Source organism: Marinobacter segnicrescens (genome assembly GCF_900111555.1).
Classification (GTDB): domain Bacteria; phylum Pseudomonadota; class Gammaproteobacteria; order Pseudomonadales; family Oleiphilaceae; genus Marinobacter; species Marinobacter segnicrescens.
On sequence record NZ_FOHZ01000014.1, the window covers coordinates 1 to 57,671 of the forward strand.

Below are 57,671 nucleotides of genomic sequence, written 5' to 3' on the forward strand. Positions count from 1 at the left end.
GCCGCTACTGCACAACCAGAGCATTCATTTCCGCCTGGCGGAACTGCAGACGGAAGTGGAGTTGCTGCGGTCGCTGGTTTACCGGTGCACTGAAGGGTACATTAACGGAGAGGACATGACCCGACTGGCCTCCATGGCCAAGCTGAAAGCGGGACGACTTGCACGGGAAGTGACTGACAGTTGTCTGCAGTACTACGGTGGCATGGGCTTCATGAACGAAACCCTGATTACCCGCTTCTACCGGGACCTGCGCCTGGTTTCCATCGGCGGCGGTGCCGACGAAGTCATGCTGGGCATTCTGTCCAAGTTCATGGGAACCCACCCCGGCGGCCAGTAAACCGGGGCGAAAGACTCCGGGTCGTCAGGGACGATGACCCGTGGCCAGTTGCCAGACCCGGTCGGTGAGATCCTCCAGGGAAAGACCTCCGCCATGGCGGAACCAGGTCGGCGTCCAGTGCAGGGAACCCGCCAGCAACTTACGAAGAATGTCCGGCTCCATGGTGACGACGCCTGCCTGGTGAGCCTCCCGCAGCACGTCCAGCCAGATACCTTCGTACTCTTCCCGCAGCCGGAGAATGGTTGCCTTACCCTCCTCAGACAGATTGCGCCACTCGTCCACCATGACACTCCAGGCTTCGCCGGTTTCACCATTCATGGCGTACAACTCGACAGAAATCAGGGTGCGTAGTCGGTCCTCCAGTGCCGGACGACTTTCCAGCGCCCGCTTCAGGCGGCCCAGGTTGAGAACGATGCTCTCTTCCATCACCGTGCGCAGGATTTCATCCTTGCTGCGGTAATGGTGAAAGATACTGCCCGGGAGGATACCCGTCTCACGACCGATATCACGTACCGTTGTTTGCAGATAACCCTTGCGGCGGAACAGGCGGGCAGCCGTATTGAGCACCACCCCGCGGGGGCTCTTGGGGTCGGTGATTTTCCCGCTCTCAATCAGTTCTTTGCGGATCTCTTCGCTGAATTCCAAGGTTCCGGCTCTCTCTCGACAGGGTTGGGAAACGGTTAGAAACGGGCTGCATTCTATAGCAAACCCGATATCGCCGGCCACCAGACAAGCTACCGGGGCTGTTGGGAGGCCTTACCCACATTGTAGACCAAACGCTTGCTCAAATTCGTGCTGTCCGCTAAATTTGTCGGAACAACAACAACGCACCCCCGACATGCGGAGGCTTATTATGGCCAGGCAACCACAGCACGAGACTGATCCCACCATGAACATGATCGACCGGGTATGCACCGGCGATATTCTAACCCGGGCAGCCGACCTCTACCCCGACAATGTGGCCATGGTAGATGATGGCCGAACCCTCACATACCGCGAGTTTGAAGACCAGTCGAACCGCCTGGCTCACAGCCTGCTCGGGCTTGGCCTCAGGGCCGGCGAACCCGTGGGCATCCTGGCCCGCAACTGTCTGGAGCTGATGGTGAGCTACATGGCCTGCGCCAAGGCCAACCTGGTGTTTGCGCCGGTCAACCTGGGGCTGAAACCCCATGAGATCGCCTATTGCCTGAAAGACTGCGGCGCCCGGATCCTCATCGTCGAGGACGCTCTTATCGAGGCCGGGCAAGCCCTTCCGGAACAACTGCCGGACCTGGAGTTCCTTTACTGGACCGGCGCCAGCACCCACTCCGCGGCAGGACATACCTGGCTGCCGTTGCAACAGCTCATTGACAGCGGTGACAGCACCCCCGTTGAGGTGGCAGTAGGCGACCGGGACCCGGTACAGCTCCTTTATACGTCCGGCACCACCGCCAACCCCAAGGGTGTGGTAACCAGCCACCTGGCCGTCACCATGGCTGCGATGGCCAATATCATCGCCAACCAGTTACCCCCTGAAGCCTCCATGCTGTGCCAGCTGCCGCTGTTCCACTGTACCGCAGTGAACTGCCTGGCCGTACCGACCTGGATGATGGGTGGCAAGCTGGTTCTTGCGAAGGGCTTCGATGCCCGGGAGTGCGCAAGGCTGATGGAGGAACACAAGGTCTACATGTGGGTGGGCCTGCCGATGATGTACAACGAGATACTCACCGACCCGGAAGCGAGCCAGCGGGATTTCTCATCAGTACGCCGGGCACTTTACGCCATGGCACCGATGGCAGAGTCAAAGCTCCAGGCCATTCATGACGCCTTCCCCAACGCGGATGTCGTGCTGGGGTCCGGACAGACCGAATTCACCCCGGCCACCTGCCTGATACGGCCAGAACACCAGTGGAGCAAGGCCGGCTCCTGGGGGACTGCCACCCCGATGACCCGGGTAGCCATCATGGACGACCAAGGCCGCCTGCTGCCGCCGGGCGAAGCCGGGGAAATCGTCTATCGCGGCCCCCAGGTGATGACCGAGTACCTGAACCAGCCCGACAAGACGGAAGAGTCCTTCAAGTACGGCTGGTTCCACAGTGGCGATATCGCTTCCATCGATGAGGATGGCGCCATATGGTTTACTGACCGCAAGAAGGATGTGATCAAGACTGGCGGCGAGAACGTAGCCTCACTGGAGGTGGAGCGCTGCCTGATCGGCCATCCCAAGGTGGCAGAAGCCGCGGTCATCGGGCTTCCCCATGAGCGCTGGGGGGAGGCCATCACCGCCAATGTCATCCTGATGCCGGATGAAGAGGTGACCGAGGACGAGCTGATCGAGTACTGCCGGGAGCATCTCGCAGGCTTCAAGGTACCCAAGGCCATTGTGGTGGTGGAGGAGTTCCCGCGCACCGGCACTGGCAAGATCCAGAAGCACATGATTCGCAAGGATATGGAAGGGTACTTTTCGGATTAAGGCTGCCAGACAGCCTTGTCAGCTATTTCCAGTGAAGGACTACGATCTGGCCTGCCAGTCTGGCTGCAGGCCCCCACAAGTCGATAAGGCTTTCCGGAACACGCGGTAAATACGTCCATGTACGCTCGACGAAAACATCCCTGTTTTCGACGGTTCCGGAAAGCCTTCTCAACTCGTGGCGACCCAAACCTCACAGTGGCCTGAAAGTACGAATTATCAGGCAAAGAGCCTTGATCAGACGTTATAAGCCTTGAGCAACTGCCGCGACAACGCCGCCCGGTGAACCTGGTCCGGACCGTCGCCAATGCGAATGTAACGGGCATACATCCAGGCTTCCGGCAGGAAGGTGTCCTGGCAGACGCCGGCCCCGCCATAGACCTGGATGGTCCGGTCGATGACCCTGGCGGCCATGGCCGGTACCACGATCTTGGCGGCGGCGATCAGGTCCTTCGCTACCTTGTTGCCTTCCCGGTCCATCTTGTCCGCCGCTTTAAGCGTTAGCAGGCGGGCCTGTTCGATTTCGCAAAAGGATTCGGCAATCTCCTCACGCACCGAATCAAACTGTGACAGCTTGCGTCCAAACGCTTCCCTCTGCTCTGCCCGCTGGCACAGCATCTCCAACGCCCGCTGGGCACAACCGATAAGCCGCATGCAATGGTGGATCCGGCCAGGGCCCAGTCGTCCCTGGGCAATCTCGAAGCCACGCCCTTCGCCCAGCAGCATATTTGACGCAGGCACTCGCACGTTTTCGTACACGACTTCCGGATGGCCAACCGGTGCCTCGTCATAGCCGAACACCGTCATATCCCGGACGATACGCACGCCTGGCGTGTCCTTCGGCACCAGTATCATGGACTGCTGGCGGTGACGGTCGGCGTTGTCCGGGTCCGTCTTGCCCATCACGATCAGCAGCTTGCAAGCCTCGTTCATGGCCCCGGAAGTAAACCATTTGCGGCCATTGATGACGTACTCGTCACCCTCACGACGGATCTCGCACTGGATATTGGTGGCATCACTGGACGCGACCGCCGGCTCCGTCATGGAGAAAGCCGACCGGATTTCGCCCGCCAGCAGCGGTTCCAGCCATTGCTTCTTCTGCTCCGGGGTGCCGAACATGGAGAGGATTTCCATATTGCCGGTGTCAGGTGCCGAGCAGTTGAACACTTCTGACGCCCACAGCACCCGGCCCATTTCCTCAGCCAGGGGTGCATACTCAAGGTTGCTCAGTCCGGCACCATGATCACCGGGGAGGAACAGGTTCCACAGACCGGCAGCCTTCGCCCTGGCCTTCAGTTCCTGGACGATGGCTGGCGTACGATAGCGATTCTCTCCGCTGGCCTGCTCACGGTAGAGATGCTCCACCGGGCAGACTTCCTCGGCCATGAACTGCCGGACTCGGTCCAGCAGGTCGGAGGCCCTTTCAGAACTTGAAAACAACATAAATCAGCCCTTAATTGATCAAATGATACCCGGAGCCTTCAAAGACCATGGGAGGCGGGATCAACCTTCGAAAAAATATACTCCCAGTAGAGGTTTGCCAGTTCCTCCTGACTATCCACCTGAGCTACCCTGGCTGCCCAGTCCGACAGGATCGGACGAAACGCGTCCAGCATCGCTTCTGCATTGTCGAGCCCGTAGCGTTCTTCATACTGTTTCGCCAGGGTTTCCATATCTGTGGCGATAAAGTCACTCGTTGCTTTCACCAGCGATTCGTCAGCCTCATGAAAGCGTGCGCCTTCCTCTCGGACCAGCTCGAAGCTTTCCTCAGCGGCTTCGACATAGGTCCACGAGATGGCCGCATTACCTTCCGCAGCACCACGTAGCAAGGTCTCCCGTTCCTTATCAGAAAGCGATCGCCAGAGATCCTGATTGGTCTGGAACGAGGCGAAAGGGAAAACCCCGCCGGGAACGGCCATGGTCAGGTCTGTTACCAGGCCAACCAATCCATAGTTTTGAATTTCAGGACTGGAGAGGGCAATACAGTCCACGATGCCCTGAGAGATAGCTTCCCGCATTTCGTTGGCAGACATCGTGACAGGCGTAGCGCCCATAGCCTCCGACCAGCGTGCGAAGTTACCCGCTCCAACCCGGACGCGCTTGCCACCGACATCCTCCAGCGACATAACAGGCTCATCACACATCAGGCCATAGGCCGTGCCTGCCGCATGTCCCAGATAGACCTGGTTCTGCTGTTCAAACCGGTCGATACACTCCGGGCAGTGAAACATCATGAATTCTGACAGGGCCGCTCCGAACGCAACGCCCTCTTTCCCGGCCTCCAACTCTTCCTCCAGCGTCAACAGCATGGAAGACTCCGCCAGCAGGTTAATGGGGGGAAACTCACCGGCGTGGTATGGAGTCAGAATCAGCCCCATATCAGCAATGCCGTCCCGGATTCCGGATGACATCTCAGCAAAACTCAGCAGGGACAATGGAAAGACCTTTACCGTAAGGTCGCCGCCGGAGAGCTCCCCCACCTTGTCAGCATAGAACTCAAGGGCTTCATGGGCCGGTGTCCCCGGGGGCGCACCCAGTGCATAGTTGAGCTCACGGGCGTCAGCGGCAGAGGACATCAGCACTGCCGACGCCAGCGTGGCCATTGAAAGGATTCCGGTGCGGTTTCTTGTTTTCATTATTTGCTCCTCATGATCTTCACCCGGTCCGGGCAATGATTCGGCAGACTTGCCGGATGGCCTCAGCGAGCCATGCCATAGAACTCGGCATTGGGTCGCATGGCAGTGTGGGCTGCAAGGCGGTTGGACATGGCGAACAGGCCGGTGATGGCGCCAATGTCCCAGATTTCATCCTGGGAGAACCCCGCCTGCTCCAGGGTGTGGATATCGTCCTCCCCCACCAGCCAGGGCGTCTGCGCAAGCTTGACGGCATAGTCCAGCATAGCGCGCTGTCGGTCGCTGATTTCAGCATCCCGGTAATTGGCGGCCACCTGGTCTGACAGCCAGGGTTGCTTCGAGCGGATGCGCAGGAAGGCACCGTGGGAGACCAGGCAATACAGGCATTGGTTGGCACTACTGGTGGCCACGACGATCATCTCCCGCTCGGCACGGCTCAGGCCTTCATCGGATTCCATCAGATCATCGTGCATGGCCAGGAAAGCCCGCAGCTGATTGGGGCGGTGGGCATGGCCAAGGAACACATTGGGGATGAAGCCCATCTTTTCCTGGAGGGTTTCAATACGCGTGCGCAGGTCATCCGGCAGGGTTGAAACATCAGGAATCGGGAAGCGGGAAATGGGGTGTTGCTCAGACATGGCAGGGTCTCCGGAGTATGGGTATACCTGCCACGCTAGTCCACCCGTTACCACAAGTCTTGTGTGAGGTGGCTACTCCGTCTTCAATCCCCGGGCCAGAGGTTTTTTGCCAGCATTGGCCATTGCTCTTCAAATTCAGCCGATGGGGCACGGCTGAAGCCAGACCGGACGAAGCGCTGGATTCGACCCTCAAGGAAAGTCATGAGCCAGTCGGCAGCGCGGGGCGCGCTGGGATAGGGTCGCAAGCCCTGACGGATCTCCCCTTCCTTGAGGATCTGGCGGGCCTGGGTTTCGAGGCGCTCGAAGAACTGGCTCGCCCGTTTGCGCAGGGCTTCGTTCTCGCCACTGAGGGCCTCGCCGGTCAGCACCCGGCAAAGCCCCGGATTGCGTTCAGCGAATACCAGCACCAGCCGGAGCAATTGCTTCAGGCGCACCTGGACATCTTCCTGCTCCTGGAGGATCAACTGGCAGCGGGAGAAGACGGTATCCTCGGCAAAGTCCACCAGTGCCTCGAACATCTTGCGCTTGCTGGGAAAATGCCGGTACAGGGCGGCTTCGGTAACGCCCACCGCCCTGGCGAGGCCGGCGGTGGTGATACGGGCACCCGGCTCCGTTTCCAGGATCTCAACCAGGGCCTGGAGGATGGCTTCCTTGCGACTGGGCTTCGGATTGGTCATGACAGGACTGCACTGCTCTGTTAAGGGGTAATGGGTTCGGGGCGGCCCTTTCCTCAGAAAAACGTGCCATCAATGGGCGATGACGCACTGGCGTAGGCCTTCTTCGGCATGCGACCCGCCAGGTAGGCTTCGCGGCCGGACTCGATAGCCAGTTTCATGGCCCTGGCCATGCGGATAGGGTCCTGGGCCTGGGCGATGGCGGTGTTCATCAGTACACCGTCGCAGCCCAGTTCCATGGCGATGGTGGCGTCGGAAGCCGTGCCTACCCCCGCGTCCACCAGCACCGGCACACTGGCGTTCTCGACAATCTGACGGATATTGTAGCGGTTCTGGATACCCAGGCCGGAGCCGATGGGCGCCCCCAGGGGCATGATGGCGATGCAGCCCATCTCTTCCAGACGCTTTGCCAGCAGGGGATCGTCCGAACAATAGACCATGACCTGGAAACCGTCGTTGATCAGTTCCTCGGCGGCCACCAGGGTTTCGGTCATGTTGGGATAGAGCGTTTTCTCCTCGCCCAGGACTTCCAGCTTCACCAGGTCGTGGCCATCGAGCAGCTCCCGGGCCAGCTTGCAGGTGCGCACGGCGTCTTTTGCGTTAAAGCAGCCGGCAGTGTTCGGCAGGATGGTGTAACTCGCCGGCGAAATCACATCCAGCAGGTTGGGCTCGTCCGGGTTCTGGCCCAGGTTGGTGCGGCGTACCGCCACGGTTACGATTTCTGCGCCACTGGCTTCGATGGCATGGCCGGTTTCCATCAGGTCCCGGTATTTACCGGTGCCCACCAGCAGCCGGGACCGGTAAACCCGGCCGGCAATTTCCAGGGGTTTGTCTTCCGGCAGTTGAATCTGGTTGTTCTGATCAGTCATTGGAATCCTTGGAGGTCTGGTAAGACAGCTTTCAAACGGGCACGACGCGGCTTCAGGCCTCAGCCGCCACCGATAGCGTGGACAATCTCGACCCGGTCGCCCTCATGCAGCCGACATTCGCTGTGCTGACTGCGGGGTACGATGTCTTCGTTTACCTCCACCGCCAGTCTCCTGCCGGTCAGGCCGAGTTCTTCAATCAGGGTTTGCAGGGTATACGGATCGGGAAGATCCCGGGGCTCCCCGTTTAGCATGATATTCATTACGGACTCACTCGCGGATGGATCGACGCGTTGCGGCTGCCACCAACAGGGCCCAGCCCACCATAAAACAGACGCCACCCAGGGGGGTAACCGGCCCTACCCAGCGGATCTCGGTCAGCACCAGCAGGTACAGGCTGCCGCTGAACAGCAGGGTACCCGCCAGGAAGCAACCGGCCGCCGCACCCAACAGGCGACGGGACAGTCCGGCCACCGAGAGCAGCGCCACCAGCACCAATGCAATAGCATGGTACATCTGATAGGTGACGGCGGTTTGGAAGACTTCAAGGCCCCGCTCACTCACCATACCCCGCAGGCCATGGGCCCCAAAGGCACCGGCCATCACCGCGAGCAGGGCCAGCAGTGCGCCTGCTGCCAGCCACGTTCGCTGGACAGGGGCGGGAAACCGGCCGTTGTCAGCAGTCACAATGAATCCTCTCGCCGGTATCCAGGTTCATAACGGTCAGCTTGCCGCCCCAGACACAGCCGGTGTCCAGGCCGATGTATCGATCACTGCCGGTTTCCCCCTCCAGGGCCGCCCAGTGGCCGAAAATGACACGGACATCGTCAGGGCGCGGGTAACTGAACCAGGGGGCGTAACCCGCCGGGGAATTGCCGGCCGACTCCTTGGTGGCCAGTTCAAGGGTGCCATCCTCGGCAATAAACCGCATACGGGTAAAATAGTTGGTAATCATGCGCCAGCGATCCATGCCCTGCAGGTCATCCTGCCAGCGCTCTGGATAGTTACCGTACATTTCACGGAAGTAGTCCTCGACATCCGGTCCGCGCAGGACAGCTTCCAGCTCCCGGGCCAGGGCAACACCCTGTTCGACGCTCCAGATATGGGGCAGCCCGGCATGGGCCATGATGAAATTTCGCTGGCTGTCGTGAACGCAGATATTCTGCTGCAATAGCCAGCCGAGCAGGTCGTCGTGGTCAGGCGCGTCGAGGATATCGTGCAGGGTGTCCTTCTTCTTTACGTTGTGGCCCCCCAGGGCCACGGCCAGCAGGTGCAGGTCATGGTTGCCGAGTACCACCACGGCGGAACTGCCGAGGTTACGGATGTAGCGCAGGCTTTCCAGGGATGAAGGGCCCCGATTGATGATATCCCCTGCCACCCAGAGCCGGTCCCTGGAGGGCGAGAAATCCACCTTGTCCAGTACGTCCAGCAGCCGTTCATAACATCCCTGGATGTCACCAATGGCGTAGTCAGTCATGGTCTGCCTCATGCACGGTGTCGGCCTGTGGCCGATTCTCCACCAGGAAGTCAGCAATAGCGACGAACTCGGCCAGGCTCAGGTTCTCGGGTCGCAGCCCATCATTAATGCCAAGCGCCTGCAATTCCTCGACACTGACAAGGTTACCCAGCGATTTGCGCAGGGTCTTGCGCCGGGCGTTGAATGCGGTACGCACCACCATCTGCAGGGTGGCCAGGTCCCGGGCCGGATGCGGCAACTGTTCATGGGGAACCAGGCGCACAATGGCCGAGTCCACTTTCGGTGCCGGCCGGAATGCTCCGGGGCCTACCTCAAACAGTGGCTGAACCTTGCAGAAATACTGGGCCATTATGCCGAGACGCCCGTAGTGATTATCACCCGGACCAGCGGCAAGGCGCTGCACCACTTCCTTCTGCAGCATGAAGTGCATGTCTTTCACCACGCCCGACTGCTCCAGCAGATGGAAGATCAGCGGTGTGGAGATGTTATAGGGCAGGTTGCCCACAATGCGCAGAGGCCCGTCCTGCGCCAGTTCGCTGAAATCAAACTTGAGGGCATCTGCCTCATGGATACGGAAATCAGGATAGTTGAAGAACTTGGTACGCAGCACCGGAATAAGGTCCCGGTCCAGCTCCACAACCTGAAGCCGTGGATTGACCGCCAGCAGCTCCTCTGTCAACGCCCCCAGCCCCGGCCCTATTTCTACCATCTGGTCATCCGGCTTCGGGTTTATCGACCGGACAATGCGCTCGATCACACCTGGATCATGAAGGAAATTCTGCCCGAAACGCTTACGGGCCTGGTGGCCGGCTTTGTTACTCACTGACCCGCTCCTCTGGCTGACTGGTGCTCACGACGATAACGGGCCATCTGTTCGCCCACCCGGATCGCCGTATGCAGGCTACCTGCGTCGGCCTTGCCGGTGCCCGCCAGGTCCAGCGCTGTGCCATGGTCCACCGATGTTCGCACGATAGGCAGCCCGAGGGTGATATTCACCGCCCGGCCAAAGCCCTGGAACTTCAGTACCGGCAGGCCCTGGTCATGGTACATGGCCAGCACCGCGTCGGCATCATCCAGCCAGTGGGGCGTGAACAGGGTATCGGCCGGTAACGGCCCGGTCAGGTCCATACCTTCACGGCGCAGGCTGTCCAGGGTTGGCTCGATGACCTCAATCTCCTCCCGGCCGAGGTGACCACCCTCCCCGGCATGGGGATTGAGGCCCGCAACCAGGATGCGCGGCCGGGCAATACCAAAAAAGGTTTTCAGGTCCTGGTTCAGGATGCGCGCCACCTGGGTGATACGCCCTGCGGTAATCGCCGCCGGTACATCCTTCAGGGGCAGGTGCGTCGTTACCAGGGCAACCCGCAGCTCTTCCGTGGCCAGCATCATGACGACCCTCTCCACACCGCAGAGTTCCTGCAGGAACTCGGTATGGCCGCTGAAGGCAATACCGGCCTCGTTGATCACACCCTTGTGAACCGGGGCCGTTACCATGCCATCAAAGGTGCCATCCAGGCAGCCCCGGGCGGCAATGGTCAGGGTGTCCAGGACATACTGGCTGTTACCCCGATCCAGCCTGCCTGCGGTGGTATCCGCAATGCCAGCCACATCCAGTACCGACAGCTGGCCTGCCACGGTCTGTACCCGGGCCTCCGGCTGCCAGGCATGCAAGGTTACGTCGAGACCCAGCAAGGCTTTCCGGTCTTCCAGCAGCGCCATGCTGGCCACCACAACCACCTGCTGCGAGCGGGGTTCAGTGGCCAGCTGCAGGCAAAGCTCAGGGCCGATTCCGCCAGGCTCACCCGCTGTCAGTGCCAGGGTGACCGGTGCGGTCATGAGTTCTTGATCTCCACATAGGCCTCGTCGCGGATTTCCCGCAGCCAGTTCTGCAGCTCTGTCTCGTACTTGCGACGATACAGCGCTTGCTGTGCCTCAGACCGGCGTACCTGGTCGCTGATGTCCTGGCGACGGCGCTCCTGCACTTCCAGGATATGCCAGCCGAACCGGGAGCGGAACGGGCGGGTTAACTCACCCACCGGCGCGTTCAACATCGTCTCTTCGAAAGCTGGCACCATCTGGCCAGGGCTGACCCAGCCCAGGTTGCCCCCGTCAGAACCGGACCCCGGGTCGTCGGAGAACTCCCTGGCGAGCGCCGCAAAATCCGCACCGTTTTGAAGTTGCTGGTAGAGCTCGTTAATCTGCTGTTCAGCCCTGGCATCCGATACCACCTCAGTGGGCCGAACCAGGATGTGGCGGACCCTGGCCTGCTCGATCACATTACGAGCCTCGCCACCGCGGCGATCCAGCACCTGCACGATGTGGAAACCACTGCCACTCTGCAGCACCTCGGAGGGCTGATTTACTGGCAGGTCCGGAACCACGTCCGTCACCAGGGTGGGCAGGTCCGAACGGCTGCGCCAACCCATCACCCCGCCCTCCAGGGCATTACTGGCATCGGATTCGGCCACCGCGGCGGACTGAAAATCACGGCCATTGGCAATTTCTCCCCGCAGCCGCTCGGCTTTCTCACGGGCACGGGCCACTTCCTGGTCATCGGAGAAATTGTTCACCGATACCAGGATATGAGCCAGCAGGTATTCCGTGGTGGTGTCAGCCTGGCCACCGGCCTGCTGCAACAGGTTGTCCACCTCACGGTCTGTTACCCGGACCCGGCTGTCGACCCGGCGTTGCTGAACCCGGCTGACCAGCATTTCCCGACGGATCTGCTCACGGGCTTCCTGGTAGGTAACGCCTTCGGCCGCAAGCTGGTCCTCGAACTCCTGCACCGTCATGTTGTTGCTCTGGGCGATGCGGTTGATCGTTTCGTTCAGTTCGTTGTCGCTGACCCGCATGCCCATGTTGTCGGCCATCTGCAGCTGGATGTTCTCGGTAATCAACTGGTCCAGCACCCGCTCCTCCAGCACCTGGCGCGGGGGCAGCCCCGTGCCCTGGGCCTGAAGCCTGGAGCGAATGGTATTGACCCGGGCATCCAGCTCGGACTGGAGGATAACCCCGTCATCAACAATCGCGATGACCCGGTCCAGCAGTTGCCTTTCAGCCTGGGCAGTGGTCGCCAACAGCAGCATTGCCGCCACCAGCCATGTCTTGAATCCTGTCAGGCCACGGTTTGCCTGCATATGTACCTCGTTCATGGATTGATGTTCTGTGTGCCGAAACGCCGGCGTTCCCGCTCGTTGTAACCAAGGAAGACATCGGACAGGGTACTGCTGGTTCCCCCGGAGCCGCCCAGCCCCTTGAGCTGTATCTGGAATACGATGCGGTTGTCCATTTCTCCTTCGTCTTCCAGTGTATCGCCAGTCAGGTATGTCTGATTGATCAGCTGAAAGCTCCAGCAACAGCTGTTGTATTCAAAGCCTGCCAGTGTACCTACGGTCTGATCCAGCTGTGAATCATAGACCCACCGGCCAATCAGGCTGATGTTGTCGGTCACCGGGAAAATTGCGCCCACGTCCATTTGCTCAAAACGGTTATCGGGATTGTCTCCCCGGGAATAGGTATGCCCTGCGCTGACCAGGTAGCGATAGTCCGGTGAATGGTATGCCAGTACACTGCGGCCTTCCTGGGTATGGTTCTCCCGCGGGTCCCACAACCCGGACACCCGGATATCCAGGGTATCAAGCGGACGGAGGACTGCCTCACCCGCGTAGGGGGATTCGCTTCGGGTTTCCGCGCCGCGCCCGAACAGCGTCACCTCCCGGTCATCATGGTAATACACCTGTCCGACACTGAAACGGGCAGTTTCTACCCCGGTTACCATATCGTTGAAGCGGCTGGTCAGCGCAACCACGGTCTGGTTGGCATCTCCGATGCGGTCACCGCCAACGAACCGGTTCGGCTGGAACAGGTTATCGAAGCGGAAGGAGCGCAGGCCGGCATCAAAGTTGGGTATGTAGTTCTGGTCCTCTTCAGGGTCTGACCAGGCGTGGTAGAGGCGCGGCTCCAGTGACTGATTATAGTTCCGGCCAAACAGGCTGGTCTCGCGGTCCAGGTAGATACCACTGTCCCACTCAGCAACGGGTACGGTACGATCGAAGGACCCGTCACCCAACTCATAGTCATCCAGCTCATACCAGGTCTGGTCGACACTGACGGAAGGCCGAATATAGCCCCAGATTGACCTTAGCGGCAACGCCACCTCCGGCACGGCCCGGGTCCGTTGCCCGACGGCCTTGTCCAGTCCGGTCAGGTCAGCGTTGTCCCGGTCAAACCAGCTGTACTGACTGTCAATTCCAAGTTCAAAGGGCCCGACAGGCGCAACCGCCCCGTAGATAATTTCCGGCAACTGATCATAGGGCTTGCTCCTGTCAGCGATATCATCGGCAATGGTTTGATAACCGGACAGGTAAGCCTCGAAAAACTGCCACTCGTCCTGGTAACGGATACCTCCACGACGGAGCAGGTGGGTAGCACTACCAATATCCAGGGTCTGGTTCAGGTCACTGAGATAATCGTTGTCGGATACCGCTGCATAATCCACGTTGCCGGTCCAGCCGCCGCCGAAACTGGCCCGCGATTCGATATCGAGCCCCCAACGCTTGCCGGATTCCCCGGGGAACTCCTTTTCATACTCGGAATCATCATCGATAAAGCCCACCCTGAGAACGGACTCGCCAAGCTCACTCAGATAACGACCCTCCACTTCATTGAACAGGCCCCGTCCATGGATGTACTGGGGAGTGAGCGTAGTGTCGTAATGGGGCGCCAGGTTCAGGTAGTACGGTGTGGAAAGAAAGAGCCCGCTACCGGCGTTGGAGGTACCGAAAGTCGGATACAGGAAGCCAGTCTTGCGGCGGTCATCGATGGGAAAACTCGCCCAGGGCCAGTAGAACACCGGCACATCCTTGACCTGCAGCCTGATATTGCTGGCGGTCCCAAAGCCCTCAGCCTGGTTCAGGCGGATATCCGAAGCCACCAGGGACCAGTCATTGCGATCCGGGGCGCAGGTGGTCAGATAGCCCTGGCCAATTTCGATGATCTGGTTTTCCGGCCGACGAATCTGCGAAGCCTGGCCTCGCATTTCCGATTGGTGGAACAGGAAGGTGGCGTCCTCAATGGTGAAAAAGCCCGAGTTCACATCGTAACGGGCCTGTTGCCCGGTCAATAGCATGCCCGAACTGCGAGTGGTCATGGGGCCGGCGATATCCACCTGCCCTGTCACCTGGTCATACACCGCTTCGTGCCCGGTCATGGCCATACCGGACTGACTAAGCTGCACATCGCCCTGGAGCAGCAGCCGGGTATCCATCTCATAGCGGGCTGACAGGGCGCTGGCATTTACCGGCGCACCGGCCTCCGGCGAGCCTTCCACCGAGGCAACCGGCGGTTGCAGGTAACCGCCCTCACAGAACCGGGGCAACCGGTCACGAACTTCCGGGGGCAGTTCCGCCCGGGGGCGCCAGTCCATTGCAGCGGCACTGGGCTGCTGGGCCGACACCGGCATGGCGAGGGACAGCAGGCCCAAACCGGCCAGCAAGGCGGTCAACGGCATGCATCGTGCCGCAACAAAGGGCTGTGTCGAGCCAGTGGCCCTGGCGTTTTGATATTGTGGCACCGGATCGGGATCCTGTTGATGATCGGCGTGGCCAGGCAGCATGCCCGGCAAATGGTGGCTAGTTTACACGCCTCAGAGAGGCTTGTTAACGCGCCGGGGCGATGGTTCCATAGTCTTATTGCAAAGGTATACTCTGGCTTGCACGGGCGCGGGTGTACCTCGGTGGTCCACACCTGCCCGGCCGGACACCGTTCAACCTGACCAGAAGGCCCTGAAAACATGGATACGCGCCTGGAAAAACTCACCACCTGGGTCCACCAGCACCCGGGCTTCGAACGCGCCCACCTGACGCCGGTGAGTGGCGATGCCAGTTTCCGTCGCTATTTCCGCGCCAACGGCAAGTCCGGCACTGGCAAGGCGATAACTGCGATCGTTATGGATGCCCCCCCGGAACATGAAAACTGCCAACCGTTCGTTGCCCTCGCCCGTCACTGGCGCCAGCACGGCATCTCGGTTCCGGAGGTGTTCGCGGACGACCTTGAGCTGGGCTTCCTGCTGCTGGAAGACTTTGGCGACCGGCTGATGCTTGGCCGGCTTAATGGTGTCACTGCGGACGAACTGTACAGCGAGGCCATGGCGGAGCTGATCCGCATACAGCGGGTGCCACCTGGCGGCGACTACACCCTGCCACCTTACGATGAAGCCCTGCTGGACCGGGAGATGAGCCTGTTCCCGGACTGGCTGCTGGAAGGCCTGCTGCAAATGGAGCTGGCCGATGGCGAACGCTGCATGCTGGAAACCACCTTTGCCTTCCTGAAGGAAAGCGCCCTCGCCCAGCCCCGGGTGACGGTGCACCGGGACTACCACTCCCGCAACCTTCTGGTGCGTCCGGACAGCCCGGTACCTGGCGTCATCGACTTCCAGGATGCAGTGGAGGGCCCCATCACCTACGACATTGTTTCCCTGCTCAAGGATTGCTACATCGAATGGCCGGCGGCACGACGCAACACCTGGCTGGAAGACTTCCGAATCCTTGGCAAGGAAGCCGGCCTCCACAAGGCCGACAGTGACACCTTCCATCAGTGGTTTGAACTGATGGGCATGCAGCGGCACCTGAAGGCTTCAGGCATCTTTGCACGACTCTACCTGCGGGATGGCAAGAGCGGTTACCTCGCTGATATTCCCCGTACCGTCAATTACCTGGTAGAGGCCAGCCGGCCACTGCCGGCCTTGCGCCACTTCCATCAATGGCTGACGGACGACGTGGTACCAGCCGTTCACCACAAACTCGGCACCTCGCCGGATAGCCTGAGCGGAGGCCCGCGCCCGTGAAGGCGATGATCCTGGCGGCTGGCAAGGGGGAACGCATGCGTCCCCTGACACTGCATACGCCCAAGCCTCTGCTCATGGCAGGGGGCGAGCCATTGATTGTTCACCATATCCGCAAATTGAGGGCGGCGGGCTTCCGGGAACTCGTCATCAACCACGCCTGGCTCGGCGAACGACTGGAGCAGGCTCTCGGTGATGGCGAAGAATACGGTGTCGCCATAACATGGTCACCGGAAGGCGAACCCCTGGAGACCGCGGGCGGCATCATACAGGCCCTGCCTTTGCTGGCCCCGGACGGGGGCTGGTTTGCCGTCATTAACGGGGACATCTGGCACGACCTGGACCTGGGTTTGCTGGTTCCGCCGGAGCAGGGCCGCGCCCTGCTGGTTCTGACCGACAACCCCCGCCACCATCCGGAAGGCGACTTTTCCCTGGATGCTGGTGGCCAGGTGCAGGCCACCGGTAATGATCGCCTGACCTTCACAGGCATCAGCCTTCTGCACACCTCCCTGTTCGAGGGCCTGGCCCCGGGCACCCGCAAACTGGCGCCGGTTCTCCGCGAAGCCATGGCAGAGGGCGAGGTCTACGGCCTGCACCACCGCGGAAACTGGATGGATATTGGCACACCCGAACGCCTGGCAGAACTCGATCAACTGCTGACACCGCCCCGGCAGGCATGAACGCACCATGAGCGGACGCGACTCTCAACACCTGCACCCACGCACCCAGGCCCTGCTGGAGGAGCTGCTGTCCGACTTTATCGCCTGTCGTCACCGTCCCAGCGAGCTGATCAGTCGCTATCGCATCGGGCTCGGCGCACGCAATGCGCTGTTCTATTGCCTCGGCTACCTGGCGAAGGCTGACGGACGCGTAACCGAAAACGACATTCGCTTTGCAGAACACCTGATGACCGGGCTCGGCCTGTCACCGCGACAGCGGCGCAAGGCTATCCGGCGTTTCCACCATGGCCGCGACAGCGCCCAGCTTTCCGCGCTGAAGCTGACCGGCTTTCGACTGCAGGGCCCCTGGCCGCAACGCACCAGCCTGTTGATCGGCCTGTGCCTGTGCCACAGCGCCGGGCTTTTCGGCGCACCGGAAAAACCACGCCGCTACCGCTGCGAAGACGCGTTCTACCATCTGGGCTTACCGCTGGCGGCCATGGATCGCGTTTTCCGGCTTTACCGACAGGAGGTCTGGATCAGCGCGCCGGCCCCGAAACCAGAAACCCTCCAGGATGCCTGGCACATCCTGGGTGTTCAGCCCGGGGCCAGTTTCACGCACATCAAGCGCCGGTACCGGCAGGAAGTATCCCGCTACCACCCGGACAAACTCGGCGACAACCTTTCCGCGGCAGAAAAAGCCCACGCCCGGGATCAACTGCTACGCCTGCAACAGGCCTGGGAGGTGGTCAAACGGCGGGAGCGCCTGACCCGCTGAAGCGGTATTCCATCTGTCACAGAACATAACGCACAGATACTGAATTTCGTCCGGCTCACGGCCAGGGTCTCGGCGCAGCTGACAAATCAGTCTCCGGAAGCCCACCCGGCCAGGCGGCTGGCAATGGCCCTGCTGTGCAGGGCCCTGGGCCCACCTGTCAGGGGAATGCCCAAAGCCTTGTAACCGGTTATCCCGGCCCGCCGGAAAGCCGCCCCGCGCTCAGCACCACCCGATGACCGGGACGGATACAGGTCCAGAAACTCGACCGGAAGCCCGCCGAGGCTGGCGGCCAGCTCGCCAGGGGCCAGGCCCTCGAATTCCGGCGCAATCCAGGCGACCCTGGTCACCTTTTCCGGCGCCGCTGGCAGGTATTCATTCACTACCACGGCACCCCGCCCGGTACCTACCAGTATGACCTGTGAATAGTCCCTCTCCAGAAACCAGGCTACCGCAGAAGCCAGCCGGGCATTCATCTCTTCGCGGTGAGCCTGCAGCAGATCCTCGGCGGCCTGGTCATTCACGTCGATCATGACTGGTTCATCCTGGCCGGAACTGTCCCCCGCTGCAGCCGCATCCACGCCAGCCATGCGTTGCCGGGCCAGCTGCAGGGACGGGCCTACCTGGTCATTGCCCAGGGTCATGGTGGCCCAGCCTGCCTTGGTGAGGCGCCTTCGTATACCTTCCAGCAAAGGCTCATTGGCCGTCTGTCCCTCATCGGCCAGGACCACCACGGCGCCTTTCGGATCGCTGGTTGCCTCCCGCTCAACAAGGGCCAGCACCCGGGGAGCACCCTCCGGTTCGAGCCAGACCGCAAGGTGGGGATAGAGCTGGGCAAGCATGCCTGAGTCGCCGGTGGAACGAATAAAAAAACGCTCTACCGGGTCAGCGGAAGCCTCCCCCTCGGAGCCATCTTTATCACTACCACCACCCTGCACAGCGCCGTCGGCTGGCACCCCTTCCTGGGCGGAAACAGGGGTAAGCAGAGACAAGGCAGTCACCAGCAGGACAGAAAGCCAGCGGGCCGTACTGAGATAATGCATTTCGGCAGAGGCCACGGACATTCCCCGTTCAGAGCTGTTAGAATAAAGCCCGATTTCAACCGGACTCCCCAGTGCCCGCCGGGCAGACGCCAGAGTGTCAGGAAATTTTACCATAGGGAGACCGGCAGCTCTTCCACGTCCGATACAGCCGTTTGACGAGACCATCATGAAACAGCCCGCTCTGATTGCACCGTCCATTCTGTCCGCTGACTTCGCCCGCCTTGGAGAGGAAGTCGACAACGTACTGGCCGCCGGTGCCGACGTTGTTCACTTTGATGTGATGGACAATCACTACGTGCCCAACCTCACCATTGGCCCCATGGTCTGTGAGGCCCTGCGCAAGCACGGCGTAACCGCTCCCATCGATGTTCACCTGATGGTTTCCCCGGTGGACCACCTGATCCGCATGTTTATCGATGCCGGCGCCAGCTATATCACCTTCCACCCGGAAGCCAGCAACCACATTGACCGGTCCCTGCAACTGATTCGTGACGGCGGCTGCAAGGCCGGCCTGGTGTTCAACCCGGCCACGCCCCTGAGTTACCTGGACTATGTGATGGACAAGGTGGACATGGTGCTGCTGATGTCCGTCAACCCGGGCTTCGGGGGCCAGAAGTTCATTCCCGGCACCCTCGACAAGCTGCGGGAGGCCCGCAAGCGCATTGACGACAGTGGTCGCGAGATCCGCCTGGAAATCGACGGTGGCGTAAACGCCGATAATATCGGCGAAATTGCCCAGGCCGGCGCCGACACCTTCGTAGCCGGCTCGGCCATCTTCAACACCGACGATTACAAGGCCACCATTGACGCCATGCGCGCCGAGATCGAGAAAGCGGGATAACGATTACCGTGGAACCCAGACGACGCTTCACTTCCCTTTGGCCCGGCGTGGCCCTGTTCGACCTGGATGGCACCCTGGTAGACAGCGCACCGGACCTGGCCGCGGCTATTGACGACATGCTGACCGCCCTGGGCAAGCCGCCGGCCGGCCAGGAAAAGGTGCGCCAGTGGGTAGGTAACGGAGCCCAGATACTGGTGCGCCGCGCGCTGACAGGGCGGGCAGACTGGGAAAACGCCGAACCTGTTGACGACGCCCTGTTCCGGGATGCCAGTGAGCAGTTCTATCAGTCCTACGATACCCTCAACGGCAGTTGCTCAACGGTATTCGACGGCGTCGAAACCTGCCTGCAACGGCTGCAGGAAATGGACTGCCGAATGGCAGTGATCACCAACAAGCCGGAACGGTTCGTGCGCCCCCTGCTGGAACGGATGGGTCTGGAACACTGGTTCGAGATGATCATTGGCGGCGACACCCTGCCAGTAAAAAAACCCGATGCCGAGCCGCTGCTACTGGCCATGCGCACCCTTGGCGGCACCCCCGGCACGACGGTGATGATCGGGGACTCCCGCGCCGACGCCGAAGCCGCCCGCAACGCTGGCCTTCCTGCCGTTCTGGTCCGCTATGGCTACAACTATGGGCCGCCGGTGGATGAACTCGGCGCCGAGGTAGTTGTTGATTCGCTGGCGGAGCTTTTGTAACCTCTCAGAGGTTTGACAACACCCAACTCTTCTTTCGGGGGATTCCTGCCGTGCAGGGACTGAATCTGACTGCATCGCGCGGTGTACTGACCACTCGCGCAACACGATGGTGGCGATGGCGTACCGGCTGACAGGCCAGGCGACGCAAGCGACCTGTGCGCCACAATAATAACGCTGCCGCCCGCACACGCCGGACGGCAACCGCAGATCAGATTTCAGGACAATACCATGACACCCGAACAGTTCGACCGGCTGGCCGACGCCGGATTCAACCGTATTCCTGTCTACCGCGAAGTACTCGCAGACCTGGACACCCCCCTGAGCACCTATCTCAAGCTGGCCAGTGGGCCCTACTCCTACCTGTTTGAGTCGGTTCAGGGGGGGGAGAAATGGGGTCGTTACTCCATCATCGGACTGCCCTGCCGGGAGGTGCTTAAAGTGCACGGAGATAAAATCTCCGTCACCCGCGACGGTCAGGTGATCGAGGAAGACGAGCGGGAGGACCCTCTCACCTTCGTGGAAGAGTACCAGGCACGCTTCAACGCCCCGGACCTGGACGACCTGCCCCGCTTCAACGGGGGCCTGGTGGGCTATTTCGGTTACGATACCGTGCGCTATATCGAAAAGCGCCTGCGCAACACCTGCCCGCCGGACAAGATCGGCACGCCGGATATCCTGTTGATGGTGTCCGATGAAATCGTGGTGTTTGACAACCTCCGCGGCAAGCTACACCTCATTGTCCACGTAAACCCGGCGGACCCCGGCGCCTATGACCAGGCCCTGGCCCGGATCGACGAACTGGAAGCCCGCCTGCACCGTCAGACCGCCAATGCCCCGCGCACGCCGGAGCACCTGCGGGGCAAGACGGTGGACGAGAGCGACTTCATTTCCGGCTTCACCCAGGACCGGTTCGAGGAAGCGGTAGATCGCATCAAGGGCTACGTACTGGACGGCGACGTCATGCAGACGGTGATTTCCCAGCGCATGACCATCCCCTTCGAGGCGCCACCCCTGAACCTGTACCGGTCGCTGCGGGTGCTCAATCCGTCGCCCTACATGTACTTCCTCGACCTGGATGACTTCCACATCGTGGGTTCATCCCCGGAAATCCTGGCCCGGGTGGAAGACGATGAAGTGACCGTGCGACCCATCGCCGGCACCCGCAAGCGAGGTGCCACCGACGCCGAAGACAGGGCACTGGAGAAGGAACTGCTGGCAGACCCGAAAGAGATCGCCGAGCACCTCATGCTCATCGACCTGGGCCGCAATGACGCCGGCCGCGTCTCCGAAACGGGCACAGTGAAGCTGACCGACAAGATGATTGTCGAGCGCTACTCCCACGTGATGCACATCGTCTCCAACGTCACCGGGCGCCTGAAGAAGGACACCTCCTGCCTGGACGTACTGCGGGCCACCCTGCCCGCCGGCACCCTCAGCGGCGCCCCCAAGATCCGGGCCATGGAGATTATCGATGAGCTGGAGCCGGTCAAACGGGGCGTGTACGGCGGTGCCGTCGGTTACCTGTCGTTCAATGGCAACATGGATACCGCGATCGCCATCCGCACCGCGGTGATCCGGGACAAGACCCTGCATATCCAGGCTGGCGCCGGAATCGTGGCAGACTCGGTTCCCCGCCTGGAGTGGAAAGAAACCATGAACAAGGGCCGCGCGATTTTCCGGGCCGTTGCCATGACCTACAACGACTACGACCACTGAGGCGGGGGAGACAATCATGCTGCTGATGATCGATAACTACGACTCCTTTACCTACAACGTGGTGCAGTATCTGGCAGAGTTGGGAGCGGACGTCCAGGTTCACCGCAATGACGAGATTACGGTGGAGGAAATCGAGGTCCTCAACCCGGAGCGCCTGGTGATTTCACCTGGCCCCTGTACGCCCAACGAAGCCGGTATTTCCATGGCGGCGATCCGCCAATTTGCGGGCAAACTGCCGATTCTGGGCATCTGCCTTGGGCACCAGGCCATCGGGCAGGTCTATGGCGGGAATATTGTGCGCGCCGGCCAGGTGATGCACGGTAAGGTGTCGCCGGTTTACCACTCTGACATCGGTGTGTTTCGCGGATTGAGTAATCCGTTACAGGCAACGCGGTATCACAGCCTGGTCATCGAGAAAGAAACCCTGCCAGACTGCCTGGAGGTGACCGCCTGGACCCGCAATGAGGATGGTTCCATTGAGGAGATCATGGGGATCCGGCACAAGACGCTGCCCATTGAGGGAGTGCAGTTCCACCCTGAGTCGATTATGACTGAGGAGGGGCATGAGCTTTTACGGAACTTTTTGCGGTCTTAGGATCAAGTCTTTTGGCTGAGAGCCATGGTTCGGATACCGGCCGGGGAGCGGTATCATTTTTCTGGACACGCCCACGAGCACGTCCATGTGGGGCTCGACGGCAGCCATCCATGGCTGCCGACGGTCCTGAAAAATAATCCCCCACCCCGTCCTCTGTGCAAGCCGCAAAAAGGTACGCAGGTCGAGCCCCCTGACCGTAAATAGTAGTAAAAGTAGCGTTATCACAGTTGCTCACAGGCCGGTGGGTGCAGGGGGCATTTTCGCAGCAGCGCCATGGATGGCGCGGAGCAAGGCGGGCGCCATGGATGGCCCCTGAATTGCGGCGGAGAAAATGCCCCCTGCACCCACCGGCCCGGCACCGAAGTCAGCAAGCACATCAATAGCACTGAGCGGGCAGTCCCAAAAGAATGAAAGCCGCGTAGGCTGGCCAGGTACGCAAACTCAAAGCAGCCCAAGTTCAAAGAGAAAACCAAAACGAGGCCCACCAGACCATGGACATGAAAGAAGCCCTGAACCGAATCGCCTCCAACCTGGACCTGAGCCGGGAAGAAATGAAAGCGGTCATGCGCATTGTCATGAACGGTGAGGCCACCGACGCCCAGATCGGCGCCTTCCTGATGGGCCTGCGCATCAAGAGCGAAACCATCGACGAAATCACCGGCGCCACCGAAGTCATGCGCGAACTGGCCACCGGCGTCCAGATCAACGCCGACCCCCTGGTCGACATCGTCGGCACCGGCGGCGATGGTGCCAACCTGTTCAACGTCTCGTCCGCGTCAGCCTTCGTCGTGGCCGCCGCTGGCGGTTACGTCGCCAAGCATGGCAACCGGGCCGTATCGTCCAAAAGCGGCAGTGCCGACCTCATCGAAAAGGCCGGCATCAACCTCAACATGACCCCGGAACAAGTCGCCCGCTGCGTGGAACAGATCGGTGTCGGCTTCATGTTCGCCCCCAGCCACCACGGCGCCATGAAACACGCTATCGGCCCCCGCAAGGAACTGGGATGCCGGACCATTTTCAACATCCTTGGTCCCATGACCAACCCCGCAGGCGTCAAGCGCCAACTGCTGGGTGTGTTCACCCCCGCCCTGTGCCGCCCCATGGCGGAAGTGCTCCAGAAACTGGGCAGCGAACACATCATGGTGGTCTGCTCAAAGGATGGCCTCGACGAAATCAGCCTTGCCACATCCACCCACGTGGCCGAGCTCAAGGATGGCGAAATTACCGAGTATGACATTACCCCGGAGGAGCTGGGCGTAAAGAGCCAGTCCCTGGTCGGCCTCACCGTCGATACCGCCGACGACTCGCTCCAGCTTATCCGTGCAGCGTTTGGCCTGGGCCATGACGAAATGGCCGAGAAAGCCCGGGACATGATCGCCCTCAATGCCGGCGCTGCCATCTATGTCGCCGGACTGGCGGCGACCCCGAAGATGGGTGTGGACATGGCACTGGATGCCATGGGAAGCGGACTGGCCGGCGGCAAGATGTCCGAGCTGGCTGACTTTTCACACTGTTTTGACTGAGCAGCCTGACACCATGACTGACCGACACAACGACCGGACTCCCACCATCCTCCGCAAGATCGTGGACCGCAAGTGGGAAGAAATTGACGAGCGCAAACGCACCAGTTCCCTGGCCGACCTCAGGGCCATGGCGGGCGATCAGCCAGCTGCACGGGGTTTTGCCCGGGCGATGGCCGACCGGATAGGCCAAAGCAAGCCTGCCGTGATCGCCGAGATCAAGAAGGCATCCCCCAGCAAGGGCGTCCTGCGGGACCCGTTTGATCCGCCAGCCATTGCCCATAGCTACGAGGAGGGCGGCGCTACCTGCCTGTCGATACTCACCGACCATGACTTCTTCCAGGGTCACGAGGACTACCTGAAAGCGGCCCGGGCCGCCTGCAGCCTGCCGGTGATCCGCAAGGACTTCATGGTGGCGCCCTACCAGGTATACGAAAGCCGTGCCATCGGCGCCGATTGCATCCTGCTGATCGCGGCCTGTCTGACCAAAGACCAGATGCAGGAACTTGAGGGCATTGCCCACGACATCGGCCTGGATGTGCTGGTGGAGGTTCATGATGGCGAGGAGATGGACGACGCCCTCACCCTGAGCACTCCCCTGGTGGGCATCAACAATCGCAACCTGCACACCTTCGAGGTGTCACTGGACACCACCTTCGACCTGCACCAGCGCGTTCCGTCAGACCGCCTGACCATCACCGAAAGCGGCATCCTCACGCGTGAGGACGTTACCGCCATGACAGAGCGGGAGATTTACGGTTTCCTGGTGGGTGAATCGTTCATGCGGGCCCCTGAGCCCGGGGAAAAACTGAGGGAACTGTTCGACTGATTGTTCCGGACAGATCGAGGGGCTGTCAGCCCCCCTCAAGCGCTTCCTTCAAAACCGCCTGCAAGTGGGCTGGCATGGCGCCGGCCAGCTGCAGCGCTGCCTCACGGGCCCGGGGCGTCATCTTCTCCCAGGTGCGGCGTACGATTCGCAGCCACTTCTCCTTGTCGAAGTCCGGGTTATCCTCATAGAAGTCCGCAAAATAGCGCTCCAGGAACACCATGCAGGCCACGTCCTCCAATAGCTGCGTGTCGGGGTCATTCCGCAGCTCTCGCTTGGTAAGGATAGTGGCAACCCGCTGGCACTCCGCTTCTGCATAGCCGCACTGTGCCATGATGTCCGCAGCCCGCTCGCCATGGAAGCGGCCACAGTCCTGTCGCCACTGGTAATACCCCTTGCGCCCTTCTGGAAAATCCGCCCGGGGCCTGGTCCAGCGTTCGATGTGCTGGGCCCGGCAGGCGATCTGCATGCGTTCGGACGGCTGTGCCTCCAGGGCGAACAGCCAGCGGGTCATGTGCAGGCTGTAGGCGTATTCCCGGGGCAACGTCTGGCCGTCCACAGGTTCCATGTTCGGGTCCTGGCAGTTGGCCCGGTCGATGGCATCGAGGGCACAGGCCAGGCCAGTATCCTTTGTCATGCCATCAGACCTTTGCAGAGGGACGTTCCTTCATGTGGTCGTACCAGGCCTGCAGGTTCTTCTGCTCCGGGCTGATACGGATCTTGACCACCTTCGCGAAATCCAGCACGCACAGGGCGGTGATGTCGGCGGCAGTAATGCTGTCACCATAGATGAACTTGCGCCCTTCCAGGTGCCGGTCCAGAAAGTCCATAAAGCTGGCAGCCTGCTTGCCCGCCTCCTCGCCCCACTCCGGAATCGGATTCATCCGGTCCTTGAAGTAGCCGGTGCTGTGCTGGAAACACATACCGGTAGGCACGAAGAAGTAGTAGTCCAGCCACCGCTGCCACTGGTCCAGCTGCGCCTTCTCCAGCGGCGTGGTCCCCATCAGGGGCGTGGTGTCCGGGTACTGCTCCTCGAAATAGAGGCAGATGGACATGGTTTCGGCAATGCAGTTGCCGTCATCCAGCTGCATCACCGGCACCTTCTTCATGGGATTCATGGCCTGGAATTCCGGGGTCAGGTTCTCCCCTTTCTGCAGGTCCAGTTCCACAAATTCCACCTTGTCCAGCAGGCCCTTTTCAGCCAGGAACATGCGTACACGACGGGGATTGGGGGCCGTTTTCGTCTCGAAAATCTTCATGGGTGAGTACACCTCGACTGTTGTTATGAATCGTTGTGACTGGCCGGTTTCCCTTCCGCCAGCGCAGGGTCAGGAATCTGCCACAGGTTGGCCTGTTCCGGGGAACCCGTCAAGGCACCGGCCGCGCTAAGTGCCGTCCCAGACGCCATGTCCACCAGTTTTACGACATTGTCTCCGACAGGAGACACCACGGGCAACGGATGGCCCGAGGATGCCTGATTCGCTACCTGTTTTGTGAATCTGGCACCGGGTATGCCTCCAGTCTGACTGCGCTGCAGTCCCGTCCTTTCCAAAGGACAGGTGTCGCATTCAACGACATTTTTCAATACAAGAAATGGAGGGCGTTCGGATGGACACCAAAAACACCCAGTCACTGATCAAGCAATTCAAGCATCGTATCCACCAGTTTGAGGGTACCATTGCAAAGCTTGAAAAAACCGCCGGTAAAGAGACTCTCCCCAGGGAATCCAGTGCCGAGGTTCGTAAACACCTTGCCAGCCTCAAGGGCGAATTGCAGGAGATCATCGCCGAGGCAGAGTCCCTGCCGGATGTTGCCGATGCCTTGGGCCTCTCCCCCCGCCCTGACCCGGAGCCGATCGAAACCGGCAAGGTGGTCAAGGCTACGCAGTTCAAGAGCTCGGACCTTGAGATAGAGCCCGCTGAAGGCACCTTCCTGACGCCGCTGGCTGAAGGCTGGCCCCGTTCCGGCCAGGTGATCCGTAACAACAAGCTGATCACCAAGACCATGGTCGGCAAAGTTCGTCTCACCGTCCATAACGAGGCCAAGCCCTCTCAAGGCGTTGCCGCTGTACCCTTTAGCGTGTCCGCCACCCCCGCCGACGGCGGCAAACCCATGGTACTCAAACGGGGCACCACCAACCGGCAGGGCTACGCAGCGGTAGACCTGCGCAGCCTCGCGGTGGAGTCCGTGAGTGAGCTTGCCATCGAAATCGACGGTGCCGGTGAGCCCATCCGCCATGTCATCGATAAGGACAGCATTGCTACCCACCGGGATCTGGGCATTGCCCATGATATCCGGATACGCCCGGAAATCCTGGACCGACTTCGGCTACCCGAAAGTGGCGAGGTGGAGACAGAGGGAACCATCGAAGACCCGGATGACATAGACTATGAAATCTCGCCGGATTCCTTTGGCCTGAACCATGAGGAAAACGACGGCAACTGCTGCCTCCGGCCCCGCACCGAGTTTGCCTCCCGGCAGTACTATTTCCGACAGCTTATACGGGTGCAGGAGCCACACCTGATGGCCTCCAGTCGCGTGATAGAGCGGGAGGACGTCCGCGCGCCGGTCCCCTTTGGCGACGACACCGCCTCCACCTACGCCATTACCGGCGGCAACCTTATCCTGGGCACAGTTAGCCTGTACCGCCAGGGCTGGTACCCCATCGGCAGGGGGCTGGGCGAGCTACTGTACTCCCTGTCACTGGCACCCTGTGAGCACGTGAACCTGGCGTTTATCGACTGGAGCCGGCAGGAACGGGACACCCGCCAGGAATCCCGCACGGCATCCGAACAGCTGGACCACGACATGGACCGGGACCGGTCCATTGAAGAGCTGGTGGACTCGGTTCTGGAAGAAAACCAGAGTGGATCGTCGTCCAGTGGCGGTGGCGGCGCCAGCCTGGACCTGGGCATCTTCAGTATCGGTGGCGGCGGGGGCTCTACCAGTAGCTCGGCTTCCGGACGCCGTAACCTGCAGGCCTCCACCATCCAGAATATTTCCGACAGTATCTCCCAGCGAAGCTCTGCCTTGCGATCACAGCGGGCAACGGTAGTGACCACCTCAACCCAGCGGGAGTCGGAACGCATCCAGACCCGCACGGTGCATAACCACAACCGCAACCATGCCATGACGGTGCAATACTTCCAGGTACTTTCCCACTACGCCATCAAGACCGAGCTGGTGGAAGAAAAGCCGGTGGTGATGGTGCCCTACCAGGTGGACCCTGCCCTTTTCGACACCATCCCCAGCTTCGACAAGTTTGTGGCAGCGCCATCACGGCCCATCACCCGTTTCCTGGACCGGCATTCGCGCCTGATCCGCCGCCTTGCCCCCGGTAACTATCGCCGGGCCTTCGAGTCCCTGTCACGGCTGCTGCATTGCCGGGATGTCTATGACATCGAGACGCCCTACGCCACCTTGTCCCGCTGGGAAATCCGGCTGAGCAAGGCATACCGGCCAGGCCTGCGACTCTACATTGAGACCGACAGCGGCCAGACCGTGCAACTCTACCCCTCTGGCAACAGCCGCGAGCCGGTATATTTCCAGTCCTCGCCCGTGCGCCACGATGATATCCGCGGGCTGACCATTACCTTCGACCCGGTGGCGGCAGCGGAGGGTATGTCACGGGACCTGCCGGGCCTTTTCGGCGATGCCTTCGGCGACCTGCTTGAGCAGCTCCAGGCGCACCAGCTGGATGATGTACAGGTATCGGTGGTCACTGACCGTTCCCGCTTCCTGCCGCACCCACAGAGGTTCCGTCTGGGGGTTGATGCCGTTGACGCCCGGCTGGACACCTCTAACCCCTCGATCTTTATTGCCATTGAAGAACCTGAGCCCGATTTCAGCCGTTACCGGGGCCGGGAGCACCAGGATTACTGCGCGCTCAAGGAACTGATTGCCCATATCCAGAGCCAGCCCATGCGCTACATCCGCGCCATCTGGATGAGTGAGGATCCCGACCGGCGGGCCATGCGGTTTGACCGCTTCCGCTTTGAAGGGGATTCGCTGCTGGACCGCATCGTGAACCGGCCGGTGGGCGTGCTGGGTAACTACGTGGCCTTCGAGCTTCTCCAGGGCCACAAGCTGGTGCCGGTGGAAATGCCCGACCACCTGGTCTCCCGCCGCGTGGTCAGCGTGCCTACCCGCGGGGTATTTGCCGAGGTGTTCCTGTCCTGCTGCAATGCCACCGAGAAACGGGACGTGGAGCGGTTTATCGACCCGGATCAGTCCTGCCAGATCACCGCACCCGAGATCACCGGCGTCTCTCCGGGATCCCGGGCCAGTCGCAGTGACACCCGGCCCACGGACTTCCCGGCTCCCATGGTTAACATCCAGAACCCGCCGGCGGCTCCGGATCCTTCTGCCATGTCCTCGGCACTCAGTGTGCTGAGCACCCCGGACATCTTCCGGGACCTGACCCGGGGCGCGGAGCTGCTGCAGTTTATCGAAAGCGCCACCAAGGAAGCCTTCACCAGCACCCGCCAGCACCGCGCCGCCATGGACGCCATTGCCGGTGATGTGGTACGCGGGCTGGTCTCTGCCTATACCGGTGTGCCCATCCCCTCCGGTAGCGGCTCTTCCGGAAAGTCCGGCCAGTCGTCAGGGCCTGGTAACGTTACCCCGACCTCCAGCGGTTCCGGCGGCAGCGGCAAGACACTGACAGCACCGATAACCACCTCCAGCAACAACCCGGCCCTGCAGAGCCTGACCAGCGACCGGGTGCGGCAAAGCTCGCCGGCCCAGCTCAGCGATCACCTGCAAACGATCCAGCGAGCCGTGGAGCGGGGCCAGTTCACCCCCGAGCAGGGCCAGTCCCTCGGCCGCTACCTGTACGGCCAGGTGGACGACCAGAGCGGCATCATGCTGGCCAGCTATAGCCCCGGTGGGATCGAATCAGAGCCCCTGGGTACCACCACACGCACCGTGGACGTCAAACTGAGGTGCTTTATCCCCTCACAGGCCGTTTCGCTTCAGGTACCGCTCACCGACGACTACGGCGGCGACAACCGCAGCTTCTCCTACGACCAGGGCAGCCACCGGGTCCAGGTGCATCAGCGTCTGACCTTCGGTACAAGCCACCCCTGGCCCAGGGTGGAGGCAGCGCCCGGCGCCCCCGGCGGTGGTTTCAGCTTTGGTGAGACGAAGGCCTACAGCCAGGGTGACACCGAAAACGTGGCCGGCAAGCCCTGGTGGTGGAAGCGGCTCAAGGACGGGGCGGCTCCTTCTGACACAGCAACACTGGGCCGTACCGACGACAACCTGCATGCGGTTGCCTCGTACGACTACGCCCAGACCGCCGAGAGCCATTGGTCCCAGGGGCCGCTGGCCGCCAAGGTATACCTGCGGGTGGACGCACCCAACCCGCTGGTAGACAGCGCGCCGGCCATCAACGCCGATCTCTGGCTACAGCTCAAGGAGTATAACGGCAAGCTCTACTATCGCCTGACCGGCACCCACGACGGTTTCCCGGCCTATGAGCTCTATGTGGACGAATGCCTGGTGTATAGCCATGATCCGGAAGCGGAAGGCCAGTCCCCCCTCTCCCTGTTCCCTCCATCGGAGTACACGGTGAACAAGGAATGGCAGGTGCTGGATTGTGAGGAGGATGACCCGACAGTCGAGGTATAGCCCTAGCCCGGGCATTGCTCGATGAACGCCATGAGTTGCTGGATGATCCACTGCGGATCATCCAGCACCAGGTCGTGCCCCGCATCCGGGTGGACCATCAAGGGCCATTGCCAGCGTCGGGCGAGGGTACGGCTGCAGTGCCAATGCACAATGCGGTCGCCGGCACTGGCAAGCAGGAGGGCTCGGGCCGCTGGCGCCGCAGAGCAGGGACGGTAGCTGACGGCAGCCCGGAGCTGGGCGACGGCGTTACGGAAGGTCACTGGCCGGCGTTGCTGAATATGGAGCCAGCGATGATGAACCTCCGGTGTCACTGGCCGATTGGAGGTCAACGCGAGTATACCCCGCTCCCGCACAGTCGGAGTTCGCCTGGCCATCAACCCCAGCGCTTTACCGAGGGCGCCGGGCCTCATACGCTGCCACGGTGGACTGAAGCCGGTACTGGTATTGATCAGCACCAGCTGGCCTACTCGCTTCGGTTCGGCCTGGGCCCAATCCAGGGCCACCATCCCTCCCATGGAAAGCCCCAGCAGGCCGATGGGGCCCTCGATCGGTGCAGCGCACGCCTGCACCTTCTGGCGAATATCGGCGATAGTAGCAGGAGACACCTCGCGGAAATGCTCTCCGGTGCCGGGCAGGTCGATGACGTGGAACCGATGCCGGGGAAACGCCGTCTCTAACCGCTCCCGGAAGTCACCCCAATGCGCCTTCTCACGGGTCAGGCCCCGCAACAGGATCCAGTCCAAGGTGTTGCCTCCTGCGGGCATGGCCTCAGGCTTCCCGGTACCAGTGGGTCAACGCTGCCTCCCGCAGCATCCGGGCCTGATCCCCTGTTGGCAGCCAGTTTCCGTGGCTGACTGCGGCATGAACGAGGAAGTCCATCAACAAAAGGTGGCTACGAAGCACCCGCTGATGGCGGTGGGGCACCAGCGGATTGAAGAAGCCCTCCATTTGGAACAGTTGCCGGGGACGTTTCCGCAACCAGCGCCAGGAGCCCATTTCCAGGGTCAGGGGAATGAAGGTACCGGTGCCCTGGCGATTCACCTGCTTGTAGAAGTAATCCCAGAGATCGCCGTGGGTCAGGTAATGGGCCGACTGGGGCTCGAACACATAGCGGTGGTTGGGGTAGGCCTGCTCCCAGAGCAGCTTCAGGGCCATCACCGAATCAATGCGGCGCATCGGGCGGCGGCGGTAGGCATAGGGGAACCAGATCTGGTCCTGCCATCCGAAGCCGGAGTGACAATCGAGGGCCAGACTGAATGGCCTGCCGGGGAGCAACTCGTCAATCACCGATTTCAGGGCTTCACTTTCCGGCTCCATACCCTGTTCAGGCTCGCCGGTGTACCAGGGAAGCCTTGGCGAAAGCCGCTGCCCCCCAAGGAGGAAGGTGCTCTCGCCCTGGGCAATGATCGGCGCATTGCGCATCAGGTCCACGCCGGCAGGGTTCGCCCGCTGGTTCAGGAACATTCCTCCCGGGTTGAGGATCGGCAGCGCGACAATCCGCACCCGGCCCAGCAGTTCCCTGAGATGATCATCCCAGAGCAAGCGGGCCAGCAGGCTGGCCAGCCAGGCGATAACGACCTGCGTGCCGATGCGTTCCAGTCCGTGTACGCCGCCCACCAGCAAAACAACCGGTGCGTCCTCGGCCAGGCTTCCAATATCGATGCGGTAAACCGGCAGCACCAGGTCCCGGACCTCTATCCGGGTCAGTACCTGGCTCTGGATGTCCTCCGGGGCTTCCGCCAATAGACGCTCCAGCTGGACCAGTTCCGGCAGGAAGGTACGAATGGCCCGCCGCTGGTGATTGCTGCGCCGTTGTTTTTCCGCAGCGACAGCCCGATGGCGGGTCAGCTGCTTCAGTTCAGTCACGGCGGGCCTCCCGGGTTGGAACAGACCCCCTATCATGACCGGCCACCAAGTCACTTCTGTGACACCGGGACTACGGACTTACACCTGTGCCCTCATGCCCCTGGCCAATCACCGGCAAATATCTCACCCCGCGATGGGCCCGATACCCACCTTGCGGCGCACATCTGCCATCAGCGGTGTCGCATAGTCGCGAGCCTTTTCTGCACCCTGCTGCAGGATACGATCCAGCTGGGCCGGGTCGTCCATCAGGGTGTTGTAGGTCTCCCGCATGGGCGCCAGTTCGTCATTGATCAGCTCGAACAGCTGTTTCTTGGCTTCACCCCAGGCAATACCGTTGGCGAACTCCTGGCGCATGGCGGCCGTTTGCTCCTGGCTGGCGAACGCGGAATAGATGGAGAAAACCGCACTGGTATCCGGGTCCTTGGGTTCACCGGGTTCGAGCAGGTTGGTCTTGATCTTGTTGATGGCCTTGCGCAGCTTTTTCTCACCCTCGAACAGCGGAATGGTGTTGTTGTAGCTCTTGGACATCTTGCGACCGTCCAGGCCCGGCAACACCATGGAAGACTCTTCAATGACCGCCTCGGGCAGTGTAAAGGTCTCACCAAACAGGTAGTTAAAGCGCTGAGCAATATCCCGGGCCATCTCGATATGCTGGGTCTGGTCACGGCCCACGGGGATTTTCTCGCCGTTGAACATAAGAATGTCCGCCGCCATCAAAATCGGGTAGCAGAACAGCCCCATGGTGATGCCGCGATCAGGATCAGCGCCCTCGTTCTCCTCGTTCTCCTGCACCGCCGCCTTGTAGGCATGGGCCCGGTTCATCAGTCCCTTCGCGGTGACGGTGGTTAGTACCCAGTTAAGTTCGGTGATTTCCGGCACATCGGTCTGACGGTAGAAGGTTACTTTTTCCGGATCCAGGCCACAGGCCAACCAGGTGGCGGCGATAGCGCGTACCGATTCCTGAACCCGGGCCGGCTCCTGGCATTTGATCAGGGCGTGGTAGTCCGCCAGGAACAGGAAGGACTCACTCTGTCCCTCTTCGCTGGCGCGGATAGCTGGTCGAATGGCGCCGGCGTAGTTGCCCAGGTGGGGGATGCCCGTGGTGGTAATACCCGTCAGTACTCGTGTCTTGCTCATGATGATCGCGCTATTCCGGATGGGGTGAAATCAGTGGTCAGAAAGAAAGCAGAACCATACCCAAAGCAGCGCCAGCCGGCAAACGGATTGATAGGTCGCAGGCAGTGAAAGCGGTATCATGGCGACACACGCCATGACTCTGAGAATCGCTGTCCCCATGCCCCAGGAAACCCTGCCACTGATCTATCGGGATGACCACATGGTCGTTGTGGACAAACCCGCCAACCTGCTGGTCCACCCCAGCGAGATTGATCGCAGGGAAACCCGCTCTGCCATGATGATCCTGCGGGACCAGCTGGGACAATGGGTGTGGCCGGCACACCGCCTGGACCGCCCCACTTCCGGATTGCTGGTATTTGCCCTGGACCGGGACTGCGCCCGTGAACTGGCGATGGCCTTCCAGGAGCACCGGGTGCGCAAGGAATACCTGGCGATCGTTCGTGGCCATCCGCCCCTGGGCGGCATTATCCGTCATGCCCTGACGGTGAAGGATGACATGGGTTCCCGCCGTAATACTGACGCCGAACCACAACCGGCACTGACCCTTTACCATCGCCTGGCCCATGCCACCGCGGACTGGGCTGCGGACAAACGCTATTCCACCAGCCGCTACGCCCTGGTGCGCTGCCGCCCTGCCACTGGCCGTCGGCACCAGCTACGCCGCCACCTCAAGCACATCAGCCACCCCATTATCGGCGACAGCAGCTACGGCAAGGGCCCCCATAACCGTGCGTTTGCAGAAGCGTTTGGCGAGAGCCGTCTCTATCTGCACGCCAGTGACCTTTGGTTGAACCACCCGGTAACCGGGGCACCTATTGCCCTCTCGGCCCCACCACCGGATGCATTCCTCAGGGTCGCCGGGGCATTCGGCTGGGGAGAGTCTGCTATGATCAGACACGGTCAGGCCCACGTCACCAAGGAGTAACCTGGACATGCCTCTGAAGCTCTACCAGTTTGCCATCTCCCACTATTCGGAAAAGGTCCGTTGGGCACTGGACTTCAAGGGCATCGGCTATGAACCGGAGTACCTGTTACCCGGCATGCACGGCAAGGTAATTCGTGGGCTGACCGGAGGAAAGGCCACGTCAGTGCCCGTACTCGTGGACAGTGGCAAGGCCATCCAGGGTTCGGTCGAGATACTGGACCACCTCGACAGCGCATTTGCGGATAACGCCCTGCTTCCGGAAGCGCCTGATGAGCGGGCCTCGGCCCTGGCGTGGGAGAAACGGCTGGATGAAGAGGCCGGCCCGGCGGTTCGTACCTTTGCCTACCATCACCTGCTGCAGCGCCCGAAGGTAGTGGCGCCACTGTTGACGGCAAAAACGGCGTTCTGGAACCAGTACCTGCTGCGGCTGGGCTTCAGTCGCGTGGATGAAACCATGCGGGAGCTGATGAACATCAACGAGAAAACTGCCGCCCGGGCGCAGACCGTGATCGAAAGCCTGCTGGAAGAGATCAATGCTGTCTACCAGGAGGGCCGGTACCTGGCAGGCCCAGGTTTCAGCCGGGCGGATATGACTGCCGGGGCCCTGTTTGCACCGCTGTTCATGCCATCGCAGTACCCTGTGCCCTGGCCAAGGCCCGGGCGGCTGCCGCCGGGACTGCGAGAATGGCACCAGCAGAAGGGTTCCCTGCTGGAGCCCGTTGCCAATTGCTACCGGAAGCACCGCTGATACGGCAACGCCACTTTGGCATGGCCACACGGGAAGTGAGTCAGGGCTCGGGATGACGCTGGAGGAACCGATGCCACAACTGTGCGGATTTCTCCGGCACCTCCAGCATGGGCACATGGCCCACGCCTTCGAGCAGGACCACCGTGCTGTCCTCGATGCCTGCAGCAAACACCTCAGCGTTTTCCGGCGCCAGTACCCGGTCCCGCTTTCCCCACACGATCAGGGTGGGCGCTTCAATGGCTGGCAGGATACCGGAGAGGTCCAGCTGCTCCCCGGATGAAAGGATGGCATCGAAAATCTGGTCATTGACGGATTGCCGAGCCATGGCCTGCTCCTCCATGACCGAAGTAATAGGCCAGGGCGCAAACGGTCGCTGCTCCATCACGAAATCCATCAGCTTGTCGAAATCACCAGGTTCACGAACCACCAGCGGGTTGTGCCCCTCTGCCAGGGCTTCGTCCAGTTCGGACGGATAGCGGGTAGAGCCGGCAGGATCAAACAGGGCTATGGTCCGCACACGATCCGGGTAGCGGCTGGCAACATAGGCCGTGATACCGCCACCCATTGAGTTGCCAGCCATATCTACCTGCTCAATGCCAAGGCGGTCCAGCAGCCGGATAAGAGTGGCGGCCTGGGCCTCGACCGTGTATGCGTCTGGGCCGGCGACGCTGCTATCGCCGTGGCCGGGCAAATCCGGGATCACCAGGTGGTAGTCATCGGGAAGGTGGGCCGCCATGCGCACCCAGTTGTCCTTGTTGGCTGCGAACCCATGGACCATTACCAGGGCCCTGGCGTCAGATGGCCCGCGCCGGCTGAGATAGGTTACGGAGAGTTCCCCCAGGGTAGCTTCCGCCAGTTGCAGACCAGCCTCTTCACGCTCCTCAGCGATCAGCCACTCGTAGAGATCATAACGGGAACATCCGGTCAGCAGCACTGCTCCCAGCAGTGCCGCCAGCCATGCCAGCCGGCTGCGTTTCATACCATCCTCGTATTGTCCGGTCCGCCTGGCAAGCTGGCGCATTCCTGACCGGAAACCAGTCAGGGAATGTGTCAGCCCGGTCAGCGGGTGCCGTAGACCACCATGGTCTTGCCCTTGACCTGAACCAGGCCCTGCTCTTCCAGGGTTTTGAGTACCCTTCCCACCATCTCACGGGAGCAGCCAACAATACGACCAATTTCCTGACGGGTAATCTTGATCTGCATACCGTCAGGATGGGTCATGGCGTCGGGCTCCTTACAGAGGTCAAGCAGGGTCCGCGCCACCCGGCCTGTGACATCCAGGAAAGCCAGGTCGCCCACCTTGCGGGTGGTCTGACGCAGCCGGGTCGCCATCTGCTCGCCAATAAAGTAAAGCACACGGGGATCCTGCTGGGCGATTTCCCGGAACTTGGTGTAGCTGATTTCCGCCACTTCGCATTCCGTCTTGGCCTTCACCCAGGCGCTGCGGGAATCCATATTGTCGAACAGCCCCATCTCCCCGAAGAAATCCCCGGAGTTCAGGTAGGCCATGATCATTTCGCGACCGTCTTCATCTTCTATGATGACGGTTACAGAGCCTTTAACGATGAAAAAGAGGGAGTCGCTCTTGTCACCAGCGTAGATAATGGTGCTCTTGGCCGGATAGCGACGGCGATGGCACTGGGACAGGAAATAGTCCAGGTGCTTGGTTTTCTGCTCAACAGGCCGGACGATGGTAGCCATGGTAAGTGTCGTGCCTCCTCAAGTGTCGCCGTCCGTGGACGTTTGTCGTTTATGAAGCCGCTCTCCTGCGACTGTTTTTTTTGTGCACGGGGGAACCTCCGTGGAGGGTACTCCGCCCAAATCCGATTTGGTATGTCGCTTTTATAGACGAAACAGTACTACGACTCATGATGGTAAGCCGGAGTCACAAACTCGTCCATAACGCACTTCTCAATAGCGAACCATTTCACAGGTTTTTGTGGCTTTGTGCTAGCATTTCGGGCCAGATTCAGACCAAAGGATAGATTCCATGAAAGCAACCATCGACTGGACCGGTAATGCCGGCTTCAAGGCAACCAGTGGCACCGGCCATGAAATCCAGATGGACGGTCCGCCGGACCATGGCGGCGAGAACCTGGGACCACGCCCCATGGAGATGCTGCTGATGGGCCTCGGCGGATGCTCCTCCTTTGATGTAATGAGCATACTGCAGAAGAGTCGCCAGGACGTCACCGCCTGTCAAGCCGAGCTGGAAGCGGAGCGGGCCGATGCGGTACCGGCCGTATTCACCAAGATCCACCTGCATTTTGTGGTCACCGGCAACAACCTCAAGGAAAACATGGTGAAACGGGCGGTCAGCCTGTCAGCGGAAAAGTATTGCTCCGCCTCCATCATGCTGGAAAAGGCGGGGGTCGAGATCACTCACAGCTACGAGCTCCGGGCCAACTGAGACTACAGGCCAGCCTGGCCCGCTGTCTTCGCCTCAATGCCCCGGATTCCTGTGATCTGACACGGCCGGACGCGATGCTAAAATGTGGTTCGAAAGGCTATTCAACCGCATAGGTGGTGTGCATAATACGCACCCTTCTCCGCCGGTCTGCGCACATAAAATGGTCAGTTATCGGTGGCGGCCTCTGCAGACCGGACCATCCGTGATCGATGGACGAGTCTGTACCTATACATCTCCATTTTCCGGAGGGGCTGAACATGGAATCCAAACTCCAGCTGCACGGGTTCAACAACCTGACCAAATCCCTGAGCTTCAACATCTACGATATCTGTTATGCGCAGACCGAAGAGCAGCGTGAAGCCTATATCGATTACATCGACGAGATGTACAACGCCGAGCGCCTGACCCAGATCCTCACCGACGTAGTGAAGATCATCGGCGCCAATATCCTCAATATCGCCCGCCAGGACTACGAGCCCCACGGCGCCTCGGTCACCATGCTGATCGCCGAACACGAGCTGACCGGCGGTGAGCCGGACAACGAGGAATCACCAGGTCCCCTGCCCGATACCATCGTGGCACACCTGGACAAGAGCCATGTGACCGTTCATACCTATCCGGAGAGCCACCCCCATGAGGGCATCAGCACGTTCCGGGCGGATATTGATGTTTCCACCTGCGGCCTGATCTCGCCGCTGAAGGTGCTCAACTACCTGATCCACAGCTTTGATTCGGATGTGGTCACGGTGGACTACCGGGTACGGGGCTTTACCCGTGACGTTGATGGCACCAAGCACTATATCGACCATGACATCAACTCGATCCAGAACTACCTGACCGAGGATACCCAGAACGCGTACCAGATGATCGACGTCAATGTGTACCAGGAAAACCTTTTCCACACCAAGATGATGCTCAAGAACTTCGACCTGGATAACTACGTGTTCGGCGTCAATGCCAGGGACCTGGGAGCCGAAGAAGCCGCCTCCATCGAGGAGCGCCTCAAGCGGGAAATGCTGGAAATCTTTTACTCCCGCAACGTCCAGTAAATCATCACTGACTGATCACCCGTTCCCGGCCTTCTGGCATCCATTACTTGCCAGGAGGCCTTGTTCAGTTTTCCTGAACACCGGGGCCGGAATTTTCCGGTTTTATCCTACCCCTGATCGTTCTCTAATGATGGCAACGAAGACTGTTGAACGGAGGCCATCATGACCGAACGTACTATCAAACGCGTTATCCCCGCCCTGGAAACCTCGGACGGTGCCGGAGTGCGTATCCGCCGCTCTCTCGGGCAGACCCAACTGGTGCGAATGGACCCATTCCTGATGCTTGACGAGTTCGGCTCAGACCAGCCACAGGATTATATTGCCGGCTTCCCCGCCCATCCTCACCGGGGGTTCGAGACGGTCACCTATATGATTGAGGGCCATATGCTCCATGAAGACCACCTGGGCAACCGCGGCAATCTGCGCAACGGTGGCGTCCAGTGGATGACGGCTGGCCGGGGCATCGTGCATTCTGAAATGCCGCAACAGGAAGAGGGCATGATGCGGGGCTTCCAGCTCTGGCTGAACCTGCCCGCGGCAGAAAAAATGAAAGCGGCCGGCTACCGGGATATCCAGCCAGAAGACATCCCCCGCATCGCACTGGACGGGGGCGAAGTCCGCCTGATCGCCGGCGAACTTTGCCTGGACGGCCAACTGCGGCAGGGAGCTGTCAGCGGAGGCTCCACCGAGCCTCTCTACGCTGACCTGCACCTCGGGGCTGGCGGCACCCTTGCCTTGCCGGTGGCGGCACACCTCAATGCCATGGTGTACCTTTACGAAGGCAGCGCCAGCATTTGTGGGCAGGAGCTGACCCGGTCAGCTGCAACGCTACTGGAGACGGGAGACCGGTTGGTGGTTGAGGCCGGCCCGCAGGGTGCACAGTTGCTCCTGATCGGAGGCCGCCCCATTGGCGAACCCGTGGTGCAGTATGGCCCGTTCGTGATGAACAGCCGCGAGGAAATCGAACAAACCCTGCGGGACTACCAGAGCGGCCGGCTGACCGCCTGACAGGAAGCCCGGGCTGGAGGAGGGTCAGACAGTCCCCAGGCGCTCCAGCAGCCCGGGCTTTTCGATGACATAGCCCTGGCCATAATCCACACCCAGCTTGCGCAGCATGTCCAGGGATTCCCGGCTTTCAATGTGGGTAGCGATAACTTCCCGGTTCAGGTAATGGGCCATTTCCACCATGGAGCGGACCATGGCCTGGTCGGTTTCGCTGTCGGCAATCTGGCCGGCAAACGCGCCGTCGAGCTTGATCATGTCCACCGGCAGACTGCGCATATACTGATAGGACGTAGGGCCTGCGCCAAAGTTGCCCAGACAGAACCGGCAACCGAGCTCCTGCATCTCGCCGATGAACTCCGCCACCGAATGCACATCCCGGATGGCAGCGACCTCGGTAATCTCGAACCACAACCGCTCGATGGGCGCATCGGCTTCGCTGAGCTTGCTGTAGATAAATTCCAGCAAACCCTCGTCGTTGAGGGAATAGCCTGACAGGTTAATGCAGTAACCCGGCTGACGCTCACCTCCGCTGCCCCCCTGGCGGCCACTCCGGGTCCGTAACCAGTCAAGCATGTAACCCACCACCCAGCGATCCACGAACTGCATGCGGTTGTAGCGCTCGGCCATACGCACAAAGTCTGCAGCGGTAATCAGCTCGCCCTGGTCATCGTACATGCTGATCAGCACTTCATACTGGGTGGTCAGGCGGGTTTCCTTGTGCAGCGGGATGATTTTCTGACATCTCAGCAGCATCCGCTCTTCGTCGAGGTCTCCCAGGCTGGCTACCTTGGCCGCAATCTGCTCCTGCTTTTCAAAGTTTTCCGGTTCGAGCTGGTAGACTTCGTATTTTCCGGATCCACGGGTCTTGGCCAGCTTGCAGGCCTCTTCGGTAGCCCGCAACCAGCGTCCGGCGGTGGTCAGCACCGGCAACTGGGGCGCCAGGCCGGCGCTGGCCGACAGTCGGTATTGGCGCCCCTGCCAGCTTAGCTCAAGATTCTCGATGGCATGGATGATACCCGACACCATGGGGCCGGCTTCTTCCGATGGTAGCAGGAAGCCAAATTCGTCCCCATCCAGCCTTGCCAGCGGCATACCGTCCACTACCTGGTCCCGAAGAATGCCAGCCACTTGCCGAAGGGCCTCGTCACCGGCCGCGAGGCCGGCAGTATCGTTGAGAAGCCGGAACTGACGCAGATCCAGCCGTACCAGGGTTCGCTCGTCCTCATGGCGGCTCAGCTGCTGCTCCAGCACCCGTTCAAACTCGCGGCGCTCCAGCAGTCCGGTCAGCTCGTCATGGGTGGATGCCCACGACAGCTGGTCGTAGACCTTGCGTACCATCCGGTCGATGCTCTCATCCACCAGCGGCCGCTCATACTGACTGTCAGGAACAATCAGCCCTTTCTGCATGCGCTCTGCCAGGTCGGCCAGTTCCAGCTCCACCACCCGCATGCCCTGGTGGTTAACAAACACGAACCGGTTGAAACCCCGGGCAATCCATACCAGGCGGATGTACTGGACCTGGTCGGCATTGGTCTGATCTTTAAGCCAGTCACCGGTACGCAACTTCTGGGCCCGGGCAATCCAGCGTTGAAGACGCTTCTGCAGGCGGTCCTGCTGTTTGCGATCCGGGTCCTCCCCGGGTTCGGTAACGGGCATGGAGACCCGCTCCACCGGTGTATCCGGCGAGCGTACCAGGAACTGCTTGAGCTCTTCCCGCACCTGGGTCGCCGGCAGGTGGTTACTGGAGATAGAGCCCAGGCCTTCCTGGATCAGTCGCAGCAACTCCGACAGGTTGATGTTCATCTCCGGGTCGTCGGCAAAGGCCATCAGCGTGTCAACCACGGACAGATAGTCCTGCCACAGCTGACTGTCCGGCCCCTGGCGAATCCAGGTCAGCGATAACAGATCCCGCCAACCGGCATTCAGCAGACTGACCACCGCCCGGGGCACCTCACGGCCACCCAGCCGCTTATCCAGTGCCCGGCTGACAGCTGCCTTGGAATCACTGACTTTCTGGGCGCCTTCGGCAGCGGCGGTGACCCGTTCCACATTGCGGCGATAAATCAGGTTCTGCCGGTCTATCAGCGTATCGAGCTCGCCCATGGCCCCCTCAAAGACCCGGGTATCCTGCTCGAATTCGGCCGCGATGCGACCAACAAGGTCGTCTACCCGGCGCTGTACCGCCGGGTTGGTACGGCCACCACGCATCCCCAGTTGTGCCAGTCGATTCATCACTCCCCGAACCGGACTTTCGATATCGTCAAAGAAGTCAGGATCCCGCAGCACCACCTTGAGCACAGGAACCTCGAGCTGACGCATCTGCTCGCGGGTATGGTCCGTCAGCCTGGGGCTCTCCACCACGCTACGAAAGAACCGGTCCACCACATCCAGGGCGGTCTGCTGTTCCTCGTCCAGGGCATGGTCGCCAGAGCTTTTGACCTGTTCGATCACACGCTCCTTGAGAGGCGCTGCATGCTCTTGAGGCTTCGCCGCTTTCTGCAGGGTATGGAGCTGGGACTGGAATTCGCCCTGGGACAGCGGGCGGGCATTTTCGGCGAACGGGGCCGGCGTGTCTCCGGCCTCCCGCCCGGCCTTGAGCGTTCCAATGAGGTTACGAACCGTGGCAAACGCCGAACGGGCCAGCGTCATCTGTTCCTGGAAACCCTGGCTGCGAGTTCCTGTCAGGGGTGCCAGGGCCGGCTGCGCAGACTTCCCCCCCGACGACGCGGGCGCATCCTCGGGCTGACCACTGACCGCCTCCGGGACAGGCTCTGGTCGAGGTGCCGGTTTCGGGGCCTCGCTGCGGGGTCTGCGCTCACTGAGATACCGGCTAAGGTCCAGATCCGGCAGGATGCCGTGGCGAACCAGGATCTGGTTGAGTTCTTCGTAAAGCGGACCGATTTTCTGCAGGACCAGGGTTTCAAAGGTTTTCAGGCAGATTTTTTCCACCGCCCGGCTGGTACGCAGACTTTCCAGCCCGGTATGAAAGGCTTCGCAGACCAGGGAGGGTCCCAGCGGGTTCTGATGGCCGGTGGCATTGGTAACACCAAGGCGATCCAGCCGCATGCGCAACTGGAGAAGCTCGGCTCGATACAGGGTATCAGCCTTGGTCACCATTACCTTGATCGCCAGCCAGTCTTCAAACTCCCCCTTGTCCACCAGGGACAGGCTGGACGGGGACTGGCCCTCACGCTGCGGTTTCAGCGGGGACTCCAGATACCGCGACATCAGCAGCCACATGGAGCGCTGTCGGCTTTCCACCTGTGCAGCCGCATCCATGTACTCATTCGCCTGCTGATCGTTGGCAGCCTTCAGGGCAGCCTGGCGCAGGTTTTCCGCCATGGCCCCGAAGCATTCAGTCATCAGTGGTTCGATGTGCTGTGACACACTCCGGGCACACTGCCGCAGGACAAACTGGACCCTTTCACTGGGAGGCTTGAGCGAGGCTCGTTCCTGGAAGGCTCCATCGGCGCCGCACTGGCTGAGCATGGCTTCGACAGCCTTCGGGCTGGAGCGGGTAAACTCGACCCCCATGGCACCGTCAATCAGGCGCACCGGCCGGGCCTCCAGCTGGTGACGCTCGCGCCCATCCCCGGTGCGGAAATGGAGGCCGAGGTCTGCGCCGGGGTATTTCTGGAGGTAGGCGCGAATTCTGGCGGAGGTATCGCCTGAATATCGCACGAACAATCCCTCTGCACAAAAGTCGGCAATCTGGCATGGCCACATCCCGGACTCCCCCAGGTCAACCTGGGCTGCCAGCTTGATGGGACGGCGGGGACTGGAGCGTCGTTCCTTCGGATCCATTGACTACCTGATCGATGGTATAGCCCGGCAGCACCTTGGCGCCAGCCGGGGCGATTCCCTTTAAGCGAGTGATAACGGACACCCGCAACGCTACCTCAGCAAACCGGAACACATGCCCGGCAAGCCCCTCCGAACGGGACGGGGCTCTGAGGTCAGTATAGCCATGATGGCCAGGAAACAAGGTCGCTGGAGACTGGCCCGGGGCATGGACCGGAACCTTTTGTTTCCAATTGTTAATGTGACTACTTTAACGACGGTTCGTCAAGAGAGTTCCCGGAAAATTTCGAGCAAATGCTCGCTCCTGAGTGAGGCTTCCACGCCTTCACCGGGCAGCCAACCCTCAGCCCAGTGTTTTGACGAACACCTTGGAATTGCGCCGTGTATTGTAAGTCGCCAGTTTCGGACCCGGCAGTGACTGGATCGTCGACGGCTCGAAGCCCCGTTCCCGGAACCAGTGTTCGGTTTGGGTGGTCAGTACAAACAGACGGGCCAGGCCCTCGCCCCGGGCCATGCGCTCGATCAGCGCGAGGATTTCATCGCCCCGGCCACCCCGGCGGTAGGCTGGATCCACCGCAAAGCAGGACAGTTCGCCGGACTGCTCTTGCGGATAGGCATAGAGAGCCGCGCAGCCGATGATCATGCCATCCCTCTCGGCCACCACGTATTGGTCGATCTCGGTTTCCAGCATCTCACGGGAACGACGCACCAGCACGCCCTGCTCCTCCAGCGGCTGGATCAGTTCAAGGATACCGCCGATATCCTCTACCCGGGCACGGCGGATCTGTTCATAGTTATCGTCGGTGACCAGGGTACCGGAGCCATCCCGGGTGAACAGTTCCTCCAGCACGGCACCGTCGCGCAGGTAGCTGATAATGTGAGCCCGGCGCACACCGCGAGTACAGGCATCGCAGGCTGCCCGCAGCAGGTCCGCATCATGGCCGGAAACCACACGTTCGGCTACCTTCTGCAAGGCCTGGCGTACGGTAAGCTCCCGTATCAGCGAACCGTCTTCGTCCAGCACTCCCTGGTCATCGGTGAACACGATCAGCTTGTCCGCCCTCAGGGCCGAGGCTACCTGGCTGCCCACATCCTCATAGGAGAGATTGAAGATTTCCCCGGTGGGAGAGTATCCCTGGGGCGGCATCAGCACGATGTGACCCGACTCCAGCAGCCGCTCGATACCGGCCGTGTCCACCCGGCGCACCCGGCCGGTGTAGCCATGGTCCACGCCATCCAGCACGCCCACCGGTCGGGCGGCGACAAAATTGCCACTACAAACGCGAATCTTCGCGCCGTGCATGGGCGAATTCACAAGCCCCATGGACAGCCGGCTCTCCAGCCAGGAGCGCAGACCGCCCACAGCTTCCATGACCAGGGGCAGGTCCTGTTCCGGCGTGACCCGAAGGCCTCCGACAAACTCTGACTGGTGCCCGGCCTGCTCCAGGCGCTGCTGGATCTGGGGGCGGGCGCCAAAGGTCACAACCAGGCGGATACCCAGGCTGCTGAGCAAGGTGATGTCATGGATGATGTTCAGCAGGTTATCACTGGCCAGGGCCTCGCCCCCCAATACCAGTACGACAGTGCTGCCGCGGTGGGCGTTGATATAGGGAGAGGAGTGACGAAAGCTGTGCAGCCAGTCGGATACGCTCATAGACAGAAGTGCCTGATCAGTTGTTTCAGCAGCGAAATAGTGGGGTTGACCTGGGCCAGGTCCAGGTATTCATCCGGCTGATGGGCCTGGTCGATGGAACCGGGGCCCAGAACCAGGGTTTCCAGGCCCAGTTTCTGCAGCCAGGGGGCCTCGGTGGCAAAGGCCACGGCCTCAGCCTGGTGACCGGTCAGCCTCTCACACACCTTGACCAACTCGGCTTCCGCCGGGGTTTCAAACGGGGGTACACCGTCGAACAGGGGTTCGAAGGTCAGTGACAGCTCCCGACGGCGGGCCAGGGGCCCAAGCCGGGTGAGAATGGCCTGGCGCAACTCGCTCATGTCCATGCCCGGCAGGGGACGCAGATCAAAATGCAATTCGCAACGGGCACAGATCCGGTTGGGGTTATCGCCACCGTGGATACATCCCAGATTCATGGTGGGATACTGCACCCGGAAATGGGGATTGCGATGGCGTTCCTGCCACTGCCCTCGCAGGACCAGTAGTTCATTCATGGCCTCGTTCATGCCTTCCAGCGCATTGCGACCAAGGGAAGGGTCCGAGGAGTGCCCTGACTGGCCTTCAAACACCAGCCGCTCCATCATGATGCCCTTGTGCATCCGGATGGGTCTCAGCTCGGTGGGCTCACCGATCACCGCGTAACGGGCCCTGGGATAACCTGCCTCCGCCAGGGCCCGGGCGCCATTCATGGAACTTTCCTCGTCGGCGGTGGCCAGCAGGATCAGCGGCTGTTTCAGCGGTTGCCGGGCCGCCTCCCTGGCGGCCTCGATAGCCAGGGCAAAGAATCCCTTCATGTCACAGGTGCCCAGGCCGTACAGGCGGTTGTCGCGCTCGGTCAGGGTAAACGGGTCACTTTTCCAGCGCTTGTCATCAAAGGGAACTGTGTCGGTATGGCCAGACAGCACCAGCCCGCCAGGGCCTGAGCCGAGTGTGGCCACCAGGTTGTATTTCCCCGGCATGCCCGGGACTGGCAGGATCTCGTTACGGAACCCGAGCGCACCCAACCACTCCGCCAGCTGGTTGACCACTGCTTCGTTACTGTGATCCCACTCGGCGGATGCGCTGCTGATAGACGGGATACCCACCAGGCGCTGCAGCATGGTGTGTACATCCGGCGGCCCGGGGTTCTGTCCGGACGAATTACGATGGGTCTGATCGGTCATCTTGCCAGGCTCCTGCAGGGTCAGTCAGGGCGCGGAGTGGCGATTGTCAGTCTTCTGCCGTCTGGCCCCGGCGCCAGACGGCCAGCTGATCTATGGCACGACTCGCCATGGGGTAGGCCACTTCACCACCGTCCACCGGGCGCGCCACTTCCACCTGTCGCTCGTCAACACGTATAAGCCGGCCTTCAACGGTACGCCCGTTGCTCAGGGTAACCCGGACGGTGTAACCAAGCCAGTCACCCGCATGTTCTGTGGCAACAACCTGCCAGCCTGCGACCATCGGACTCTTTTCCGGGTCAACCACAGGCTCCAGCGCCTGCTCGGGTACTGTCGGCGTCACCGGTTCTATCGCGGAGAGATAGACATCGGGCACCACAGCCCCGTTGTAGGAGACTGCCAGGGCAGGCGCAGCCTCACCTCCTTCAGTCCCGGAGTCGTTAGCATCCCGCAACGGAATACCCGCCCAGGCCGCTTTCGGGTCCAGCGATACCACCAGCTCACCGCCTTCGGTCAGCCATTGCCGGTAGAGGGCCAGTAGTTGGGGGGACGCCTGCAGGCCACGGCTTTCCAGCCCTTCCCGGAAGGATGTCATGACCAGGTCCGCCCAGGCAGCTGCAGGCAGGCCCGTCTCCCTGGCGCAATACGCGGTAACGCGGCGCATCATGCCCCCGTCTCGCAGCACTACCTGGACGGTCTCGGCCGAGGGGGTAAGGTTGACACCGTCCGGATCCAGCCTTACCCGTGCCCCCTGCCAGAAAACCTCGACGCCCCCTGACTCCCGGGAGTGTATCTCCAGCCTGACCCCACCGGACGTCTGGCGCACCTGGGCATCGCCCGCCAGTTCATTAATACCCATACGAACCAGGTCGCCACTACCGAGCTGCTGCCTGGCATCCGGGCCACATACGGGCATGAACAGGGGGCGTGGCGCCAACTCATCGGTATCCGTCACCCAGTTACGCAGCATGGCGGCGTCCAGGGGCAACCGCCAGCCGGAGGCTTCCAGCCGCCAACTGCGCGGCAGGTCATGGGCGCTGTGAAGGCCTTTCAGCAGCGCCAGTGGCGACCCTGCCTGCAGGTGCAGCCGTTCAATCGTCAGGGGCTGGGTCAGACGGAACGACTGAAAGCGGGTGTTCTCCAGGACAAGCTCACCACTCACCCCTGAGCTGATACTGCCCCGCTCCAGCGCCCCATGGTCTGACAGGGATCGGCGCAACTCCGCCATGGTCTGGTCCGCGTACCACCAGACCGCACCTTTGTACGCACCCCAGCCTGCGAGGACCAGGATAACAATCAGCGACAACAGTTTTCTCAAGGCTTCCTCTCCCTGCGGGGACACACGCTGCAGCAGCTACCCGGGCCGTTTCAGGCGATAGCGGGGAATCAATTCCGGGAAATCAGCGTACCCACACCTTCGTCGGTAAAGATTTCCAGTAGGGTGGCATGTGCCACCCGGCCGTCGATGATATGGGCCGTCTTTACCCCGTTCTCCACGGCACTCAGTGCGCAGCGGATCTTGGGTAACATGCCACCGTGGATGGTGCCATCCTCGATCAGGTCATTGACCTGGGCTGCGGTCAGGCCTGTAAGCACCTGGTCGTCCTTGCTCTTGAGGCCGGACACGTTGGTTAGCAGGATCAGCTTTTCCGCCTTCACTGCCTCGGCCACCTTGCCAGCCACCAGGTCAGCATTGATGTTGTAGGAGGCGCCGTCGGGCCCGACCCCGATGGGCGCAATGACCGGTATCACATCGCTGTGGGTGAGCATGTCGATGACCTTGGTGTTCACCTGGGCCACCTCTCCCACGTGGCCGATGTCGATGATTTCAGGACGGCTGACCTCGTCGGACTTGCCCACCACTTCCAGTTTGCGGGCGCGGATCAGGTTGCCATCCTTGCCGGTCAGACCAACGGCGGTGCCACCGTGGGCATTGATCAGGGAGACTATTTCCTTGTTCACCTGGCCACCAAGAACCATCTCTACCACATCCATGGTCTCCGAGTCGGTAACCCGCATCCCGTTGACGAAGTGGGACTTGATGTTGAGCCGGTTCAGCAGATCGCCGATCTGGGGGCCGCCACCGTGCACCACGATGGGATTGATGCCCACCAGTTTCATCAGCACCATATCCCGGGCGAAGCTGCTCTTGAGCTCCTCGTTTTCCATGGCGTTGCCGCCGTACTTGATCACTACCGTCTTGCCGGTAAACCGCTGGATATAGGGCAGGCCCTTACTCAGGACGTCTGCCACCTGCATTGCCGTATCACGATCCAGTGCCATTAATCTTGCCTTATCGAGAGTTCTGCCCGACACGTGCCGGGCACAGGTCATAAAACCGGGTTCAGAAGGTTATGTGTACGTCCGGGGCCAGGGCCTTGAGCTGCCCCCGGAAAATCTGCTTGATACGCTCGAGCGCCGCTTCGTTCTCGGCCTCGAATCGCAATACCAGTACCGGGGTCGTATTGGAGGCCCGGCACAGGCCCCACCCGTCGGGGTAATCCACCCGTACACCGTCGATGGTGGTGATGTTCGATTCGCCGAAGTCGGCCAGGTCCTTGAGGCGTTCAATAATGCGGAACTTGCCTTCGTCCGTCACCTCCAGGTTCAGCTCAGGTGTGCTGATATCCTCCGGGAACTCGGCAAAGACCTCACTGGCCTGGCGGTCCTCAATGCCGAGGATCTCCAACAACCGGGCCGCGGAATACAGTCCGTCATCAAAGCCATACCAGCGCTCACCGAAGAAAATGTGGCCGCTCATCTCCCCGGCCAGCAGGGCACCGGTTTCCTTCATCTTTGCCTTCATCAGGGAGTGGCCGGTCTTCCACATCACCGGGCGACCTCCCGCGGAGGAAATCACGCCACTGAGACGGCGGCTGCACTTGACGTCGAAGAGGACGTCGGCGCCCGGGTTGCGGGAGACCACGTCTCGGGCAAAGAGCATCATCAGGCGATCGGGCCAGATAATCTTGCCTTCGTTGGTAACTACACCCAGGCGATCCCCGTCGCCATCAAACGCGATGCCCAGGTCAGCACCCTCCTGTTGTACGCGCTCTATCAGGTCCTGCAGGTTCTCCGGCTTGCCGGGATCCGGGTGATGGTTCGGGAAACTGCCATCCACCTCGCAGTACAATGGAATCACTTCGCAACCGAGCTCTTCCAGCAGCAGGGGGCCAAGCTCGCCGGCTATACCGTTGCCCGCGTCAACGACAACCCTCAGGGGCGTAGCTACGGCGATGTCGCCGGTAATACGATCCAGGTAATCCCGCCGCACATCCTGGTCGGATGCACCACCCTGCCCCCGGTGCAGGTCGCCCATCTGTACTCGCTGCAGCAGTTTCTGGATACCCTCTTCCGCCAGGGTTTCGCCCCCCAGCATGATTTTCAGGCCGTTATAGTTGGACGGGTTGTGACTGCCGGTCACCATGACGCCGGAACCGGTACCCAGGTGATGGGTGGCAAAGTACAGCACCGGTGTTGGCACCGCCCCTATCCGGATAACATTACAGCCAGCTTCCATCACTCCGCGGGCCAGCGCATCCGCCAACTCCGGGCTGGAGTGGCGGCCGTCGTAGCCAATACAAAGCGTATCCTGGCTTCTGTCCAGTGCTTCCGAGCCAATCGACTGACCGATCAGGCGAACAATCTCCGGTGTCAGCGTTTCACCGACAATACCGCGAATGTCATAGGCCCGGAAGATGGAGGGGGACAGCTCGGCACGGGGAGCCGGTGCTTCCGTGACTTCCGGCGTAGCGCCGGCAGGACTCTCCCCAAAGCCCAGCACGTCCTCATCGCCATCAAGCATGTCGATGTCCGGCATATCCCGCTCCTGGAACAGGGGCTCACCCATATCCGGGTCCGCTGGCTGCGCCGCTTTCGGTTCCGGAGCCTTGCGGGTAGTGCCTTCAATTCGCTTCTCCACCGCCTTGCTCAGTCGGTGCAGGACATCCGCCAGTACTGAGGGCAACTCCCAACGGAACTGAGGGGGCGCCGAACGATCACCTGAGAACGCCTTGTTGGCCCACTGGACCAGGCCGGTGGTTTCCTTGCGCAAGCCGGACTGGGCGGACGACAGCATCAACCACACGATCACGGCTGCGACCAGGAACCCTGCCACCACCAACCCCAGCAAAAGCACCGGCACCGAGGTGGCCGCGGCCCGCTGCGCTTGATACCGGAGGCTCCAGTCAGGCACCGAAAGTGATCGAGTCACTTCCGGCCCCGCGCCCTGACCGCGACTGACGACGTTGCGAGACTGCCCACCTACGGTCTGGACCAGGGTCGCCTGACCCTCAACACCTGAAAGTACGTCTGCCAGTACGCCGGCATCGAACTGGATCACCAGGGTACCTTCCGCCACTTCGGTAGAGGGATTACGAACCCGGGTTGCCATCTGGACCCGCCAGCCGCCGTCGGCCGGGAATGCATCCGGGGTGACCGGACGACCGGTTTCCGCGCGCCGGGCCAGGTCAAGTGTGGCAAAGCCAAGGCCAGCCTGCTCATCAGCCCGCCGGGGGATAGAGCCATAGGGGAACAGGAATACCCGCTCGATACCAGGCATCATGGACTGCAGTTCGCCAGCCAACTCCCTGGCCCCACCGATTTCTCCGAGGGCCTCACGCACCGAGGCCTGGGTACCAAGCCCTTCAGTCAACGACTGCAGGAATCCGATACGTTGTTCCAGCCGGTCCACCGCCTGCTCAGCGCCGCGCTCGGCCGCCAACTGCTGCCCTTGCTGCTCGGCCGGTTGCAGCACAACCAGGTACATCACGGCAGCCACCACCAGGCCGGTGATAACCACGGCGAGGGCCTGGCCCAGGGCCACCGACGAAAGCTTGCGGACCTTGCTGCCCCCGGACTCTTTCGGTGCCTTGCCCCGAGCAGTTTTTCTGGTGGCTTTGTTGTTATCGGAAGTGGCCTCGGGCGACGAGTCAGCAGTTCCGGCCGCTTCCTTTTTCTTGCCAAATTTCATAGTCGGCTCCGTCTCGACGGCTGTTACAACAATACGTGACCTTCAAAGGGTGAATGGCTGTCAGTATAGATGGTTACATGAATTCGTTAATGACACATTTGGCGTATTGGAAACTTTATCAGTGTCGTCCGGTGGAGCCGAAGCCGCCTTCGCCGCGTCCGCTGGCATGGAACTCGTCTACAATATCGAACTGCGCCTGCACGACCGGCACCAGCACCAACTGTGCGATACGCTCACCGACATTCACGGTGAACGCAGTACTGCCGCGGTTCCAGCAGGAAACCATCAGTTCACCCTGGTAGTCTGAATCGATCAGTCCGACCAGGTTGCCCAGCACGATACCGTGTTTGTGACCCAATCCACTGCGAGGCAGGATCATGGCGGCGAGGGTGTTATCCTCGATATAGATGGAAAGCCCGGTGGGAATGAGCATTGACTCCCCCGGCGCCAGGGTCACCGGCCCTTCCAGGCAGGCCCTCAGGTCCAGTCCGGCGGAACCGTCGGTGGCGTACGTAGGCATGGGGATATCCTGGCCGATACGCTCATCCAGGATGCGCATCTGCACGGGCTGATGACTCATACTTCTATTCCTCAGGGCAGTTTCAGGGTTGGGCGGGCATCCGCTCGGCTATCAGGGCAACCAGCTCCCTGGCGACCTCACTCTTCGGGGCGGGGCCGATGGCACGCTGCCCCCCGGACCAGAATACCGTGACAGCATTCTGGTCGCTGTTGAACCCGATACCCGGCGCAGACACATCGTTGGCCACTATCATGGCCAGCTTTTTGCGTTTCATCTTGTCCGTGGCGTAGGCAGCGACGTCATTGGTCTCTGCCGCAAACCCTACGGTAAACGGCGCATCGCTCCGGGCGGCAATGGTGGCGAGGGTATCCGGATTACGCACCAACTCCAGGGACAGGGTCTCTGAAGACTTCTTCATTTTCTGGTCTGCCGTAGCGGATGGCCGGTAATCCGCCACGGCAGCGGTGGCGATAAAGATATCCGCGCCCTTGTCCACTTCCGCACTGCTCGCCCGCAACATGTCTTCAGCGGTCTGAACCGGCACCACCTCCACCCCTGACGGTGCCGCCAGGCTGACCGGGCCGCTGACCAGCGTCACCGTCGCCCCAGCGGCACGGGCGGCTTCTGCGATGGCATACCCCATCTTGCCGGAACTGTGGTTGCTGATGTAACGAACCGGGTCAATAGGCTCCCGGGTTGGGCCGGCGGTGATGACTACCCGACGCCCGGCCAGGGGACCGTTATCGACGGTCTCCGATGGCTCAAACTGATCGATCAGGCCGAACAGGGTCTGAGGCTCAAGCATCCGCCCTGGCCCGGTATCGCCACAGGCCTGGCTGCCCTGGTCCGGGCCCCAAAGGGTGATCTGGGGGTCCTCCTCCAGCAAGTGAACGTTACGCTGCGAACGGTAATTGCCCCACATGGCCTGGTTCATGGCAGGAGCCAGGGCGATAGGAGCCTCGGTGGCGCAGCAAACGGTAGCCAGCAGGTCGTCCGCCAGGCCATGGGCCAGCCGCGCCATGAAATCCGCTGACGCTGGTGCCACCACCACCAGGTCCGCCCACTTGGCCAGCTCGATATGACCCATGCCGGCCTCGGCTTCCGGGTCCAGCAGGGAACTGCGCACGGGCTCGCCACTGAGGGCCTGGAAGGTCATCGGGGCAACGAAGGCCTCCGCGCCCCGGGTCATCACCACCCGTACCGGGTAGTCGGCTTTTCTGAGTAACCGCACCAGTTCCGCGCTCTTGTAGGCAGCAATACCGCCGGTGATGCCCAGCAGGATGTTCGGTCTGGCCATGATGTCTCCGTAATACCCGTGTCCGGTCAAAGGGCTATAAGATAGCATTGCCGACACTTCCCCGACAGTGGGTCGGTCGTGCTAAGATTCTTGCGGTTTTGGCCGCGGCTCCCGGGAGATGGCCCGGCGACCACTGATGAATGCAGGAAGCACCCACAAGGATCCAGGATGGATACAACCACACGACCCCAATGGCCCCGGGACGAGCGCCCCCGGGAGCGGCTGCTGGCCCACGGTGCCGAAAGCCTGTCTGATACCGAACTGCTCGCCATATTCCTGCGTACCGGGACCGCCGGTATGCCAGTCATGGCCATGGCCCGGCACCTGCTGGAAGAGTTCGGCAGCCTGCGAGGCCTGATGACCGCCTCACACAACAGTTTTTGCCGGGTTCGCGGGCTGGGCACCGCCAAGTACGCACAGGTGCAGGCCGCCATGGAGATGGCGCGGCGGGTCATGGACGAGCCGGTGCGCCACGGTGACCCGCTGACCTCGCCGGAGGACACCCGGCGCTATCTGGGCGCCAGGCTTGGCACCCAGCCCCATGAGGTGTTTGCCGGCCTGTTCCTGGACAACCGACACCGGGTAATTCGTTACCAGGAGATGTTCCGGGGCACCATTGATGGCGCGGCAGTCTACCCTCGGGAAGTGGTGCGCCAGGCGCTTGACTATAATGCCGCAGCGGTTATCTTTGCCCACAACCACCCATCAGGGATTGCCGAACCCAGCCAGGCGGACATCTCCCTGACCCGCCGCCTCAAGGATGCGCTGGGCCTGGTGGATATTCGGGTGCTGGATCATATGGTTGTAGGGCATGGCGAAATTATTTCACTGGCCGAGCGGGGACTGATGTAGCCGAACCGGAAACTGCACAATTTCCCAACAATCTTTTGCGTTAGCCCCCCCGTTCTGGTATAAAAGCGTCCCTTTCTGGCGGCGTCTGGCGAGCACCGTGCGCACTGCAGACACGTAAAGCAACCAGAGACCCGATGACAGGAACCTCTGTGAAGGATCAGCTTCAGAGGCTTCCTTAAAAACGAATTCGTATTCAGGACCCAAGCTCAGGTCGGAGGCAAACATGTCCAGAGTCTGTCAGGTAACCGGTAAGCGGCCGGTAACCGGTAACAACGTTTCTCACGCTATGAACCACAACAAGCGTCGCTTTCTGCCCAACCTGCAGAGCCATCGCTTCTGGGTCGAGTCCGAGAAACGCTTCGTGAAGCTGCGCGTATCCACCAAGGGCATGCGCATCATCGATAAAAAAGGCATTGACGCTGTGCTGGCCGATCTTCGTGCCCGCGGCGAGAAAGTATAAGGAGCCGCATCATGCGCGAGAAAATCAAGCTGGTTTCATCAGCAGGTACTGGTCACTACTACACGACCAAGAAGAACAAGCGTAACACTCCGGAAAAGATCGAGATCAAGAAATACGATCCGGTTGTCCGCAAGCACGTTGCGTACAAGGAAGCGAAGATCAAATAAGATCGCCGCTTACCGAAAAAACCCGGCCATGGCCGGGTTTTTTTGTGGCCGCTCGACAGCGCCCTGTCCGACTCAGAACGTTTCCAGGTACCCCTTGGGCAAGGCAATATCCATGGCGATGGGCAGGTGATCGGATAGCGGATAGCTCACCACTTCCGAGTTGCGGATTTCCAGGCTGGGGCTGACCAGGATGTGGTCCAGCGCCCGCTCCGGCCGCCAGCTGGGAAAGCTGTGGGCGGTTGCCGGCAGCGGCATCAGGTTGGCGTGCTTCAGGGGGGTATTGGTCAGCAGCTCGTCGGCATGGTTGTTCAGGTCCCCCATCAGGACCACGTGCCGGTAATCGGCAATCAGCTCATGGATATAGGCCAGCTGGCGGGCCTGCCCGGCCTTGCTCAGGGACAGGTGCATGATGACCAGCACCAGCGGATCATCCGCATCTCCGTAACGGGCAATAATAGCACCACGGCCAGGCAACAGACCCGGCAGGCGGTGCTCGGTAACATCCAGCGGCCGGAACCGGCTCAGCAGACCATTGCTGTGCTGGGCCACCGGCCCGAGATTACGATTGAGTTGCTGGTGCCAGTAAGGAATGCCCGCGGCCTCGGCCAGGTACTGCACCTGGTTGATGTAGCCGCTGCGCAGACTACCGCCGTCACACTCCTGTAACGCTACCACGTCGTAGTTGCGCAGCAGGGAGGCTATGCGGTCCAGGTTCTCGATGCGCCCCCGGTGCGGCAGCACATGCTGCCAGCTACGGGTCAGGTAATGGTGGTAGGAGGCGGTATTGATACCCACCTGGATATTGAAGGTCAGCAGCCGGATGTGGTGACCAGGCTCGAAGTCCGGCACATGATCCACACCCGAGCAGGCACCTCGCGATGGAGCAGCCCGGCCAGTGCGATCAGCAAACCCCTGTTTCAGCCTTCTGTACATTCCAGCCTTCTGCCAATGGCCGGCTCCGGGCAAAACGCCCTTACACCGGCTGCCAGTTTATTGAGCGCCTTCACCACGCTCCTTCTCTACAAGGTAGTCTACTACCGCCAGCGCTTCCTCATAGCCACCAGCCATACTCGGTGACGTACGATACTTTCCGGCCACCAGAACGGTAGGGGTGCCCCGTACCTGGGCCCCACGCAGCACCGACATGGCCCGCTGGGTCTGGGCCTTTACGCCAAAGCCGTTGAAAGCCTTGAGGAAGGCTTCACGATCAACACCGTACTCAGCGACAAAGTCGGCCAGATCGGAGGCACTGGACAGGTCCTGGCGCTCAGCGGCCAGCGCCTGGTAGAACGCATCGTGGGTCTTTTCACGGGCATCCAGCGCTTCCACCGCATAAAACGCCTTGGCATGCTCCGCCGCCGCCCGATTCATGGGTGCAGGGAGATAAACAAAGTTGATGTCCTCACCCATATTCTCCTTCCAGGCCTGCACATGGGGCTCGAACTCCAGACAATAACCACAGCCATACCAGAACACCTCAGCCACCTCGATACCCTCAGCGGAGGAGGCACTCACCTCACTGGGCAGGCGCTGGTAGTGCTTGCCCTCTTCCCACTGGTCCTGGGCAGACGCGGAAAAGGCAATGGTGGCGGCGATAAGGCCCGTGGTCAGGTGTCGGAAAATTCCCATGGATATACCTCTGGATTCGTTCTGGTTGTGATTTGGACTCTACCCCGAAAAGACAGGGGCGTCGGCAAAAGGTTCACCCGGGATTATGTCCCAGGCCTGCTTCCGGTATCCAGTCGTGACGGCGTTACCGTGCTGACAGGATGCCAAAAACGCAAAAGCCCGCACGAAGCGGGCTTCCGGAAACACTGTCAGACTGACAGGAATCAGTTCAGGCCGGAGATGTAGCTGGCCACGGCCTCGATTTCCTCGTCGGTCAGCCTGGATGCGATATCCGTCATGATCTGCGACTGGTAACCACCACGCTCGCCGTTACGGTAGGCTTTCAGGGTCTTGACCACATACTCTGCGTTCTGCCCACCCAGGTGCGGGTAGCCAGCAGGCTCATTACCCTTGCCCTGCGGGTTGTGACAGGCGGCACAGGCGGCCACGCCAGAGGCCAGGTTACCGCCACGATACAGCGATCCACCAAGGTCGACCAGCTCCGGATCAGCCTGGCCAAGGGGCATGTCTTCCTGGTTGAAGTAAGCCGCCAGGTCCTGCAGGTCCTGATCCGACTTGCCATCCAGCTGACCGATCATCTCGGGGATTTCGCGGTTCCCATCCCGGATAGCCAGCAACTGGTTATAGAGGTAAGTCTCCCCCAACCCGGCGATTTTCGGGTAGACGCTCATTACCGGAGCGGTACCTGCCTGTCCATGACAGGCCGCACACGCAGCGGCCTGGGTCTCACCAGCTTCAGGATCTCCCGCACCGTGAGCCGTCATAGAGAGGCCCACGCCGAGAACCACACCTGCGATCAGTTTCTTCATGCTCGCTCCGCTTATCTCTCATCAGAAACGTTATTCTTTGTGCCGCCGGCAGAACTGGAAAAGCCACGATTATCGGGGCATTGGCAGTAGTAACCTGCGCACTGTCCGGAAATTGGTGTAGCATTATACATTAAGGAGCCAATGAATAAATGCCATGGGCCTGTCTCAGGTCAACCCGCTGTCCATCGGCTCTCGCCAGGACCATGAAACCGACATCCTCGCCATTCAGGAATTCTCTGTGACATCCGAAGCACCCAAACCGATTTCGTTCAACAGCGCCCGCTTTCTGGTCAGTGCTGCACGGCTGCAGGACTGTCCGCCAGACGCCGGGCGTGAGGTCGCCTTCGCCGGCCGGTCCAATGCCGGCAAGTCCAGCGCCATCAACTGCATCACCACCAATGGCAAGCTGGCCCGGACCAGCAAGACCCCGGGGCGCACCCGGCTGATCAACTTCTTTTCCCTGAACCGGGAAAACTGCCGGCTGGTGGACCTGCCCGGCTATGGTTACGCCAAGGTTTCCCGGGATATGAAGGATGACTGGCAACAGCACCTGAGCCACTATCTCACCGAGCGGCGCAGCCTGGCAGGACTGGTACTGGTGATGGACATTCGCCACCCGCTGACCGACTTTGACCAGATGATGGTGGAATGGTGCGAACATAACAACCTGCCGCTGATGATTCTCGCTACCAAGGCGGACAAACTGAAGTTCGGCCAGGCGAAAACGGCTATGCTGGGGATCCGCAAGGCCCTGAAGGACAATCAGTGCCTGGAGCACCTGATCATGTTCTCGGCCACCAGCAAGACCGGGCTGGAAGAATGCCGCAAGGGGCTGACAGACTGGCTTGAATCCGGGCAGGATGACTGAGCGCCCGACATAAAAAAACCCGACCGGTTTTCCCGGTCGGGAATCGTCAGGGTTTGCGACGTACTGAGACCTGAGTCTCACCGGCGAGTCCGTTGGCACCGGCAT

Annotated in this window: 52 protein-coding genes and 1 pseudogene; 21 read left to right on the top strand and 32 right to left on the bottom strand. The window is 61.0% G+C overall.

Translation table 11 applies throughout. The features are described from left to right. A partial coding sequence (locus tag BM036_RS13260) for an acyl-CoA dehydrogenase family protein (RefSeq protein WP_143066615.1) occupies window positions 1-337 on the top strand: 337 nt, incomplete at its 5' end. A gap of 24 nt (window positions 338-361) precedes the next feature. Here the strand turns inward: BM036_RS13260 and BM036_RS13265 are convergent. Beyond that, entirely contained in the window at window positions 362-982 is a 621-nt protein-coding gene (locus tag BM036_RS13265) for a TetR/AcrR family transcriptional regulator (RefSeq protein WP_091853123.1), read from the bottom strand. Window positions 983-1,190: 208 nt separating this feature from the next. Here BM036_RS13265 and BM036_RS13270 point away from each other — a divergent pair, with 208 nt between their 5' ends. Next, window positions 1,191-2,789 carry a class I adenylate-forming enzyme family protein gene (locus tag BM036_RS13270; RefSeq protein ID WP_091853126.1) on the top strand — a complete coding sequence of 533 codons (1,599 nt, stop codon included), beginning with the start codon at window positions 1,191-1,193 and terminating at the stop codon, window positions 2,787-2,789. 234 nt (window positions 2,790-3,023) lie between these two features. Here BM036_RS13270 and BM036_RS13275 read toward each other — a convergent pair whose 3' ends face one another. The 12 genes from BM036_RS13275 to BM036_RS13330 all read right to left on the bottom strand — a co-directional run bounded on the left by BM036_RS13275 (window position 3,024) and on the right by BM036_RS13330 (window position 14,583). Continuing rightward, on the bottom strand, window positions 3,024-4,229 hold the full coding sequence (locus tag BM036_RS13275; RefSeq protein WP_091853127.1) for an acyl-CoA dehydrogenase family protein: 1,206 nt from the start codon (window positions 4,227-4,229) through the stop codon (window positions 3,024-3,026). Between the two features lie 38 nt (window positions 4,230-4,267). After that, a complete protein-coding gene (locus BM036_RS13280) occupies window positions 4,268-5,422 on the bottom strand; it encodes a C4-dicarboxylate TRAP transporter substrate-binding protein (RefSeq protein ID WP_091853129.1) in 1,155 nt (384 codons plus the stop codon). Window positions 5,423-5,484: 62 nt separating this feature from the next. Beyond that, window positions 5,485-6,057, bottom strand: coding sequence for a peroxidase-related enzyme (locus tag BM036_RS13285; protein ID WP_091853131.1), 573 nt, complete (start codon window positions 6,055-6,057; stop codon window positions 5,485-5,487). An 83-nt stretch (window positions 6,058-6,140) separates the two neighbouring features. Continuing rightward, the gene (gene slmA, locus BM036_RS13290) at window positions 6,141-6,734 is read right to left on the bottom strand and encodes a nucleoid occlusion factor SlmA (protein ID WP_091853133.1); all 594 of its coding nucleotides are present in this window, start codon (window positions 6,732-6,734) and stop codon (window positions 6,141-6,143) included. 53 nt (window positions 6,735-6,787) lie between these two features. After that, window positions 6,788-7,600, bottom strand: coding sequence for a thiazole synthase (locus BM036_RS13295; RefSeq protein WP_091853135.1), 813 nt, complete (start codon window positions 7,598-7,600; stop codon window positions 6,788-6,790). Between the two features lie 59 nt (window positions 7,601-7,659). Further along, window positions 7,660-7,860 (bottom strand): sulfur carrier protein ThiS, encoded by a 201-nt coding sequence (gene thiS, locus BM036_RS13300; RefSeq protein ID WP_091853137.1) that lies wholly within the window; start codon window positions 7,858-7,860, stop codon window positions 7,660-7,662. A gap of 7 nt (window positions 7,861-7,867) precedes the next feature. Next, complete coding sequence (locus BM036_RS13305; protein ID WP_091853275.1) at window positions 7,868-8,200, bottom strand: DUF423 domain-containing protein; 333 nt, start codon at window positions 8,198-8,200, stop codon at window positions 7,868-7,870. 73 nt (window positions 8,201-8,273) lie between these two features. Further along, window positions 8,274-9,074, bottom strand: coding sequence for a symmetrical bis(5'-nucleosyl)-tetraphosphatase (locus tag BM036_RS13310; RefSeq protein ID WP_091853139.1), 801 nt, complete (start codon window positions 9,072-9,074; stop codon window positions 8,274-8,276). Beyond that, complete coding sequence (gene rsmA / locus BM036_RS13315; RefSeq protein ID WP_091853141.1) at window positions 9,067-9,897, bottom strand: 16S rRNA (adenine(1518)-N(6)/adenine(1519)-N(6))-dimethyltransferase RsmA; 831 nt, start codon at window positions 9,895-9,897, stop codon at window positions 9,067-9,069. Before rsmA ends, BM036_RS13310 begins: the two co-directional genes overlap by 8 nt. Next, a complete protein-coding gene (pdxA, locus tag BM036_RS13320; protein WP_091853143.1) occupies window positions 9,894-10,910 on the bottom strand; it encodes a 4-hydroxythreonine-4-phosphate dehydrogenase PdxA in 1,017 nt (338 codons plus the stop codon). The genes rsmA and pdxA overlap by 4 nt, the downstream gene beginning before the upstream one ends. Further along, on the bottom strand, window positions 10,907-12,226 hold the full coding sequence (locus BM036_RS13325) for a peptidylprolyl isomerase (protein WP_281247027.1): 1,320 nt from the start codon (window positions 12,224-12,226) through the stop codon (window positions 10,907-10,909). The genes pdxA and BM036_RS13325 overlap by 4 nt, the downstream gene beginning before the upstream one ends. After that, window positions 12,223-14,583 carry an LPS-assembly protein LptD gene (locus BM036_RS13330; protein ID WP_245742629.1) on the bottom strand — a complete coding sequence of 787 codons (2,361 nt, stop codon included), beginning with the start codon at window positions 14,581-14,583 and terminating at the stop codon, window positions 12,223-12,225. The genes BM036_RS13325 and BM036_RS13330 overlap by 4 nt, the downstream gene beginning before the upstream one ends. Window positions 14,584-14,865: 282 nt before the next feature. Here BM036_RS13330 and BM036_RS13335 point away from each other — a divergent pair, with 282 nt between their 5' ends. Genes BM036_RS13335 through BM036_RS13345 form a run of 3 tightly spaced genes read left to right on the top strand, consistent with a single transcriptional unit; the run spans window position 14,866 to window position 17,352 of the window. Continuing rightward, window positions 14,866-15,918, top strand: a complete 1,053-nt coding sequence (locus tag BM036_RS13335; RefSeq protein ID WP_091853145.1) for an aminoglycoside phosphotransferase family protein — start codon at window positions 14,866-14,868, stop codon at window positions 15,916-15,918. Beyond that, complete coding sequence (gene murU, locus BM036_RS13340; RefSeq protein ID WP_091853147.1) at window positions 15,915-16,595, top strand: N-acetylmuramate alpha-1-phosphate uridylyltransferase MurU; 681 nt, start codon at window positions 15,915-15,917, stop codon at window positions 16,593-16,595. Before BM036_RS13335 ends, murU begins: the two co-directional genes overlap by 4 nt. A 7-nt stretch (window positions 16,596-16,602) precedes the next feature. After that, window positions 16,603-17,352, top strand: a complete 750-nt coding sequence (locus BM036_RS13345) for a DnaJ domain-containing protein (protein ID WP_091853156.1) — start codon at window positions 16,603-16,605, stop codon at window positions 17,350-17,352. An 86-nt stretch (window positions 17,353-17,438) separates the two neighbouring features. Here BM036_RS13345 and BM036_RS13350 read toward each other — a convergent pair whose 3' ends face one another. Beyond that, window positions 17,439-18,407, bottom strand: coding sequence for a DUF3530 family protein (locus BM036_RS13350; protein ID WP_177186062.1), 969 nt, complete (start codon window positions 18,405-18,407; stop codon window positions 17,439-17,441). Window positions 18,408-18,558: 151 nt separating this feature from the next. Between BM036_RS13350 and rpe the strand changes: the two genes are divergently transcribed. From rpe to trpC, 6 genes are all read left to right on the top strand, one after another. Next, complete coding sequence (gene rpe, locus BM036_RS13355; RefSeq protein WP_091853160.1) at window positions 18,559-19,233, top strand: ribulose-phosphate 3-epimerase; 675 nt, start codon at window positions 18,559-18,561, stop codon at window positions 19,231-19,233. Between the two features lie 8 nt (window positions 19,234-19,241). Next, complete coding sequence (locus BM036_RS13360; protein ID WP_091853162.1) at window positions 19,242-19,931, top strand: phosphoglycolate phosphatase; 690 nt, start codon at window positions 19,242-19,244, stop codon at window positions 19,929-19,931. A 228-nt stretch (window positions 19,932-20,159) separates the two neighbouring features. After that, window positions 20,160-21,647: an anthranilate synthase component I gene (gene trpE / locus BM036_RS13365; protein ID WP_091853164.1), complete on the top strand. Its 1,488-nt coding sequence runs from the start codon at window positions 20,160-20,162 to the stop codon at window positions 21,645-21,647. A 16-nt stretch (window positions 21,648-21,663) separates the two neighbouring features. Then, window positions 21,664-22,242, top strand: a complete 579-nt coding sequence (locus BM036_RS13370; RefSeq protein ID WP_091853166.1) for an anthranilate synthase component II — start codon at window positions 21,664-21,666, stop codon at window positions 22,240-22,242. 491 nt (window positions 22,243-22,733) lie between these two features. Next, a complete protein-coding gene (trpD, locus tag BM036_RS13375; RefSeq protein ID WP_091853168.1) occupies window positions 22,734-23,765 on the top strand; it encodes an anthranilate phosphoribosyltransferase in 1,032 nt (343 codons plus the stop codon). Between the two features lie 13 nt (window positions 23,766-23,778). Continuing rightward, window positions 23,779-24,591: an indole-3-glycerol phosphate synthase TrpC gene (gene trpC / locus BM036_RS13380; RefSeq protein ID WP_091853281.1), complete on the top strand. Its 813-nt coding sequence runs from the start codon at window positions 23,779-23,781 to the stop codon at window positions 24,589-24,591. 25 nt (window positions 24,592-24,616) lie between these two features. Here the strand turns inward: trpC and BM036_RS13385 are convergent, their stop codons facing one another. After that, a complete protein-coding gene (locus BM036_RS13385; protein ID WP_091853170.1) occupies window positions 24,617-25,225 on the bottom strand; it encodes a DUF4202 domain-containing protein in 609 nt (202 codons plus the stop codon). Window positions 25,226-25,229: 4 nt separating this feature from the next. Then, the gene (locus tag BM036_RS13390; protein ID WP_091853172.1) at window positions 25,230-25,847 is read right to left on the bottom strand and encodes a glutathione S-transferase family protein; all 618 of its coding nucleotides are present in this window, start codon (window positions 25,845-25,847) and stop codon (window positions 25,230-25,232) included. Window positions 25,848-26,196: 349 nt separating this feature from the next. On the opposite strand from BM036_RS13390, the gene BM036_RS13395 reads away from it, so the two are divergent. Beyond that, window positions 26,197-30,219 carry a hypothetical protein gene (locus tag BM036_RS13395; RefSeq protein ID WP_091853173.1) on the top strand — a complete coding sequence of 1,341 codons (4,023 nt, stop codon included), beginning with the start codon at window positions 26,197-26,199 and terminating at the stop codon, window positions 30,217-30,219. Window positions 30,220-30,221: 2 nt separating this feature from the next. On the opposite strand, the gene BM036_RS13400 is transcribed toward BM036_RS13395, so the two are convergent. From BM036_RS13400 to BM036_RS13410, 3 genes and pseudogenes are all read right to left on the bottom strand, one after another. After that, the gene (locus BM036_RS13400; RefSeq protein WP_091853175.1) at window positions 30,222-30,962 is read right to left on the bottom strand and encodes an alpha/beta fold hydrolase; all 741 of its coding nucleotides are present in this window, start codon (window positions 30,960-30,962) and stop codon (window positions 30,222-30,224) included. 25 nt (window positions 30,963-30,987) lie between these two features. Next, on the bottom strand, window positions 30,988-32,085 hold the full coding sequence (locus BM036_RS13405; protein WP_091853177.1) for a M14 family zinc carboxypeptidase: 1,098 nt from the start codon (window positions 32,083-32,085) through the stop codon (window positions 30,988-30,990). A 141-nt stretch (window positions 32,086-32,226) separates the two neighbouring features. Then, window positions 32,227-33,222, bottom strand: a pseudogene (locus BM036_RS13410) (tryptophan--tRNA ligase); the annotation flags it as partial. 133 nt (window positions 33,223-33,355) lie between these two features. Between BM036_RS13410 and BM036_RS13415 the strand changes: the two are divergent. After that, entirely contained in the window at window positions 33,356-34,147 is a 792-nt protein-coding gene (locus BM036_RS13415; protein ID WP_245742630.1) for a pseudouridine synthase, read from the top strand. Window positions 34,148-34,154: 7 nt separating this feature from the next. Continuing rightward, window positions 34,155-34,895: a glutathione S-transferase family protein gene (locus tag BM036_RS13420; RefSeq protein ID WP_091853182.1), complete on the top strand. Its 741-nt coding sequence runs from the start codon at window positions 34,155-34,157 to the stop codon at window positions 34,893-34,895. Between the two features lie 40 nt (window positions 34,896-34,935). Here BM036_RS13420 and BM036_RS13425 read toward each other — a convergent pair whose 3' ends face one another. Further along, window positions 34,936-35,874 (bottom strand): alpha/beta fold hydrolase, encoded by a 939-nt coding sequence (locus tag BM036_RS13425; protein ID WP_177186063.1) that lies wholly within the window; start codon window positions 35,872-35,874, stop codon window positions 34,936-34,938. Window positions 35,875-35,954: 80 nt separating this feature from the next. After that, a complete protein-coding gene (gene crp / locus BM036_RS13430) occupies window positions 35,955-36,596 on the bottom strand; it encodes a cAMP-activated global transcriptional regulator CRP (protein ID WP_091853186.1) in 642 nt (213 codons plus the stop codon). Window positions 36,597-36,885: 289 nt separating this feature from the next. Here crp and BM036_RS13435 point away from each other — a divergent pair, with 289 nt between their 5' ends. From BM036_RS13435 to BM036_RS13445, 3 genes are all read left to right on the top strand, one after another. Beyond that, window positions 36,886-37,305 carry an OsmC family protein gene (locus tag BM036_RS13435; protein ID WP_091853188.1) on the top strand — a complete coding sequence of 140 codons (420 nt, stop codon included), beginning with the start codon at window positions 36,886-36,888 and terminating at the stop codon, window positions 37,303-37,305. A 257-nt stretch (window positions 37,306-37,562) separates the two neighbouring features. Further along, complete coding sequence (gene speD / locus BM036_RS13440; protein WP_091853190.1) at window positions 37,563-38,354, top strand: adenosylmethionine decarboxylase; 792 nt, start codon at window positions 37,563-37,565, stop codon at window positions 38,352-38,354. 162 nt (window positions 38,355-38,516) lie between these two features. Continuing rightward, window positions 38,517-39,362 (top strand): pirin family protein, encoded by an 846-nt coding sequence (locus BM036_RS13445; RefSeq protein ID WP_091853192.1) that lies wholly within the window; start codon window positions 38,517-38,519, stop codon window positions 39,360-39,362. 24 nt (window positions 39,363-39,386) lie between these two features. Here BM036_RS13445 and BM036_RS13450 read toward each other — a convergent pair whose 3' ends face one another. From BM036_RS13450 to coaBC, 8 genes are all read right to left on the bottom strand, one after another. Beyond that, entirely contained in the window at window positions 39,387-43,163 is a 3,777-nt protein-coding gene (locus BM036_RS13450) for a DUF1631 family protein (RefSeq protein ID WP_091853194.1), read from the bottom strand. Window positions 43,164-43,503: 340 nt separating this feature from the next. Beyond that, window positions 43,504-44,814: an amino-acid N-acetyltransferase gene (gene argA, locus BM036_RS13455; protein WP_091853196.1), complete on the bottom strand. Its 1,311-nt coding sequence runs from the start codon at window positions 44,812-44,814 to the stop codon at window positions 43,504-43,506. Next, complete coding sequence (argE, locus tag BM036_RS13460; RefSeq protein ID WP_091853283.1) at window positions 44,811-45,932, bottom strand: acetylornithine deacetylase; 1,122 nt, start codon at window positions 45,930-45,932, stop codon at window positions 44,811-44,813. The genes argA and argE overlap by 4 nt, the downstream gene beginning before the upstream one ends. Before the next feature lie 109 nt (window positions 45,933-46,041). Next, window positions 46,042-47,310 (bottom strand): LSm family protein, encoded by a 1,269-nt coding sequence (locus tag BM036_RS13465; RefSeq protein WP_091853198.1) that lies wholly within the window; start codon window positions 47,308-47,310, stop codon window positions 46,042-46,044. A gap of 68 nt (window positions 47,311-47,378) precedes the next feature. Next, entirely contained in the window at window positions 47,379-48,275 is an 897-nt protein-coding gene (gene argB / locus BM036_RS13470) for an acetylglutamate kinase (RefSeq protein WP_091853200.1), read from the bottom strand. Between the two features lie 61 nt (window positions 48,276-48,336). After that, window positions 48,337-50,964, bottom strand: a complete 2,628-nt coding sequence (locus tag BM036_RS20430) for a phosphomannomutase/phosphoglucomutase (RefSeq protein WP_091853202.1) — start codon at window positions 50,962-50,964, stop codon at window positions 48,337-48,339. A gap of 118 nt (window positions 50,965-51,082) precedes the next feature. Next, window positions 51,083-51,544: a dUTP diphosphatase gene (dut, locus tag BM036_RS13480; RefSeq protein ID WP_091853204.1), complete on the bottom strand. Its 462-nt coding sequence runs from the start codon at window positions 51,542-51,544 to the stop codon at window positions 51,083-51,085. Between the two features lie 22 nt (window positions 51,545-51,566). Then, window positions 51,567-52,781, bottom strand: coding sequence for a bifunctional phosphopantothenoylcysteine decarboxylase/phosphopantothenate--cysteine ligase CoaBC (gene coaBC / locus BM036_RS13485; RefSeq protein ID WP_091853206.1), 1,215 nt, complete (start codon window positions 52,779-52,781; stop codon window positions 51,567-51,569). Window positions 52,782-52,949: 168 nt separating this feature from the next. Here coaBC and radC point away from each other — a divergent pair, with 168 nt between their 5' ends. The 3 genes from radC to rpmG all read left to right on the top strand — a co-directional run bounded on the left by radC (window position 52,950) and on the right by rpmG (window position 54,260). Continuing rightward, complete coding sequence (radC, locus tag BM036_RS13490; protein ID WP_091853208.1) at window positions 52,950-53,633, top strand: RadC family protein; 684 nt, start codon at window positions 52,950-52,952, stop codon at window positions 53,631-53,633. 223 nt (window positions 53,634-53,856) lie between these two features. After that, window positions 53,857-54,093 carry a 50S ribosomal protein L28 gene (rpmB, locus tag BM036_RS13495; protein ID WP_091853210.1) on the top strand — a complete coding sequence of 79 codons (237 nt, stop codon included), beginning with the start codon at window positions 53,857-53,859 and terminating at the stop codon, window positions 54,091-54,093. 11 nt (window positions 54,094-54,104) lie between these two features. Next, entirely contained in the window at window positions 54,105-54,260 is a 156-nt protein-coding gene (gene rpmG / locus BM036_RS13500) for a 50S ribosomal protein L33 (protein WP_091853212.1), read from the top strand. 72 nt (window positions 54,261-54,332) lie between these two features. Here rpmG and BM036_RS13505 read toward each other — a convergent pair whose 3' ends face one another. From BM036_RS13505 to BM036_RS13515, 3 genes are all read right to left on the bottom strand, one after another. Continuing rightward, window positions 54,333-55,193 carry an endonuclease/exonuclease/phosphatase family protein gene (locus tag BM036_RS13505; protein WP_091853214.1) on the bottom strand — a complete coding sequence of 287 codons (861 nt, stop codon included), beginning with the start codon at window positions 55,191-55,193 and terminating at the stop codon, window positions 54,333-54,335. Window positions 55,194-55,250: 57 nt separating this feature from the next. Next, window positions 55,251-55,889 (bottom strand): thiol:disulfide interchange protein DsbA/DsbL, encoded by a 639-nt coding sequence (locus BM036_RS13510; RefSeq protein ID WP_091853216.1) that lies wholly within the window; start codon window positions 55,887-55,889, stop codon window positions 55,251-55,253. A 203-nt stretch (window positions 55,890-56,092) separates the two neighbouring features. After that, complete coding sequence (locus BM036_RS13515; protein WP_091853218.1) at window positions 56,093-56,698, bottom strand: c-type cytochrome; 606 nt, start codon at window positions 56,696-56,698, stop codon at window positions 56,093-56,095. A 154-nt stretch (window positions 56,699-56,852) separates the two neighbouring features. On the opposite strand from BM036_RS13515, the gene yihA reads away from it, so the two are divergent. Continuing rightward, window positions 56,853-57,566 carry a ribosome biogenesis GTP-binding protein YihA/YsxC gene (gene yihA / locus BM036_RS13520; RefSeq protein WP_091853220.1) on the top strand — a complete coding sequence of 238 codons (714 nt, stop codon included), beginning with the start codon at window positions 56,853-56,855 and terminating at the stop codon, window positions 57,564-57,566. Window positions 57,567-57,671 lie beyond the last annotated feature (105 nt).

Bases quoted from the DNA above. Each gene is read 5' to 3' on its own strand.
- BM036_RS13445 (WP_091853192.1), top strand. From the start codon at position 38,517: ATGACCGAACGTACTATCAAACGCGTTATCCCCGCCCTGGAAACCTCG.
- BM036_RS13280 (WP_091853129.1), bottom strand. From the start codon at position 5,422: ATGAAAACAAGAAACCGCACCGGAATCCTTTCAATGGCCACGCTGGCG.
- BM036_RS13390 (WP_091853172.1), bottom strand. From the start codon at position 25,847: ATGAAGATTTTCGAGACGAAAACGGCCCCCAATCCCCGTCGTGTACGC.
- trpC (WP_091853281.1), top strand. From the start codon at position 23,779: ATGACTGACCGACACAACGACCGGACTCCCACCATCCTCCGCAAGATC.
- BM036_RS13325 (WP_281247027.1), bottom strand. From the start codon at position 12,226: ATGAACGAGGTACATATGCAGGCAAACCGTGGCCTGACAGGATTCAAG.
- BM036_RS13335 (WP_091853145.1), top strand. From the start codon at position 14,866: ATGGATACGCGCCTGGAAAAACTCACCACCTGGGTCCACCAGCACCCG.
- BM036_RS13435 (WP_091853188.1), top strand. From the start codon at position 36,886: ATGAAAGCAACCATCGACTGGACCGGTAATGCCGGCTTCAAGGCAACC.
- BM036_RS13510 (WP_091853216.1), bottom strand. From the start codon at position 55,889: ATGGGAATTTTCCGACACCTGACCACGGGCCTTATCGCCGCCACCATT.
- rpmG (WP_091853212.1), top strand. From the start codon at position 54,105: ATGCGCGAGAAAATCAAGCTGGTTTCATCAGCAGGTACTGGTCACTAC.
- argA (WP_091853196.1), bottom strand. From the start codon at position 44,814: ATGAGCGTATCCGACTGGCTGCACAGCTTTCGTCACTCCTCTCCCTAT.
- BM036_RS13305 (WP_091853275.1), bottom strand. From the start codon at position 8,200: ATGGCCGGTGCCTTTGGGGCCCATGGCCTGCGGGGTATGGTGAGTGAG.
- BM036_RS13275 (WP_091853127.1), bottom strand. From the start codon at position 4,229: ATGTTGTTTTCAAGTTCTGAAAGGGCCTCCGACCTGCTGGACCGAGTC.
- BM036_RS13330 (WP_245742629.1), bottom strand. From the start codon at position 14,583: ATGCCGTTGACCGCCTTGCTGGCCGGTTTGGGCCTGCTGTCCCTCGCC.
- BM036_RS13450 (WP_091853194.1), bottom strand. From the start codon at position 43,163: ATGGATCCGAAGGAACGACGCTCCAGTCCCCGCCGTCCCATCAAGCTG.
- BM036_RS13370 (WP_091853166.1), top strand. From the start codon at position 21,664: ATGCTGCTGATGATCGATAACTACGACTCCTTTACCTACAACGTGGTG.
- slmA (WP_091853133.1), bottom strand. From the start codon at position 6,734: ATGACCAATCCGAAGCCCAGTCGCAAGGAAGCCATCCTCCAGGCCCTG.
- coaBC (WP_091853206.1), bottom strand. From the start codon at position 52,781: ATGGCCAGACCGAACATCCTGCTGGGCATCACCGGCGGTATTGCTGCC.
- pdxA (WP_091853143.1), bottom strand. From the start codon at position 10,910: ATGACCGCACCGGTCACCCTGGCACTGACAGCGGGTGAGCCTGGCGGA.
- BM036_RS13515 (WP_091853218.1), bottom strand. From the start codon at position 56,698: ATGAAGAAACTGATCGCAGGTGTGGTTCTCGGCGTGGGCCTCTCTATG.
- thiS (WP_091853137.1), bottom strand. From the start codon at position 7,860: ATGAATATCATGCTAAACGGGGAGCCCCGGGATCTTCCCGATCCGTAT.
- BM036_RS20430 (WP_091853202.1), bottom strand. From the start codon at position 50,964: ATGAAATTTGGCAAGAAAAAGGAAGCGGCCGGAACTGCTGACTCGTCG.
- BM036_RS13425 (WP_177186063.1), bottom strand. From the start codon at position 35,874: ATGAAACGCAGCCGGCTGGCATGGCTGGCGGCACTGCTGGGAGCAGTG.
- BM036_RS13270 (WP_091853126.1), top strand. From the start codon at position 1,191: ATGGCCAGGCAACCACAGCACGAGACTGATCCCACCATGAACATGATC.
- BM036_RS13385 (WP_091853170.1), bottom strand. From the start codon at position 25,225: ATGACAAAGGATACTGGCCTGGCCTGTGCCCTCGATGCCATCGACCGG.
- trpD (WP_091853168.1), top strand. From the start codon at position 22,734: ATGGACATGAAAGAAGCCCTGAACCGAATCGCCTCCAACCTGGACCTG.
- BM036_RS13420 (WP_091853182.1), top strand. From the start codon at position 34,155: ATGCCTCTGAAGCTCTACCAGTTTGCCATCTCCCACTATTCGGAAAAG.
- rpe (WP_091853160.1), top strand. From the start codon at position 18,559: ATGAAACAGCCCGCTCTGATTGCACCGTCCATTCTGTCCGCTGACTTC.
- dut (WP_091853204.1), bottom strand. From the start codon at position 51,544: ATGAGTCATCAGCCCGTGCAGATGCGCATCCTGGATGAGCGTATCGGC.
- trpE (WP_091853164.1), top strand. From the start codon at position 20,160: ATGACACCCGAACAGTTCGACCGGCTGGCCGACGCCGGATTCAACCGT.
- argB (WP_091853200.1), bottom strand. From the start codon at position 48,275: ATGGCACTGGATCGTGATACGGCAATGCAGGTGGCAGACGTCCTGAGT.
- rpmB (WP_091853210.1), top strand. From the start codon at position 53,857: ATGTCCAGAGTCTGTCAGGTAACCGGTAAGCGGCCGGTAACCGGTAAC.
- BM036_RS13310 (WP_091853139.1), bottom strand. From the start codon at position 9,074: ATGACTGACTACGCCATTGGTGACATCCAGGGATGTTATGAACGGCTG.
- BM036_RS13345 (WP_091853156.1), top strand. From the start codon at position 16,603: ATGAGCGGACGCGACTCTCAACACCTGCACCCACGCACCCAGGCCCTG.
- radC (WP_091853208.1), top strand. From the start codon at position 52,950: ATGGATACAACCACACGACCCCAATGGCCCCGGGACGAGCGCCCCCGG.
- BM036_RS13395 (WP_091853173.1), top strand. From the start codon at position 26,197: ATGGACACCAAAAACACCCAGTCACTGATCAAGCAATTCAAGCATCGT.
- yihA (WP_091853220.1), top strand. From the start codon at position 56,853: ATGGGCCTGTCTCAGGTCAACCCGCTGTCCATCGGCTCTCGCCAGGAC.
- crp (WP_091853186.1), bottom strand. From the start codon at position 36,596: ATGGCTACCATCGTCCGGCCTGTTGAGCAGAAAACCAAGCACCTGGAC.
- BM036_RS13415 (WP_245742630.1), top strand. From the start codon at position 33,356: ATGACTCTGAGAATCGCTGTCCCCATGCCCCAGGAAACCCTGCCACTG.
- argE (WP_091853283.1), bottom strand. From the start codon at position 45,932: ATGCTGCAGCGCCTGGTGGGTATCCCGTCTATCAGCAGCGCATCCGCC.
- BM036_RS13505 (WP_091853214.1), bottom strand. From the start codon at position 55,193: ATGTACAGAAGGCTGAAACAGGGGTTTGCTGATCGCACTGGCCGGGCT.
- BM036_RS13295 (WP_091853135.1), bottom strand. From the start codon at position 7,600: ATGACTGATCAGAACAACCAGATTCAACTGCCGGAAGACAAACCCCTG.
- BM036_RS13285 (WP_091853131.1), bottom strand. From the start codon at position 6,057: ATGTCTGAGCAACACCCCATTTCCCGCTTCCCGATTCCTGATGTTTCA.
- speD (WP_091853190.1), top strand. From the start codon at position 37,563: ATGGAATCCAAACTCCAGCTGCACGGGTTCAACAACCTGACCAAATCC.